The organism is Texcoconibacillus texcoconensis (assembly GCF_014202575.1).
Classification (GTDB): Bacteria; Bacillota; Bacilli; order Bacillales; family Salisediminibacteriaceae; genus Texcoconibacillus; species Texcoconibacillus texcoconensis.
The window spans coordinates 288358-346028 of sequence record NZ_JACHHB010000001.1 but is presented as its reverse complement, the minus strand read 5'-3'; the positions used below and the strand labels follow the sequence as shown (position 1 = coordinate 346028).

The following is a 57671-nucleotide window of genomic DNA, read 5'->3' as shown; positions in this document are numbered from 1 at the left end:
CATCCTATATTGTGAGCAAGATGAAGTTGAAACAACGATGGAAAAGATATCATCTCTCCATTTTGTTAAAGAAGTACAAATGTCAATGCGGCCGTGGGTCAATACTGAATATCAAGATGCGAAGCCGGATAAAGCGAAAGAGTACGATTATAAAATGGGAATATAGACAGAAAAGCGAAACGCCTAGCTCACGAGCGACCAGTGCTGGAAGTTCGGTAAAAGAAAGCCGCTTTTTGGCTTTCATTAACGAACTGAAGCAACCTCGAGCTCGTAGGCGTTACAGCTAGACAGAAAAGCGAAACGCCTAGCTCACGAGCGACCAATTCAAATTTAATACTTTCCTAAATGAAAAGCAAGCTGATTCTCTCCGAGTGTAACTTTCATTCTGACTAGTAATTTTACTAGGTGTGATGAAAGTAAAGGGGGAGGATCAGCTTTTTTATTCACTATTAAGCGTCGATGTGATATAGAAAAGGGGCTGACGAACAACGTCAGCCCCTGCCTCATGGCAAACAAAACTTTATGCTTCATTTGCGTAGGCTATGGGAGAGGAGAAACCGGAGGAAGAACTTATGGGGAAACGTAAGCCTTCTCCGCGGTTGTCAGCAACATGATGGATCATGCTGCTATCTATATTATCGACGAGAGACAAAATATTATACGTCAAACTCAAAGAAAATAATATTCAGAAAATTACAACTCGCCTTGCGTTTCGGTTAGATTTGATTTGTGGTAGTATAGGAGAGATCAATACACGAATTGAGGTGTCGTTTTATGCGAGTAATTTCAGGCTCGGAAAAAGGCGTAAAGTTAAAAACATTGCAAGGGCATACGACACGTCCTACAACGGATAAAGTAAAGGAAGCGATGTTCAACCGAATAGGTCCCTATTTTCATGAAGGAAAAGTTCTAGACTTATATGCTGGATCAGGGGGATTAGGTATCGAAGCGTTGAGTCGTGGTTGTGATTTTGCCATTTTTGTTGAAAAGGACTCATCTCAGTATCGACAAATGGTTGAAAATATTCGCGCTTGCCGTTTTGAATCAAAATCTGAAACGTACCGTAATGATGCTACGCGTGCATTGAAAGCAGCAAGTAAGCGGGGGCTACGTTTTGATTATGTTTTTCTAGATCCTCCCTACCATCGCCATCGTCTATCAGAAACGCTAACAAAGTTGTCGAGTGAAGGGCTTGTGAACGATGAAGGACTTGTTATTGTAGAGCACGTGCAAGATGTTCATTTACAAGGTACTTATGAGAAATTAGAACAAATACATAATGATCGTTATGGTGATACCGTTGTGACGATTTTTCAAATGAAGGAGGAAGAATAATGGCTAGTATAGCGGTTTGTCCAGGGAGTTTTGACCCTGTGACTCGAGGACACTTAGATATAATAACACGAGGTACGAAAGTTTTTGATCAAGTGATCGTGGCTGTTTTAAATAACCGTACGAAAGAACCGTTGTTTTCTGTTGAGGAGAGGGTTCATTTACTAGAGGAAACGACAAAAGATCTTCCTAATGTCACTATAGATTCGTTTCACGGGCTATTAATTGACTATGTACGGCAAAAAAACGCCAATGCAATCATTAAAGGTCTCCGTGCAGTGTCAGACTTTGAATATGAATTGCAAATGGCGTCAATTAACCGCAAGCTAGACGAAGAAGTTGAGACATTTTTTATGATGACAAACAATAAATACTCCTATCTAAGCTCGAGTATTGTAAAAGAGATTGCTAAATATCAAGCCCCAGTAGGCGATCTTGTCCCACCTACTGTAGAAGAAGCGTTACGTCAAAAATACTCGTCTTCTAATTAAAAAGTAGAGAGGGGGAGAATTATTTTCTGGTATGAACCTCCCCACGATCTTGATACTTTTTCGCAAACAAAATCACCCAAATAACGAGTGTGAATGTTGTTAATATATGTCCATATTGTAAAAGCCAATGATATACATAAATGAAACCATTCATTGCATTTTCGGTTGCGAAGGTTGCTGCGGTTACATCCCCACGCAATGTGTACAGTGGATGGTAAAGTAGCACAGCTAAAAGGCTTGCAATGAACCCATGTAAGATTCTTGCAAAGAAGTAAGGGCGAAATTGAATGTCACTTTCAGATAATATGCTTGCAACTTGAGCTTGGACACTAAATCCGGAAAAACCGATAATGAAACTAGTGATAATGACTTGATGGAATATAGAAGTATTGTTCGTCTCACTAGCGATTTGGCTTCCAAGTGTAATTTCAAATAAACCAGAAATTAACGCAGGGCTGAGTTCGTTCGAAATTTGCATAGCACTGAGCACGATCGCAAATAAACTTGCAAATAGTGCTTGTATTTGAATGAGTTGAAGCATTTCATTCAAAACGGAAAATAAAATGATAAAACCGCCGATCATAAGGAGTGTCTTGACAGAGCTATTTATGCCATCACCAAGTACTTTTCCGATCGGCCTGCCGTCTTTGAGGCGATCTTCATGCATTTGTTGAAACGCTCGCCTTAAAGATCCGGTGTGTTTTTGTTGACCTTCTTTGCCTTGTTCTATATCTGTAGAACCATGAAAGCGCATAATAAGGCCGACGCATAGGTTCCCCCCATAATGGCAAGCAGCCAGAAGAAAACCGAGTTTAGGATCGTGAAAAAAGCCAACAGAAATTGCCCCGAAAATAAATAAGGGATTGGATGCATTCGTGAAAGTTACTAAACGTTCAGCCTCTGTTTTCGAAAGCTTTCCCTCTTGTCGAAGTCGGACGGTTAATTTGGCACCAGCGGGGAACCCCGATGCCATACCCATTGCCCATACAAAGCCGCCAGTGCCAGGGACCCGGAAAAGTGGGCGCATAATGGGTTCAAGAAGTGCTCCGAGAAATGTCACGACGCCAAAGCTAATCAATAGTTCGGAAACGATAAAAAACGGTAAAAGGGAAGGGAACACAACTTCCCACCACATCGTTAAACCACGAACAGATGCGTTATACGCTTCTTTCGGAAAAGATATTAGCGCTATTGCTAATGATGTTGCTGTCATTGAAAGGGTCAATGTTTTAAGGTGCATGAAGTTCAAGCAATGTGATCCTCCTTTTTAACGAATAAACCTGTCCCATTACCAATATACGTAAGAATCACGAGCTTAGAATCATTTTTTCTAAAGAGGGGAAGTGTTCCATTTTCATGTCAGGCTATCCAAAAATAGGATTGGCACTAGGTTCAGGTGGTTCAAGAGGTTTTGCACATATCGGAGTATTGAAGGTGTTGGAAGAAGAAGGGATACCGGTTGATTTTATTGCGGGCAGTAGTATGGGGGCCCTTGTAGGTTCGCTATATGGTGCAGGTTATTCCCCCAGTATTTTAGAGAAAATGGCGTTCCAGTTTCGCCGGAAATATTTTATGGACTTTACCGTACCTAAAATGGGGCTCATTAAAGGAGAAAAAGCACGAACGTTTACAAAAATGCTCGTTCGTGGTAAAAACATTGAAGACTTACCTAGAAAAATGGCTATCGTGGCTACAAACCTTCGCAACGGAAAACGTACAGTTTTTCGAGAAGGAGATATAGCTGAAGCGGTCAGGGCAAGTATTGCGATTCCTGGGATATTTGTCCCCCACCAAATCGATGGCGAACTTTATGTAGACGGGGGGGTCATTGATCGCGTGCCTGTATCAGTCGTTCGTGATATGGGTGCAGCTTATACGATCGGCGTAGATGTTTCGTATTTTGATACAGATCCGGAAATTTTGTCGATCTATGATGTGATCATGCAAAGTATGGATATTATGGAGCGTGAACTTGTCAGTGACCGCCATATTGCAGCTGATTGTATGATTCAACCACTCGTCTCCCATTTTAAGTCGACATCATTTCAACATGTTCATGAAATTATTCGACAAGGAGAGCAAGCGATGCGTGATCAGCTTCCTCTTGTGAAAAATCAGCTTGAGACATGGAAGGAGAAGCAAGATGGAAACGAGCAAGCATAGCAGAACGAAGGTTAAAAGGAACTTCTTAGTACGTTGGATTGTCGTGTTGGCGATTGTATTTTTTGTGAATTTTTATCAACTTCCATATTATTTTACACTTCCGGGCGAACCGAAAAAGTTAGATGAAGTGATTGAAGTCGCAGGAGGTCACCCTTATGAAGGGTCTTTTATGTTGACGACAGTTCGGATGGGGCAAGCAAATATCGTGAATTACGTCTGGGCACTTTTAAGTGATCAACGAGAGCTTGTTCATGAAACGGAAGTTCGTCCAGAAGGCGAATCGGATGAGGAATATCATCACCGTCAAATGATGGTCATGTCTAGTTCGCAAGAGACAGCTGTTCTCGTTGCTTACGACTATATGGGAAAAGAAGTTTACTTTGAGAATAATGGTATATTGGTGACGTCTATAATTAAAGGGATGTCTGCTGAAAACGCATTAGAGCTCGGAGATTTAATTGTTGCAGTCGAGGGAGAAGAAACATTAGACGTTGAAACATTTCTCGATCGACTTTCACAATTTGAAGCCGGTGATGATTTAGAGCTAACAATTATTAGAGATGATGAAGAAGAGAAAACAGTTGAGGTCTCTGTTTCTCCATTTCCAGAAGAGATCGACCCTGAAGGGGAGAATGCAGGAATTGGCATAGCAAATCCTATGACGGATAGAGATTTAATTCAAGACCCTGATGTTTCGATTGATACAGACAAGATCGGAGGGCCTTCTGCTGGTCTTATGTTTACTTTAGAGATCATGAACCAGCTAAGTGATGAAGATATAACAAAAGGGTATGATATTGCAGGAACAGGTTCTATTAATGAAGAAGGAACTGTCGGACGCATAGGTGGCGTTCATCAAAAAGTGCTAGCGTCTGAACAGTCAGGAGCCGATGCTTTCTTTGCGCCAGCTGAATTTGGCGCTCAATATTCAAATTATGAAGTTGCCAAGAAGACGGCTGAGGAGATTGATAGTGACATGGATATCGTCCCAGTAAATACCTTTGAAGATGCGCTAGAGTATTTAGATGCTCTTCCATAAATGAAGATGATACTTAAGACAGGTACTTATTGAAAAGTACCTGTCTTTTCATCGTATCGTAGAGGGTATCTTTTATGTTCGTCATTCGGAGCGTGTTGTGAATTTACGATAAAGGCTGGCCAACGATATACGTGTTGTGCTGTTAAGTCTAAGTCGAGTAATGGGTGAGAAAAAGAAGGTGTATTGGTCACAAGTGGGATATTCACTTGCTTTTTAATGGTTGATATGTATTGTTGTCCTTGTTTGGACATTCCTAATAAACGGATGTAGGGCGGATTAGATGGATCAGCTTTTTTCATGACCTTTTTGCCTGCGTTTGTAATAATATGGGCAAACAACCTTTGTAAACGCGTTTTTGTGTATCTTTTCGTGTTTACATCGTCAATAAAACCGGTGAATGAGGAGCTTGATTGATCGCTTTGAACGAGTCGATGTTCGAGTCCTTCTTCACACTCGTATATATCTTTTAACTGGTCGGTAGCGGTTGTCATGAGTTTATATTTTAAAAGTGGATAGTAATCATCCCAATGGTGCCATAAACCGTAAAGTTCTCGGTATTGGTTAATGTAGTGAAGTGATCCGGCTGGCATCACTTGATTGAGCTTCTCAAAAAGATTATCCTCTTCATTATGAAAAAGTGTGTTTCGAATGCTTGTTGCACTTGCAAAGTGATGGTCGGCAATTGTTTGATCGTGATAGTCAGCTCCACGTCGTTGGATTGTCATAGCGAGCATTTCGGATTGCAAATGATGAATCGCCTCAACATAATGGTAGCCTAAAATATTATTAGGTTTTGTTAAATCAATCGGCGTTGATGATTGTGAGATTGCTTGCCATGCTGCAGCAATCGCTTGTGGGTAACTTTTGCCTAGGGCTACGGTTTCCTTTACAACGGTGTTGAAGGTGTCTTCATGAATGCGGCGGCGTTCGACCATCTCTTCGAATGCGGAAATATCACCAGATTCACTCCCGAAACAAATTGTATTGACTTTTAACTCATTTAAGAGCGCAACTGCTCCTGTGGCGAAAGTTTCAGCTTTTTGCGTTGCAAAAGCATAAGGTAATTCAACAACAATGTCAACACCTTGTGTTAAAGCAATTTTTGTTCGTGTCCATTTGTCAACGAGTGCAGGCTCCCCTCGTTGTAAAAATGGCCCACTCATGACAGCAACAATAACGTTTGATTTCGATTGACGTTTTGTTTCATTTAAATGATGAAGATGCCCATAGTGGAATGGGTTATATTCTACGATGATACCAGCAGCTTTCATTTCGCTCGCCTCTCCTAACTAAATGTGACATGTTTCATTTTTATTATAGATAGTGAAAGAAAGATCTGCAAATTGTATAGAAAATACGATTTGTGCCGAAGCTACGATTGATATATGAATAATAGGTTGAAATTAATTTTGGCATTTGGGATCATTTTTGTTATGCTATAAAAAGTTTAAATTTATCGTCCTTTGAAAGGGCGCTTATTTAGGAATCATATTGACAAAAGCCTTGTGCAAAGCTATAATACATTTGTTGTCTTGAGGTGAAAAATGAATGAAATGGTCGATACAGCAGTTACAAACGCTGAAAAAAAAGGGTTTATCCTTAGATGAGACCGTTGATGTTTCTGGTTTAATGGATATGGACCAACAAATTAGGGATATATCCACTGTTCACGTAAAGGGTCACGCTGTTTTTTCGGAACGTTCGGTCACGTTTATGCTGACGATTATTGGAGAAATGACGCTGCCTTGCTCTAGAACATTGAATGATGTGTTGTTTCCGTTCGAGATCGAAGCTAGTGAGACATTTAAGTTAGATGATTGGGCCACCTTCGATGATGAGGAAGATGATGTTCATGAATTGGACAACAATACCGTTGACTTACTTCCGTACATTAAGGAACGGATTTTACTAGAGATTCCGATACAAATCTTTAGCGGTGACAATGAAGGGCAGGCACCACAATCCGGTAATGGTTGGGAACTGATTACCGAAGAAGAACAAGAACAAAAAGTGGATCCTCGACTAAAAGAATTAGAAAAATTTTTTGATGAAGAGAAGTAAGGCTTCGATCAGTCATTGAAATAGGCATGACGTTGTCTGGAACTTTCGTTAAGGAGGTGGGACAAATGGCAGTACCAAAGCGTAAAACATCCACAACTCGTAAAAATATGCGTCGTACTCACAAAAAGCTAACTGTACCTGGTATGGTTGAATGCCCAGAATGCGGTGAAATGAAGTTATCGCATCGCGTATGTAAAGAGTGTGGTAGTTATAAAGGAAAAGAAGTCGTGAGCAAATAACGACTTATGTGCAGCAGGAAGGAGCGCCCCCCTTCCTGTTTTTTTTATTGCTTTTTGAAGGAGTTTGATGAGAATGAAGGTCCTACTTAAAGAAGAAGTTCAACCTGGAGTCTTAGTCTGGTCACTTAATCGACCGAGGCGTAAGAACGCTGTTAATTGGTCTTTGATCACAGCTTTTCAAGAAGCGTTAAAAGAGATCGAACACAGCGACTCAACGAAAATGTTAATCATTCGTGGAGAAGGTGGTGCTTTTTGTGCAGGTGGTGATTTGCAAGCTTTCCACGCTCTAACAACAAAAGAAGAAGCAGAAACAATGCTCATACCAATGGCTGATGTTATTTATCGAATTGCGACATTGCCATTTCCTACGGTCGCGTATTTAGATGGTCCGGCGGTTGGAGGTGGGGCTGAACTTGCAACAGCATGTGATTGGCGTGTTGCAAAACCAAAGACGAAGTTAGGGTTTATCCAAGCAAAACTCCATTTAACAACGGGGTGGGGTGGCGGTGCTTTATTAAGAAGAAGGGTTCAAAGTTCCATAGCAATGCAAATGTTGATGAGCGGTGTGATCTATGACAGTGAACAAGCTAATAGAATTGGCTTTGTTGATTATATTACTGGGAAGTGGGATGGTCTTCTTGAATGGTTAGAGCCGGTTTTGAATCAATCATATGAACCACTTATCCGTTATAAACAGCAAATCCTAACTAGTAATCAATTTAAAGGGTTAAGAGAAGAAATGAAAAGAGAAGCTAAACAATGTGCTTTACTTTGGGAGCGAGAAGCACATTTACTAGCTGTTGAGGAATTTATTGAAACAAAACGCCACCAACGGAGATATGATTGAATGTCAATGTACATATATGACTTGTTTTTTTGGTGAGTATGGAGATCCAAAACGTGCTTTAAGGGCCGCATTGAAAATTTTATCGTCTACCATTTCTAGTAGTTGCATACACTGGCAATATAGTTACTAGGAGGAAGGGGGGACGATGTGTGGTCAGACAAGATGCGTGGAGTAAAGATGAGGATCTCCTCCTCGCAGAAGTTGTCTTGCGTCACATACGTGAAGGAGGAACACAATTAGCTGCTTTTGAAGAAGTGGCACGCAAGTTATCGCGAACTTCTGCGGCGTGTGGGTTTCGGTGGAATTCAACGATTCGTAAACAATATAAATCAGCGATCGCTCGAGCAAAGGAAGATAGAAAAAAATGGTATGCCAGTTCAGAAGATGACACGCCACCTAACCTTTCTAACAGTGAAAGTGGTCCTGATGTGTCAACTGACGATTCAGAGATCGAAGAGGCATTAGTAACGGTGATTGAGTTTCTAGAAAAACAACGGCAAAAATTAAATGAAGAAGGTGCTACAACTTCTGAAGAAGATTTACGTGTTTTGAGAGATACGGTAGAAAATCTCCAAAATGAAAAAAATAATTTAGAAAGCGAACTTGAACGATTACGTCACCGTTATCAGGATTTAGAGCAGCGTTATCACTTGTTAATTCAAGCGATGAAAAAGGCAACCTCTGATATGGATGATTATGAAAAACAAAGTCAGGGAGGGTAATTAACTTCTTCTTGACAACTACAGGAAGCAAAAAAACTCGGAAGCACGCTGTGCACCGAGTTTTTTTGCTTGTTGACACGGTTCATTATTTTTGTTCACTAACACCTTTTGGAAACCAAACATATGGATTTTCCCCTCGATCTCGGTCTTTATCGTAGGTAAGTGGAGAAAAGCCCATCTTTTCCCAAAAATGATCTGAGCGTTGCCTGGCATTTGTTTTTACAGGTAGATTTAAAGATTTTGCGTAGTCAACAAGTGCGCGCCCGAAACCTTTGCCTTGATAAGGACCTAATACTTCCAATTTCCAAAGTTCTAAGTAATCTTGTGGTGGGGAGAAATATTGGTCGTATTTTCGATCGATTTTATATAAGCTCATTCTTGCAACGAGTTTATTACCGAAATATATACCATAAAAAGGTGACTCACTGTTATCTTCAATAATATCGCTTTGTAGGTCTTCTTTCATTGATAGTTCTTGTGAGCCGTATTCCTTAAAGTTTTCGAATTCTTCAAGTGTTTTAAAATTTACGCTTAAACGCTGAACATCCATGTAATTCAAGTCAATTCCTCCTCTAGCTAAAGATTGTATACGCTTACATTTATTTTACAATAAAAATGACTGAATAATCTATAAATGAATTTAATAATTTTCTCGACGTAATTTTTACGAATAGCTTGGATTCGTTCTTTTGTATGATAAAATATTTCAAAAGTGGCATTAGTGGGGGGATGGGGATGAAAGTTGCGGTCATTGGTAGTGGTGCGATCGGAATGCTCGTCGCCGCAAGTTTACGAAGTCACGATGTGACGATTTATGTTCGGCGAAAAGAGCAGATGATGTCGATACGTGAACGTGGTATCGAAGTTAGGCGAGAACGTAGTAAGGAATATACATATCCTGATTGCCAACGGTTTACTTACGATGGTACATGGCGTAAAGCGGACTTGATTATTTTTGCAATGAAACAATACGATATTCAACCTCTTCTAGAAAAATTGCAGATAGACGATCGTCAGTTACCGGCATGTGTTTTTTTGCAAAATGGGATGGCTCATATTCCTCTCTTAAAAGGTTGGCGATCCCCGGTGGTTATTGGTGTCGTTACGCATGGGGCGATGAAGTCGAATGATCGGGTGGCTGTCCATACTGGAGAAGGAAATCTATTTCTTGGAGAACTCAATAAAAGTGGAGAACCAACTGCTCATTTACTTGCATCTGAAATGATACAAGGTGGTCTTAAGGCAAGTTATGAACATAAAATAGAACAATCATTACAACAAAAACTTGTTATCAATGCTTGTATTAATCCGTTAACGGCATTGTACGATATTTATAATGGTGAGTTGCTAGAGTGTGAGGAATATTACTCGAATCTTCAAGCGTTATTTTATGAAGTGATTCAAGTTATTCAAATTGAATCGGTAGAGGAGCACTGGGAAACTGTACGGCGCGTGATTCAACAAACGGCGAACAACCGATCATCAATGAGTGTTGATCTTCGTTCAAATCATAAGACGGAAGTAGATGCCATTTTGGGTTACATACTTGAAGAAGGCCGATCGATGTCAGTTTCCCTTCCTCTTGTCACATTTTTGTATCATTCAATTACAGGGATGGAAAGGAGGCAGAGTTCGTGAGTACAATATTTGGAGCCTTCATCGCGACACTTGTAACAGTCCCGTTTTTAGGGTTATTTTTATTTTACATCATAACAGTGAAGTGGAATAAAAACCCAAGTCGGTCATTGAAAATTGCCGTTGACGGAAGTACGATATTATTTATTGCGTCAGTTCAAGTGATGATAGCTGAGATTTGGAATGTGTCAATTTTTTGGTTAACGATCTTATTTTTCCTGCTTTTAACTGCGCTTATTACGTTTTTATATTGGAAAAAGTACGAGGATGTATATCTATTAAAAGTTGTACGACAAGTTTGGCGCTTACATTTTTTAATATTTGTGGCTTTTTATCTTATTTTTATGTTGTATGGAATGGTCACAACGGTAGAGGCGGTGGTGGCTAATCAAAATTATTGGTCGTAAAAAGAAACTTTGCTATAATGAACAAGGATTTATAAGTGATATGTTTACATATGTGAATCACTTCCACCACTTACCACCTTACGGGTTGCTTGAAGAGGGAGACTTCTTTCGGAAGTACGTTAAATTTTTATCTTTAAATATGTTTGGCTATGTACGGAAAGGTTGTTATATACCATGAAGGTTGAAAAAAGCCACAAGTTTGAGGTTTCTTCATTTGTAAAAGCGTATCGAGAAGGGGAATATCCTCTTTCAACATTTTATGATTATCCATTATCGGATCAATCTTTTAATGAGCGTATTTCTGCTTTGAATGAATCCTCTTTTGAACGTGGTAAGCTTAAAGATGTGCTCATAAATTTTAATGAAAAGTACGGTGCATCAAGTGAGACGTTTGAGCAAATTGAAAAGTTCAATGACCCTAGGGCTGTTGCTGTTGTCGGAGGGCAACAAGCAGGTCTGTTGACAGGTCCATTGTATACACTACATAAAATGATCTCAGTCGTCATTTTTGCGAAAGAACAAGAAGAGAAGTTACAAGTACCGATTGTCCCGATTTTTTGGATTGCCGGTGAAGATCATGACATTGATGAAATTAACCACTTTTATGTTCCGACAAATACAGGGGCGCGCAAGCATACCCTACCGGAAAGAAATGATTTACGTTACTCTGCATCCGCTCGGCCACTTGACCGGGACAAAGTTGAAAAAGTATTGCTTGAGGCATTTCAACAAGTACGAGAGACGGCATATACGAAGGAATTATGGAAAAACATTCACGAAGCTTTGGATAACTCGGAAACTTACGTTGACTTTTTCGCCTTTTTATCCCACCAATGGCTAGCAGGTAGTGGACTTGTGTTAATCGATGCAGATGATCGATCATTTCGTTTTTTGCAACGTGATGTATTCCGTTCGTTGATTAAACACAATCAATCGTTAAGGAAGGCTTTTTTAAACCAAGCCGAAAAGTTCGCTTCAGCCGAGTATGGTGAGCCAATTGCACAAAAAAAAGAGAACGCTCACTTATTTATTTGTATTGAAGGGGAGCGTTTTTTACTTTCTCAAAATGAAGATGGTTTATTTTATAATGAAATGTTAGCGAAAACTTGGACCGAAGAGGAATTACTTCACATTGCAGCTAATGAGCCTTATCGTTTAAGCACAAATGTCGTAACGAGACCCCTCGCTCAAGAATTTGCGTTACCAGTTCTGGCATTTGTTGCTGGTCCTGGTGAATTGCGTTATTGGGGAACGCTAGGTCAGTGCTTTCACTTAAATAAGCGAACGATGCCGCCGCTTATTCCGCGTTTAAATATGACACTTGTAAACAGGCGTGTTGAAAAAGATTTATTAAAAACTTCCTTATCTGTAGAAAGTGTCTTAGAAGGTGAAGCAGAAAAAGAAAAGCAAAACTGGTATGAAAAGCATCGTTCAAAAGATGTTTCTGACCCATTTAAACAAGTGGAGCAGTCGTGGAGCGAGGCGTATGCTGTTATTGAAAAGCTTGTTAGTGACATTGAAGAAACGTCGGTAGATGAAGCGAAACGTTATCGAGATCGTGCGCTTCGGGAGTTAAAAGCGTATCAACAAACGATTGAAACAAGAATGAACCGTGCTATGGCGGCAGACTTAGATCGGTTTGATGAAATGAATACGTGGTTATTCCCAAATGGGTCACTACAAGAGCGGGTCATTAACCCGTTACCTTTTCTCAATGAATACGGTCCAGATTTATTTCTACGACTTATTCATTCCTCAAAATGGACATTCGATGGCACGCACGACCTCGTGTTTTTATAATTTTAGAAAAAAATCCTGCGACAATCGCAGGATTTTTTTGTTCCTTGATCGAAATTTAGAAATTAAGTGGAGGAAAGTGGGGCAATGTGGTATTGTAGTGTTATAAAGTGGGGGATGAAGGGGTGAATTTGGATGTTCCTAGGCGAGTATCGTCATACGATTGATGACAAGGGGCGTATAATCATTCCTGCCAAATTTCGTGACGGTCTAGGGTCATCTTTCATCGTGACACGTGGACTTGACCATTGTTTGTTCGTCTATCCATTAGAAGAATGGAAGCAGCTCGAACAAAAACTGAAAAACCTCCCTTTCACAAAAAAAGATGCTCGTGCATTTACTCGTTTTTTCTTTTCAGGCGCAACAGAATGTGAACTTGATAAGCAAGGACGTGCCAATATTGCTTCTACGTTAAGAAGTTACGCACAGTTAGATAAGGAATGTGTCATCATTGGTGTATCAAATCGGGTTGAGATTTGGAGCGAATCGATTTGGGAAAGTTATTATGCAGAGTCCGAGGAATCTTTTGCAGAGATTGCCGAAGGGATTGTTGACTTTGATTTATAGAATTCTTTCTTTTAACAAAGGATAATCAAGAAGTTTCGTTTCAAAATGGGCACAATGGTTGACCCAATTCGTATAAAATCACCACATACAAATTTTTTAATATGAACATTTAAATAAAGTCACATAGGCACGGAGTAACGACAGGTGGTGTGTAACTACTTACATATTTCGATTTGCGTGTAGTTTGTAAGTGCCTAATGGCTTGGGTTCATCAGAATAGGAGGAGACTGTAACGATGTTTGATCACGTTACTGTTATGAAAAACGAGTTAGTGGATGGAATTAGTGTCGATCCAAATGGAATTTATATTGACTGTACGCTTGGAGGCGGTGGTCATAGTGAAGAAATTGTCAAACGACTGAGTCCAGAAGGGCGTTTAATTGCCTTTGACCAAGATATAAAGGCGATGGAAGCGGCAAAGCAACGACTTGCACCTTGGAGTGACCGTATTACTTACATTCAAAGAAACTTCGGTGATTTAAAGGAAGTGATCGGTGACTTAGAGATTTCTGGTGTTGACGGGATTATTTTTGACCTAGGTGTTTCGTCGCCTCAGCTAGATGAAGCAAAAAGAGGATTTAGTTATCAACACGATGCACCATTAGATATGCGTATGGACCAAAGTCAGGACTTTACAGCCAAAGATCTTGTCAACGAATGGTCATTTGAAGAAGTGGCACAGACGATTCGTAAATACGGTGAGGAGAAGTTTGCAAAACAAATTGCGCGTAAAATTGAAAAACACCGCGAACAAAAACCAATTGAAACAACGCACGAACTAGTAGATATCATAAAAGAAGCCATCCCAGCTGCAGCAAGGAGAAAAGGTGGACATCCTGCTAAACGAACGTTTCAAGCGATACGCATTGCTGTAAATGATGAATTAAATGTTTTTAAAGAAGCGTTAGAGACAGGGATCGATGCACTTAATGTGGGTGGGCGAATAGGGGTAATTACATTCCATTCACTTGAGGATCGGATTTGTAAGCAAGTGTTTAAATCTCAAAGTGAACCACCACCTTTACCGAAGGATTTACCTGTTATTCCTGATGGTTACGAGCCAACATTAAAACTCATCACCAGGAAACCGATCACAGCAAGTGAACAGGAGTTAGCTGAAAACCATCGTGCACATTCAGCCAAATGTCGAATTGCAGAAAAACAAAAACGGGAGGAATGTTGATGAGTTCTTTAGCAAAAAAATTACAACAACAAGGAAACCCGCAAATTGAAGAGCAGACGAAAACGTATCGCGAACGCGTTTTTAAAGGTGGTTTTACGAAAGGGGAAAAAGTTTTGTATCCCCTTATGGTCATCATTGTTATTGCCGCTTTGTACGCGATGTTATCTAATTATGCAACGATTTATATGATGAATACGAATATTCATCAAATCGAACAGACCGTCGAACAACAACAGAGTGTAAATGAAGGGTTGCAGTTGCAAGTCAAAGACCTTTCAGATCCAGATCGAATCCTACATATTGCTCAAAATGAGTTGAACATGGAATTAAATGATTATAACGTTCAGGTGGTGCAAAACTAGTTCATTGTGAACTAGTTTTTTGCACGAACGCAAAGGAAGGGACGTTAGTATGAAGACAAGAAGGCGGATGAAAGTTAGGGCAGTAGGTCTTTTTATCCTTTTTTTTCTCTTTTTTTTAGGTATATTTGGCCGTTTTATTTATATCCAAGCAGCGAAAGAAGTGAGCGGAAATGAACTTGAGCAATTGATAGAACGCCATTGGTCGCAATCAAGTATTCTTGAAGGGGAACGCGGTATGATTTTAGATCGCGATGGAGAAGTGTTAGCCGAAGAGATCCCTTCGTACACAGTCGTTGCGATATTGGATGATCGTTTCACCAGTTACGTTGAAGATGCTGAAGAAACAGCGAATGCACTTTCTACGGTTTTGGAAATAGAAAGTGAAGTAATAAATCGATATTTAACAAATGGGATTGATAAGGACCTTTTTCAAGTTGAACTAGGTCCACAAGCAAAACATTTAAGTTATGAAACAATGCAAGAAATTGAAGATTTAGATTTAGATGGCATTCGTTTTGTTGAAGAGCCACGAAGATATTATTCTATGCAAACATTCGCTTCGCACGTTCTAGGTTATACTGAACGCGATATGGGAGAAGCGAGAATGGGCCTAGAATCTATGTATAATGATTATTTGGAAGAAGAAGACGGGAAAATGACCTTTCAACAAGATGACCTTAGCCGACCGCTGCCCAATACAAAAGAATTAGTAGAAGAACCGAAAGATGGTCACCATTTGCAGTTAACGATAGATAGTAATATTCAAATGGTATTAGAGCAAGCGATGTCTAATGTAGATGAAAGGTATACCCCAGAGAGGATAATGGCAGTTGTTGCAGATGCTCAAACAGGGGAAGTTCTCGGCATGTCCAATCGCCCAAGTTTTAACCCAAATGAATATCAACATATTGAAAATTACACGAATTATACGATTTCATCGCGGTTCGAACCTGGCTCAACGATGAAAATGTACACATTAGCAGCTGCTATTGAGGAAGGGATTTTCGATGCAGACGAAACCTTTCAATCTGGGAGTGCACAGTTCGGTGCGACAAGAATATCTGACCATAACCAAGGTCGAGGTTGGGGAGAAATCACTTACAGAGAAGGTGTACAACGGTCTTCGAACGTTGCGTTTGCAAAATTAGTAGACGATCACTTGGGTGCTGATAAACTGTATGATTACTTAGAGTTTTTCGGTTTTCGTGATAAGACGGGAATCCAGTTGCCAAATGAAGTAGGAGGATTAATCGCGGAACAGTACCCGATTGACGCGATTACGACGTCGTTTGGTCAAGGTACAGCTGTGACACCTATCCAACAAATACAAGCGGCGACAGCATTTGCAAATGATGGTGAAATGATCCAACCATATATTATTGATACGATTATAGATCCAAATGAAGAAAAAACGGTATACCAAGGGGAGCGGGAAGGTGTTGCTGAACCAATTTCTGCAGAAACGGCACATGAAGTGCGTGAACTACTAGGTACTGTTGTCAGTTCTTCAAATGGTACGGGGCAACCTTATGCAATTGAGGGATTAGACATTGCAGGAAAAACGGGGACGGCACAAATTCCTCATCCTGATCAGCCAGGTTATAAAACAGGGGCGGGTAACCACATTTATTCATTTATGGGGATGGCTCCTCAAGATGATCCTCAAGTGTTAGTGTATGTTGCAGTGGACAGGCCTGATCTTGAACCATATGAAGTTGGTTCGCAACCTGTATCCGAAGTGTTTCGCCCAGTAATGAAACAAACCCTCCAGTATTTAAATATTACAGGTGAGCCATCGGTTGAAGAACAGATTGAGGATGTTGGTTTCGAAGTTGATGATTACCGAGGGGATTCGCTTAACGGTATTCTTGATGAATTAGAAGAAAGTGGTGTGAATGTCATACCGATTGGGGGAGGCGATGAAATCATTGAACACCTCCCGGGTGAAAATGACATTTTACTTCCAGGAGAAACGATGTTTATTCAAACTGATCGCGGACCCTATAAAGTCCCTGACATGAATGGCTGGTCAAAAAGACAAGTTCATATGTTCGCGTCTTTGACAGGGGTAGAGGTTACCGTTAATGGGAATGGATTTGTGTTTGAACAAAACCTACACTCAGGAACAGAGATCAACCAAGGTGGGAAGTTATCTGTGAACTTAAGCCCACGAACCCAATTGATAGACGAACCAGAAAACGCTGAAGATGAATTAGATGAAAATGAACAAGCAGATTTTGAAGAAGGTGAGTTTTTCATGAACTAAGCTAGATTGCTAGGTTCTAATATCGAAGCTCGTTTCATAAAGTAAACCAAGCCTAAATGTTGAAAAGGGTGTGGGTTTTCATGAAACGAGTTTCTTTAGTGACGGTTCGACGTCGTTTAATTATCACGTTGCTCGTCGGTTTGTTAGTATTTTTTGTTATCATATTGCGCCTTGGTTATGTTCAGATTTTTGCTGGGGGCGAAATTGGGGAGTTAGCAGCAGAATCATGGAGTCGTGATATCCCATTTGAAGCAAAGAGGGGCGAGATCCTTGACCGTAACGATGTTGCACTTGCAACGAATGTTAGTGCACCATCTGTGCTCGTTGTACCAAGACAGATCGATGACCCTGTAGAAACGGCAGATAAACTTGCTGAAGCATTAAATATGGAACGAGAGCGGGCTTATGAGTTTGTAACGAAGCAAGAGTCAATCGTACGCATTAACCCTGAAGGTAGAAAAATTGATAACGAGACCGCAGATAGCGTGCGGTCATTGACTTTAGACGGTGTTTACATTGCTGAAGATAATAAGCGCCATTATCCATTTGGGCAATATTTATCGCATGTATTAGGTTTTGCAGGGATTGATAACCAAGGGTTAACAGGCATTGAGCAGTATTATGATGAGCAGTTGTCGGGGAAGTCGGGGTCTGTGTCTTTTTACTCTGATGCAAAAGGGAGAAGGATGCCGAACCTAGCAGACGAGTATACCCCTCCTATCGATGGCCAAGACTTAAGGTTAACGATCAATAGTGATGTCCAAACGATCATTGAACGAGAATTAGACATTGCAGAAGCAACATATAATCCAGATGGAGCGACTGCTATTGCAATGGATCCAAATTCTGGAGAAGTTTTAGCTATGTCGTCGCGTCCTGACTATGACCCAGAAGATTTCCAAGAAGTATCACCAGAAATATACAATCAAAATAAGCCAGTGTGGAGCCAATATGAACCGGGTTCGACGTTTAAGATTATTACGTTAGCAGCGGCATTAGAAGAAGAAAAAGTCGACTTACAAGATGACTCTTTTAACGATCCAGGACATGTTGAAGTAGCAGGGCAAAATTTGCGTTGTTGGAAAAAAGGAGGTCACGGCCATCAAAGCTTTTTAGAAGTCGTACAAAACTCATGCAACCCTGGTTTTGTTGAGCTCGGTGACCGCTTAGGAAAAGAGAAATTGTTTCAATATATCGGTGACTTCGGTTTTGGGGAACAAACAGGGATCGACTTGCAAGGTGAGGGAACAGGGATTTTGTTTGACCTTGATAATGTTGGTCCGTTAGAACAAGCAACGACAGCATTTGGTCAAGGTGTATCCGTTACACCGATCCAACAAGTGGTAGCTGTATCTGCTGCCATAAATGGCGGGCGTTTGTATCAACCTTATCTAGGAAAAGAATGGATTGACTCAGAGACGGGAGAAGTTGTACACCGACAAAACCCTACGGTGCAGCGTGAATTGATCTCAGAAGAAACCTCTAAAAAAGTCCGAAATGCTCTAGAGCACGTTGTTGCTAAAGGTACAGGTCGCGGTGCATACGTCGATGGCTATCGTGTTGGCGGGAAAACAGGAACAGCTCAAAAAGCTCAAGGCGGTCGTTACCTTGAAAATAACCATATTGTTTCTTTTATTGGTTTTGCCCCTGCAGATGATCCTGAAATCGTCGTGTATGTAGCCATCGATAACCCGAAAGATACGATGCAATTCGGGGGGACGGTCGTTGCGCCAATCGTCGGTAATATTATTGATGATAGTTTGCGGGCAATGGGGGTAGAGAAGCGGGAGGATCAAATTGAAAAAGAACTAAATTGGGATGAAGAACCGTTAAAAGAAGTGCCTGATTTAATCGGCCGAACAAAGCGAGAACTGTATGATTCGTATTATGACTTGCAAGTGGATGCTCATGGGGATGGAGAAGTTGTCGTGAACCAAGCACCAGACCCAGGTGCTAAGGTGGAAGTTGGATCAACGGTACGTATTTATCTTGATGATAAAGAAGACTAGTCATAATGACTTACAATACTTAGAAACAGTTGTCTCCTTGACAGTCTTCATGTATCCTATAGGTTAGCCTTTTATTGAAATTCGTACGTATGCATTGGAGGATAAGACATGTTTACTTTGCAGCAACTCATAGATTCAATCCCGTTTTATTCAATGTCGACTGAGGAAGACCCGGTCGTCCATCACCTTGAAATGGATTCTCGTCATGTCACACTAGGAAGTTTGTTCTTTTGTGTGCCGGGTTATACCGTTGACGGGCATGATTTTGCAGAAGAAGCTGAAAAAAATGGGGCTGTCGCAATCATTGCAGAACGTCCAGTGTCAGTAGACATTCCAGTTGTCATCGTTAAGGACGTGAACCGTGCGATGGCGCTCATTGCAAATAAATATTATGATCACCCGACTTCGAAGTTTCAGCTCATCGGTGTGACGGGGACGAACGGAAAGACAACAACAACGCATTTTATTGAGCAAATTCTTCAGTATGAAGGTAAGGGGACAGGTTTGATTGGGACCCTTTACGTAAAAATGAACGGAGAGACCGAAGACGTTGTAAATACAACCCCAGCTGCCCTCCCTCTTCAACAAACGTTTGATCGTATGGTTGATAACAATGTGAATGCAGCTGTTATGGAAGTCTCCTCACATGCACTTTCTCTAGGTCGTGTATGGGGTTGTGATTACGATATTGCAGTTTTTACAAATTTAACACAAGACCATCTCGACTATCATAAAACAATGGATCATTACCGCTTTTCCAAAAGTTTATTATTCTCTCAGCTTGGTAACGCATACCACCGTTCTCCGAAATATGCTGTCATCAATCGTGATGACGAAGCGGCTCCGTTTTTTGAAGAGGCGTCCGCAGCTCCAGTCATTACGTACGGCCTCGAAAATGAGGCCGATCTTCAAGCTGTAAATGTTGAAGCAACGCCAAAAGGAACGACTTTTCAACTTAAAACACCACGAACGACGCTTCCGTTTTCTTTGAATCTACTTGGTCGCTTTAATGTTTATAATGCTCTCGCATCAATTGCGGCATGTTACGCAGCGGGCATCGACCTTGAACGAATCCGTGATGCGATGCATAGTGTGGCAGGTGTACCTGGGCGTTTTGAACGTGTCGATGTCGATGCTGATTACTCTGTAATTGTTGATTACGCGCATACACCTGATAGCTTAGAGAATGTTTTACAAACGGCAACTGAGGTATGCCAAGGATCATTAACGGTCGTCGTCGGCTGTGGTGGTGATAGAGATCGTACGAAACGTCCAGTGATGGCAGAGGTTGCTTGTCGTTATGCAGATCGATCGATTTTTACTTCTGACAACCCACGTTCAGAAAAACCAGAATTGATCCTTGAAGATATGGAAGCAGGCGTGCCGAAAGAAGATTACGAAACGATTGTCGATAGGAAAGAAGCGATTAACAAAGCGGTCGATCAGGCTCAAGCAGGTGATGTGATTGTGATCGCAGGAAAAGGCCATGAGACATACCAAGAAGTCGGGGGTCAAAGGCTGGATTTTGATGACCGTCTTGTAGCGAAACAAGCGATGAAAGGGAGAGCGTAATGAGCGCAAACATTCCTTACAAACTTTTAAAAAGCGAATGTCGGTCGTATACAGGTTCATTTAATTCAGAGGATGTACTTACTGGTGTGAGTATAGATAGTCGAACGGTAAAAAAAGGGGAACTATTCGTACCGATTATTGGTGAGAGATTTGATGGTCATGAATTTGCTGAAACAGCTGTAACATCAGGTGCTAAGGCATTGTTTTGGCAAGAGGGGCGTCCTTTACCTGAAACGGTTGAAAAAATAAATGTTCCAATCTTTTACGTGCAAGATACATTGGTCGCAATGCAACAGCTTTCCAAGCGTTATTTGAATGAAGTAAACCCTTCGGTCGTCGCAGTAACAGGTAGTATTGGAAAAACAACAACGAAAGATATGGTTGCGCATGTGTTAGAAGGGTCATTACATGTACATAAAACAAAAGGTAATTATAACAATCATATCGGTATGCCGTTGACATTGTTACAAATGCCGAAGGATACAGAGGTGCTCGTTGTTGAGTTGGGAATGAACCATGCAGGAGAAATTTCTTTCCTAAGCCAACATGTGTGCCCTGATCTTAGTGTGATTACAAATATTGGAGAATCCCATATGGAGCAATTAGGCTCACGAGAAGGAATTGCTAAGGCGAAGTTAGAAATTTTAGATGGGATGACACATGAAGGTACATTGATTGTAGACGGGGATGAGCCCCTTCTCGATAAGGACTATTTTGTACAAAAGTTGACTTGTAGTGTTCGATCAGCGCAAGCAGATTTATTTTCAAAAAATATTGCTTCGACACATGATGGCGTAAGTTTTCAAGTCTCAAATGATGATGAATGTTATCATTTGGCCATGATTGGTGAGCATCATGTAAAAAATGCATTATATACAATTGCAGTAGCTAACCATTTTCATATAGATCGCCAGACTGTTCGTCAGCGTTTGAAGAACATGGCAAAAACCGCAATGCGTATGGAACGGTTAAAGTGTCCAAACACTTCAGCGCTATTGATCAATGATGCTTATAACGCTAGTCCGACATCGATGAAAGCAGCGATTGAATCGATCATTCAACTTGAAGGTTACAAACGCAAAATTGTAGTGCTTGGGGATATGTATGAATTAGGCGATGAAGAAAAATCGTTACATAAAAGTGTCGCCGAAGTGATAAGAACACCAATTACTGATGTGGTGACTGTTGGTGAAAAAGCATTATGGATTGCTCAGGCATTAACGGAGCAATTTGACGATAAACTAAAAGTAAAACACTTTTCCTCGAAAGAGATAGCGGAGCCATTCATCCGTGAAAACCTAGATGAACAAACTGTTGTTTTATTTAAAGCATCACGTGGATTGAAATTTGAAGAAATCATCGAAGAATTGTGCAGCCGTTAGAAAGGAGTTCCGAAAATGTTGGAACAAGGACTTTTATTGACATTAGGATTATCATTTTTGCTTTCCGTGCTGCTCTCCCCGTTGCTCATTCCATTTTTAAAGAGATTGAAGTTTGGACAAAGCATTCGGGATGAGGGTCCGAAATCGCATCAAAAGAAAACAGGTACGCCGACGATGGGAGGCGTGATTATTCTTTTCTCTATCATCGTCTCCACACTTGTTATGGCAGGTAAATTCCATAGTATCAACACGGAAGTATGGATGCTTCTGCTCGTGACTGTTGGTTTTGGATTACTTGGTTTTCTAGATGACTTCATTAAGGTCGTTTTAAAAAGAAATCTAGGGCTAACATCAAAGCAAAAGTTTCTAGGGCAATTATTGGTTGCTGGTTTGTTTTATTGGGGTCTTACAGAAATTGGTGTTAGCACCGTTTTGACTTTACCTGCAACATCGTTATCTATTGATTTAGGGTGGCTATATTTTCCGTTCGTTGTCATCATGCTTGTCGGTTCTTCAAACGCAGTGAATCTGACAGACGGACTCGATGGGTTAGTGTCAGGAACTGCAGCGATCGCATTCGGTGCATTTGCTATTTTAGCATTTGCTGAATCTCATTATATTATTGCGATGTTTTCAATTGCTGTCGTAGGTGCGGTGCTAGGGTTTCTCGTCTTTAATGCTCACCCTGCAAAAGTATTTATGGGTGATACTGGGTCACTAGCATTAGGAGGAGCGATTGCGGCGATCGCGATTTTATTGAAATTAGAATTGATGCTCATTATTATTGGTGGCGTATTTGTCATTGAGACATTATCGGTCATTATCCAAGTCATTGCATTTAAGTTTACAGGTAAACGTGTATTTAAGATGAGCCCATTACATCACCACTACGAACTATCTGGTTGGAGTGAGTGGCGCGTTGTTGTTACTTTTTGGTTAGTTGGTTTTCTTTTTAGCGTTGCAGCTATTTATTTAGAGGTGTGGTTAATATGAGAGAAATCGATGATGTAAATGGAAAACATGTATTGGTACTCGGCTTAGCGAAGAGTGGATTCGCTGCAATTAACCTATTATTAAAGCTTGGGGCGAAGGTTACTGTCAATGAGCGTCGTGAAATTGAAGGCGATGAATCTCTATGGCTTGAAAACAGAGGCATTAAAGCAGTTGGTGGAAGCCACCCTGTTTCTTTGTTAGATGAGAATGTTGATTTTGTCGTCAAGAACCCTGGTATTCCTTATACAAATCCAATGGTAGAGAAAGCGCAAGAGATGAACATTCCTGTATGGACGGAAGTAGAGCTTGCTTATCGTGTGAATCCAGGTTGCTTGGTAGGGATTACAGGGTCTAACGGCAAAACAACAACCACGACGATGGTTTTTGAAATGTTGGACGAGATGGACAAGCCTGCGCGTCTTGCAGGAAACATTGGTTATGTCGCATCAGAGGTTGTTCAGGAAGCGACGAGTGAAACGACGGTCGTTACAGAATTATCAAGTTTTCAATTGCAAGGAACAGAAACATTTCGTCCTAATATCGCTGTTTTTCTTAATGTTGTTGATGCTCATTTAGACTATCACGGTACAAGAGAAGCCTATCAACATGCGAAAGCGCAGCTGTTTGCAAATCAAACAAAAACAGATGTGCTTATATACAATGCTGATGATCCAACTGTTTGTCAATTAGTAAGTAATGCAGATGCTAATAAGCGTCCGTTTTCAATGTCCACCCCTCTAAAAGAAGGGGCTTATGTCCAGGGAGGAATGATCTACCTCAAAGGTGAACCATTGATGCGTACGCGTGATGTAGCGTTACCAGGGGATTACAACATCGAGAATGCCCTTGCAGCATCTTTAGCGGCTAACGAGTCGGGTGTATCCGCCGAAGTCATTCGTTCTGTTCTTGAGAATTTCCAAGGCGTAAAGCATCGCTTACAATATGTTGATACTGTGAATGAACGTACTTTTTATAATAATTCGAAAGCAACGAATATACTGGCGACACAAAAGGCTTTAAGCGCTTTTCCAGACAAACCAGTCGTTTTGATTGCCGGTGGATTGGACCGTGGAAATGAGTTTGATGAATTGATCGAGCACTTAAACCATTACGTTCATCACCTCGTCTGTTATGGTGAGACGGCAAACAAATTAGCAAATGCCGGGCACCGCTCACAAAACACAAACGTGTCTAAAGTCAATACGTTAGAAGAGGCTGTTGAAGAAGCTTATCGTCAATCTAATCAAGGTGATATGATTTTACTTTCACCTGCTTGTGCAAGTTGGGATCAGTTTTCGACGTTTGAAGAGCGTGGTGATCGTTTCATCCAATGTGTTGAAAATTTAAGTAAATAAGCTGACAACAATTGAAGAAATATAATCATCATTCCGAGTGACAAGCATATATATAGGCATTAGAGACATGTCCAATTTATGAAACAGAGGTGCTCTCGAATGCCAAAAACAAAAACAACACCAGATATGATTATGTTAATCAGTGTCGCATTGCTGCTGCTTACCGGTGTTATTATGGTTTATAGTGCAAGTGCGGCATGGGCGGAATTTCGGTTTGATGATCAGTTTTATTTTGCTAAACGTCAACTATTTTTTGTAGGCATAGGTATTGTCGCGATGTATGCGACGATGCAGCTTGATTATTGGACATGGCGTAATTGGTCCAAAGTGTTACTTTATATTTGTTTTGCATTATTGGTTATTGTCCTTATCCCTGGAGTAGGCCTTGTCCGAGGTGGGGCGCAAAGTTGGCTAGGTGTCGGCGCATTTTCGATTCAACCCTCTGAATTTATGAAAATGGCAATGATCGTCTTTTTGGCGAAATTTTTATCAGAAAACCATAAGTATGTAACAACCGTAAAACGAGGGCTTGTTCCAAGTTTAGGGATTGTCTTTTTGGCTTTTGGCTTAATCATGTTGCAACCTGATTTAGGAACAGGAGCGGTAATGGTTGGTACATGTGTTATGATGATCTTTATTGCCGGTGGCAAACTGAGCCACTTTATGACATTAGGCGCTATAGGTCTAGTGGGTTTAGCGGGTCTAATTATTTCTGCCCCTTATCGTATGGATCGTATTACTTCATTTCTTGATCCATGGCAAGACCCACTAGGGAGTGGATTTCAAATTATTCAATCTTTATATGCAATTGCACCTGGTGGGCTGATGGGATTAGGATTTGGTGAGAGTCGACAAAAGTATTTTTACTTACCAGAACCACAAACGGATTTTATTTTTTCAATTCTAGCCGAGGAACTCGGCTTTATCGGAGGCTCATTTGTTGTTATTTTGTTTGGCGTATTGTTATGGCGAGGAATTCGGATTGCACTCGGTGCCCCCGATTTGTTTAGCGGATTACTTGCAGCAGGTGTTACAGGAATGATTGCAATACAAGGTATGGTCAACATCGGTGTTGTTATAGGTCTTATGCCTGTTACAGGTATTACGCTACCGTTTCTAAGCTATGGAGGTTCGTCATTGACATTGATTCTTGTCGCAGTCGGGATCGTGTTGAATGTGAGCCGACACGCGAGATAACAAATTGTAAATGTCCCCTACCCTGTACATGTCAAGCATTTGCTTCATGTGACAGGGTCTTCGCTTTTTATGAACAAATGTGTAAATATGAGCTATAATATAATAAGAAACGACATATAAGAAATGACGCATTGCTTTGGAGGGAAGTCATGAGAGTACTCGTTACAGGTGGAGGGACTGGTGGGCATATTTACCCTGCTTTAGCCCTTATAGACACATTGAAAAAGCAAAACCAACTTACTGAATGTTTGTATATTGGATCAAAAAATGGATTAGAAGCTGAAATTGTTGAACGTGCAGAACTTCCATTCCGTGCATTAACAATTTCAGGGTTTAAGAGAAAACTTTCCTTTCATAATGTCCGAACTGTGTATCGATTTTTACGTGCAACGAAAACGGCGAAACGTTATATTAAAGAATTTCAACCTGATATCGTGATTGGTACGGGGGGATATGTATGTGGCCCCGTTGTATATGCCGCTGCCAAAATGAATGTACCAACGGTTATCCATGAACAAAATAGTGTACCAGGTTTGACGAATAAGTTTTTGAGTAAGTATGCGGATCGGGTCGCAGTAACTTTTACGGATTCGGCTCCGTTCTTCCCAGAAGATAAAGTTGTCGAAACAGGGAACCCACGTGCGCAACAAATGTATGAAACGGCGAAATCACTCTTGCAACAACCACGTACACCATTATACGGACTAGATCCGACGAAAAAAACTGTTTTAATTTTTGGTGGTAGTCGCGGGGCTAGTCCGGTTAACCGTGCAGTTATTGAATCGTTGTCTAAATGGGAAGATACAAGTTATCAGTGTATCTATGTGACAGGTGAAGTTCATCATGAGGAGATTCAAAAGGAAATGGATAAACGAGGAAGTGTAAGCAATATTTCAATTCAACCGTTTATTCACGACATGCCGAACGTGTTAGCGAAAGTAGACCTCGTTGTCGCGCGTGCTGGTGCAACGACACTTGCAGAGTTAACAGCCCTCGGGTTACCGTCTGTTTTAATCCCAAGCCCCTATGTAACAAATAACCACCAGGAGAAAAATGCACGTTCGTTGGCAGATCGAGGGGCAGCGGTTGTTTTGAAAGAAGAGGATTTATCAGGTGAGAGCTTGTTTAAAGAAATAGAAACGATTTTATCTGATGAAAAATATAAACAATCTATGACGGACGCGTCGAAAAGTATCGGTCAACGAGATGCAGGTGATCGTTTAACGAATGTCATGAACGATTTAATAACAGAAAAAAAGAGTTAACCAGGGGAGGGAAGAATGTGAAGAGGATTCGTGAGCGTTTGCAAGCGGAAGGTGTAGGAGACGTCGTAGAAAACCAACCATTGAAAAATTTCACAACTTGGAAAATCGGCGGACTAGCAAAACTATTTGTTGAGCCTGATTCTTTAGAAGCGCTACAAAAGACGGTGATGGTTGCAAAAGATGAAAACATCCCTTGGTTTATCATTGGGAAAGGTTCTAATATCCTTATTAAAGATGAAGGGATCAATGGTTTAGTGATTCACCTAGGGGAAGGGTTTAAACACTTTAGTAATCATGATGGTGTTGTCCGAGTGGGTGCTGGCTATTCTTTGATTGGGTTTGCAACACAGCTTAGTAAGCAAGGGTGGAAGGGGATGGAATTTGCAGGTGGCATTCCTGGAACGATTGGTGGGGCAGTTTTTATGAATGCTGGTGCCCATGGTTCTGATATGTCATGTGTGCTTACAAAAGCACACCTTTTATATCCGGATGGTCAACTTTCGTGGGTCAATTGTGATGATATGGGTTTTGATTATCGAACTTCACGTTTGCAAGAGGAAGGTGCTATTTGTGTTGAAGCAGAAATGAGTTTTGAAGAAGGGGACCTTGAGGAGATTACGAAGAAACTCCAAGGAAATAAAGACTATCGGAAGCAATCGCAGCCATGGAATGACCCATGTTGTGGCAGTGTATTTCGTAACCCGCTTCCTTACTACGCCGGTGACTTGATTGAACGCGCTGGCTTAAAAGGGTGTTCGGTTGGTGATGCGCAAGTATCGTTGAAACATGCGAATTTCATTATTAATAAAGGTAATGCTACTGCGCACGATGTGTTTTCTTTAATTCAATATATTCAAGGTGTCATTTATGACCATTTTCAAGTTGAAATGAAAACAGAAGTCGAAGTCATTAATCTTTAACTATTTAACACGAAAGACCACTGCGACAAAAGACCTAAATTCCACCAACTAAAAGTCATTTTATTTGTAGAAAATTCAGGAAATATATTGCTTTTTATACAGATTCCGATCAGCCGGTTTCATGAATCTAATGGATCAATTACAATGGAGGAAATAAGCTTATGTCTGACAAGAAAGTTGTCGATTTAGAAGAGCGCATACCTACTTTAAAAGAGCAAAGAAAACAACGGGCAAATCATCGACTAATCCTCTACCTATCTGTTTTCTTTTTATTGATTGCTTCGGTTGTTTATTTTCAGTCTCCATTAAGTAATATTCAAAATGTTGAAGTTATTAACAATGACTATGTTGCTGATGATTGGATTATCACTGAAACGCACTTTTTAGATGCGTCATTCTGGGGGTATGACGATCGTTCTGCCGAAGAGCAGTTGTTAAGTCACCCTCAGTTAGCAGAAGTCAAATTTTCTCGTCGTTTTCCGAATACAATCGTTGTTGACGTGGATGAATATAACCGTGTTGCTTACACGTATGAAGACGGGGGACTTTCGACGATTCTAGAAACGGGTGAACGAATGGTCATTGATAAGAATGGGGAAACCTACCCAACGGACGCCCCGTTGCTCGTCAACTTTGATGAACATGATATTCAAAAGGAAATGGCACTTGAACTAACTGAATTGGCTCCTGAATTGAGTGTTCGTATGTCTGAAGTTCACCTTAGACCGACTGAAAGTGATGAGAAACGTATTCATGTGTATATGAATGATGGGTTTGAAGTGCATTCAACAGTCAATGATTTCTCTGAGCGGCTCGATGCTTACCCTTCTATTGTCAAACAACTGGACCCTGAAGTTGAAGGAATCATTCACATGCGAATGAATCCGTATTTTGAACCATTTACCACTGAGGAGGATAATGAAGGTGAAAGACAAGAGTAAAGGCGTGCTTGTTTCGATGGTATTCGGAATGGTGGGTTTTTTGTTAGCTATATCATTCGATTTAAGTGAGGCCTTAACCGCTTCAAGGGACCAAGATCAAGGTTCACAAGTAGATGATCAGTTACGTGAACAATTGATATCTGAAGAAGAAAAAACAATCGAATTATCAAAGGACATGCTACAAGTCCAATCAGAATTACAGGAAGTTGAAGACGAAGTAGCAAGCAGGAGATATAATTACGAAAACATGGTCAAAAAATTGGAAGAATTGAGGATGCTAACTGGGGCTGTGGCAGTTGAAGGAGAAGGGGTTACTGTTGAGTTAAAGGATGCTGAGTACATACCAGAAGAAGAGAACCCTAATTCATATATTGTTCATGAACAACATATCCAACAAGTCATAGATGAACTACGTGTAAGTGGTGCCGAAGCGATTGCAGTTAATGGGAGACGTATTGATGCGCATTCATACATTCGTTGTGTAGGCCCTGTGATCGAAATCGATGGTTATACTTCTTATGCTCCCTTTGAAATTACAGCGATCGGTGACAATGAAATGTTTAAAGAGTCCTTGAATTTACCAGGCGGTGTAATGGATCAACTGTTGAATGAAAATATTGAAGTGCGTATCAACCAGCTTGACAGTATTGTGATTGATTCGGTTTACGATGACAGAAGGTGAAATAGGTGAGAAAAAAATTTAACATTTGGTTGATGACATTTATTACCGCGATCGTTGGTTTCTTATTTGCTTTTGTCTTCGATTATGAAGAAGTAAACGAAGAGCGTGATACACGTAGTGTTAATGAGCTTCGACAAGCGATTGCTGTTGAAGAAGAACGCCAAAGGTCGATTAATGAAGAAATTGAAGAGCTAGAGTTGACGTTAGAAAAATTAAAGCAAACTGAAGATGTTGAAAGGACCATGAGGGAAGCGCTTGAAAATCTTGAAGACAATGCAGGGCTAACAGAGGTAAGTGGTCCAGGCTTAAGAGTCGATATCACACCTTCATTTGAAGAGGCATATATGGGAGGTGGAATTCGTTCGATTCCCGCACATCTGTTACGTATGCTGATTAACGAATTAAATGCATTTCAAGCTGATGCGATAGTCATTGAAGAGCAGAGGTTGATATCTTTGTCTGCGGTACGTGAAGTTGAAGGGGCTACTTATGTGAATGGACGACGCCTCTCGAATCTTCCGATAACGATACGTGTTTTAACTGAAGATCCAGAACGAATGTATCATGAAATTATGAGCTCGCAATCAGAGGAAACGTTTCGCTTTGAGAATTTGAAAATCTCCGCTACGCAAAAAGAACAGCTTGATATTCCTTCTTTTAACCAAACAATCATCGTTGAACATATGAATCCAGTTGAAGATACGGAAGGTGAAACGTAATATGTGGCTCCCATTTATAGGTCTTTTCATCGGTGTCATTCTTGGGATTGTCATCAATGTCCCTGTTGCAGATTTTTTGTTACCCTTTGTTGCAGTTGGACTTCTTGTGTGCATTGATACACTTGTAGGTGGGCTACGTGCTCATTTAGAAAAAGCGTTTGATGAACAAACATTTTTTATTGGATTTGTTTTCAATCTATTACTCGCATTAACTTTAGCTTTTCTAGGCGCGCAACTTGGTGTAGACTTATATTTAGCTGCAGTTATTCCCTTAGGTATTCGTTTATTTAAGAATGTCGCTTCTATTCGTAAAAAAGTATTAAAGAAATAGAAAATACATGAAAATTAAAGAGAAAAAGAGGGAATAAGCGCTGTCTGTTGAATACAGTTTGTGAGAATAAACTAAGGGGTAGGTAAATTCTATTTAAAAGGCCGCCTATCCTCAAGATAGCCGTGCAGGATTGAAGGAGGTGCCAGGCATTGAACAGCAATGAAGCCTACGTGTCATTAGACGTGGGAACATCGAATGTACGTGTGGTCATCGGAGAAATGAACAACGGCACGCTCAATATTATGGGTATTGGTGAAGCCGAATCAGATGGGATCAAAAAAGGGTCCATCGTCGATATAGATGAAACTGTTCGTTCTATTGGACAAGCTGTAGAGCAAGCGGAACGAATGGTCGGTCTAAAAATCAAAAATGTTGTTGTAGGTGTTTCTGGAAATCATATTCAACTGCAACCTTGTCATGGTGTTGTGGCAGTCTCAAGTCCTGATCGAGAAATCGGTGAAGAAGATATTACTCGAGTTATTGATGCAGCTCAAGTTGTATCGATTCCACCGGAACGAGAAATCATAGACGTCATTCCAAGCCAGTTTATTGTTGATGGTCTTGATGAAATTAACGACCCAAGAGGAATGATGGGTGTTCGTCTTGAGATGGAAGGGACAATGATTACAGGAGCAAGAACCGTCTTACATAATTTGTTACGTTGTGTTGAAAAGGCAGGCTTGCAAGTAGCAGATATTGCTTTGCAACCTTTAGCAGCAGGGACGGCCGCACTTTCAAAAGATGAGCGTAGTCTCGGAGTAGCACTGATTGATATGGGTGGCGGATCAACGACTATATCAATGTTTAAAGATGGTAGCTTACAAGAAGTATCGCAAATTCTTGTAGGCGGTGATCATGTTACAAATGATATCTCTGTTGGTTTCCGAACATCGTCTGAAGAGGCTGAAAAAATCAAGCGCAAATATGGGCATGCCTATATAAACCTAGCATCTGATGATGAAATTTTCGAAGTTTCTGAGATAGGAAGCGATGAAATGCAGGAATTTTCTCAATATCAATTGGCTCATATTATTGAACCGCGAATTGAGGAAATGTTAGATTTAGTAAAAGAGGAAATGAGTCGTTGTGGGTTTAAGGATCTGCCAGGAGGCTATGTTCTTACAGGTGGCATGTCAGCTATGCCTGGAGTTCTTGAATTGGCAAAAGAAGTCTTACAGAAAAACGTCCGCATGGCTTTGCCTGATTACATAGGTGTACGAGAACCAAAATTTACGGCAAGCATAGGATTAATCCAATTTGCCCACCGTAATGTTCGAATTCAGGGAAGAGAAATTGCAGCAAGTGTTGAAGTGCAAGAGGATATGCCTGAACGTCGTGAACGACAAAGTCCTAACAAAGACAAAAAACCACAAAAACAAAGTCCAGGAATGAAGAAAAAGGTTTCAAATTGGTTTAAAGTCTTTTTTGAATAGCCAAGGTGAAAAAAACGTGGCAAACATGATGGATTGGGGGATCGTAAATGTTAGAGTTTGATATGGATACAGAAGAATTAGCGACGATAAAAGTCATAGGCGTAGGTGGTGGTGGAAGTAACGCCGTCAATCGTATGATTGAAAATGGCCTACAAGGTGTTGACTTTATCGCTGTAAATACGGATGCACAAGCACTACATTTGTCAAAAGCTGAACAGAAGCTTCAGCTCGGTGGCAAGTTAACACGTGGGCTTGGCGCAGGGGCAAATCCAGAGATTGGTAAGAAAGCTGCTGAAGAAAGCCGTGATCAATTAGAGGAAATGTTAAATGGTGCTGATATGGTATTTATCACTGCCGGCATGGGTGGTGGAACTGGAACGGGCGCTGCACCAATTATTGCTGAAATTGCAAGAGAAGTTGGTGCGTTAACTGTTGGTGTCGTTACACGTCCATTTACGTTTGAAGGTAGAAAACGTTCGACACATGCTGCGACAGGGATTGAAGCATTGAAAGAAAAAGTCGATACATTAATCGTCATTCCAAATGATCGTCTTTTAGAAATCGTTGATAAAAACACGCCGATGTTAGAAGCATTTCGTGAAGCTGACAACGTTTTACGTCAAGGTGTACAAGGTATTTCCGATTTAATTGCCGTGCCAGGACTTATTAACTTGGACTTTGCAGATGTGAAAACAATTATGAGCGAGCAAGGTTCGGCTTTGATGGGGATTGGTATTGCTACTGGAGAAAGTAGAGCTTCTGAAGCCGCTAAAAAGGCCATTTCCTCACCACTTTTAGAAACTTCTATCGAAGGTGCGCAAGGCGTCTTAATGAATATTTCCGGTGGGACGAACTTAAGTTTGTTTGAAGTTCATGAAGCGGCCGAAATTGTATCTTCCGCCTCTGACAGTGAAGTGAATATGATTTTCGGTTCTGTCATTAACGAAAACTTAAAAGACGAAATTGTTGTGACAGTTATAGCAACAGGTTTTGATGATAAACAGGTGAGTCAGCCAAGTAAAGGGCAACGCCCACTATCAACAAGCCGTGCAAAAACGGAAAATAGTGAAACGACACAGTCTGAAGTAGCAAGTACTAGTACACAGCCGACAACACCAGAAGTCGATGAGCAAGCAGATACGCTTGATATCCCTACATTTTTACGTAATCGTCGTAAACGTTCTTAAAGCAAGTATAACAGTGAAAATGACCCTAAAGCATTCCGATATCCTTCTCTCTTCATTGAAAGGGAGGAGAGGATGTTGGTTACTTTAGGGTTTTTTGTCGTCCTTTTTTCTAGCGAACAGTCTATGACGTGAGCACAACTAATAAGTTGTAAAACAAGCGAAACGTAAACTGACAAAAACAGAAAAAATAGCGCAAAAGAACAAAAAAGCCACTGCCAAAATGTGACAGACATACTAGCAATCGTCCGTTATACTCGAACCTAAACCATAGATTAAGGTGTTGTCCATGACGATTTACGCCGATGTGATTTGGCTTTTAAATCTAGGTATCGATACGTTGTTATTGATGCTCACGGCTTTTTTTCTCAAGCGTGATCCATCACGTTGGCGCTTGTGTTTAGGAGCGCTATTTGCTTCAAGTTATGTATGGTTTATTTTATTTCCAGTTGGAGCAATGATGCTTCATCCCCTAATGAAGGTTTTATTTTCTGCTGTGATCGTTCTCATTGTGTTTGGTTTTTATGGTTTTCGTCGCTTCATTCAAGCATGGTTCATGTTCTATTTCGTCAATTTTGCAGTAGCTGGCGGACTTTTTGCAGTTCATTTTTTATTATCTAATGAAACACATGTTGTAAACGGTGTAATGACAACACAAATGACCGGTTTCGGTAGTCCTGTAAGTTGGTTGTTTTTATTTGTTGGTTTTCCACTCCTTGCTTGGTTTACGAAAGCACGTATGGAAGATACACAAATGAACAAGGTGAACTACGAACAATTAGTACAGGTTGAAATCATGATTGGTCAGGAAAGGTGGGAGTATAAAGGTTTTATAGACAGTGGTAACTCATGTAAAGATCCAATGACGAATCGCCCAGTCATGATGATAGATATGATGAGAGTGGCCGATTCTTTCCCGAAAGATGTTGTACATTTTGCCCGTTCTGTTCAAGAAATGGAGGAAGTTTCTCACGGTGAAGTACCGCCATTTTGGCTACGAAGAATGCGCCTTGTACCTTTTCGAACGATCGGTGATACACACTCGATGATGGCAGCCTTTAAGCCAGATCTCGTCGTAATTAAAAATGACGGTGAAATAAGGGAGACGTCAAATGTGCTCATTGGTTTTGTTTTTACTGATTTATCTGCGACAGGTGAGTATCAATGTTTGTTGCATCCAAAGATGATGCAAAATGCTCGCATTTCAACCATCGATACTGAAAGGAAACAGGAGGGGTTTACGTGAAAACGTTACGTTTACGTCTAACGTTGTTTTTGTACAAATGGCTACGCAAACTTGGGTTAAAAGCGGATGAAGTGTTTTATATTGGGGGAAGTGAAGCGTTGCCACCTCCGCTAACAAAAGAAGAAGAAGCTCATCTTCTGGAAAAGTTACCAACTGGAGATGAATCAGTTCGATCTATGCTGATTGAAAGAAATTTACGGCTTGTTGTGTATATTGCAAGAAAGTTTGAGAACACGGGTATTAATATTGAAGACTTAATCAGTATAGGAACGATCGGTCTTATTAAAGCAGTAAATACGTTTAATCCAGAGAAAAAGATTAAACTAGCAACCTATGCATCTCGTTGTATTGAAAATGAAATTCTTATGTATTTGCGCAGAAATAACAAAACCCGTTCTGATGTATCATTTGATGAGCCTTTAAACATTGATTGGGATGGTAATGAATTGCTTCTATCAGATGTTATGGGGACAGATGATGACATTATTACAAAAGGAATTGAAGAAAGGGTTGATCGAAAGTTACTTGTTAAGTCTTTAGAAACGTTAAAGCCTAGGGAGAAACAAATCATGGAACTTCGTTTCGGTTTGGCTGGAGAAGAAGAGAAAACGCAAAAAGATGTTGCAGATTTATTAGGTATTTCTCAATCATACATTTCTCGATTAGAAAAAAGAATTATTAAACGTCTCCAAAAAGAATTTAATAAAATGGTTTAGAATAGGCATCAATTCTACATAATGGCAATTGATGCCTCAATGTTAAAACTTTCAGACATGATATCCCTGCATAATTTTCCTCCTCAAGGAGATACTGTTTTGTACATCAGCTCCTGTGAGGAGGGAAAAGTTTGACTCGTAATAAAGTAGAAATATGTGGTGTAGATACGTCAAAGTTACCGGTGTTAAAAAACAAAGAAATGCGTGCCTTGTTCGAACGCTTGCAAGATGGAGATGAAAGTGCGCGCGAAGAACTAGTCAATGGTAATTTGCGGCTTGTTTTAAGTGTCATTCAACGTTTTAATAATCGAGGGGAATACGTTGACGATTTGTTTCAAGTCGGTTGTATTGGTTTAATGAAGTCGATCGACAACTTCGACTTAAGTCAAAATGTTAAATTTTCAACTTATGCAGTTCCGATGATTATCGGAGAAATTCGTCGTTATCTTCGCGACAACAATCCAATTCGTGTATCGAGATCTTTGCGAGATGTAGCCTATAAAGCGCTGCAAGTGCGCGATACGCTTATGAATGAAAAAAGCAGAGATCGGGAGCCGACTGTTCAAGAGATTTCCGAACGTCTCGATGTTCCAAAAGAAGATATCGTTTTCGCTCTCGATGCGATCCAAGACCCAGTATCCCTTTTTGAACCAATCTATAATGATGGTGGCGACCCAATTTATGTGATGGATCAAATTAGTGATGACAAGCAAAAAGATTTTCAATGGGTCGAGGAGATCGCTTTAAAAGAAGCGATGGTTCGATTGAATGAACGAGAAAAGAACATATTGGACATGCGTTTTTTCCAAGGGAAAACACAAATGGAAGTTGCCGAAGAAATTGGCATTTCACAAGCGCAAGTTTCTAGGTTGGAAAAAGCCGCAATTGAACAAATGAATAAACACGCACAAGGATAAGGGCTGACACAAGGTCAGCTCTTTTTGTTATGCAGAAAACCATATTCGTTGAAATGTTTGCATATGATGAGATAGAAATAAAGGCTGTATACGAAAAGGTTGTTTAACTATACGTAGTCATCCTGTTGTCCTGAGGATCACAGTTTGTCAGTGGTAATCGAAGTGTTTTAACGACGTTTAAAAAACAACAATCCATACGTTAAGAGTCAAAATAAAGAATGGAGGCGTGAGTAATGATTAAAATTTCAGATATCCAATCGAAAGATATCGTTAATTTGTCAGATGGAAAGATGATTGGTCATATATCAGACTTAGATATTAACTTAGAAACGGGGAAAGTTGAAGCTTTAGTCATAGGAGATTCAAAGATGATGAGTTTGTTTCAGCGTGGTGGTCAAGAAGTCGTTATACCATGGAAAAATGTCATTAAAATTGGTTCAGACGTCATACTTGTACGGACAGAATCTGGTCAATCCTCTTCACAAGCGAGCGATGAAACAGAAGGAAGCGATGATGCATAATGAAGGATCCAGTTCACAGCTCCTATTATACGGAAGGTTCAAAGTATGGTAAAATAAAAATCAAATATAGGTGAGGGTGATGAATACAGATGAGTAAGGATCCGTTTGAACTCGACTCAAATCGAGGTTATTTGCACCTTGCGCCCTTTGAAGAAATGGACTTACGATTGACAGCAGGTTTTACTACTCGTTTGCGAGGTGCAAGTCGTGAGTCATTTGCAGAAAGAAATATGGCATTTGGTATCGGGGACGAAGATGACAACGTGCTAGAAAATCGTCGTCTTTTTGGTCAAGAAATCGGGTTCTCCTTATCTCAATGGATCGTCCCTGAGCAAGTTCATGAGGTATCAGTTCGGAAAGTGACAAAAACGGCATGTGGCTTAGGGGCAAAGGAAAAATCAACAGAAATAAAATCAACGGATGCATTGTATACGGACCAAGCTGATGTGTTACTTGTAAGTTTTTACGCAGATTGTGTGCCGATTTACGTTTTTGTCCCTTCTCGTGGAATCGTAGGCTTAGCTCATGCAGGTTGGCGAGGTACAGTTGGTCGTATTGGTGTTCGACTCATCGATGAGATCATCAAATCCGAAGGCATTTCGACAAATGATATTTTCGTGGCCATCGGTCCATCTATTTCGGGCCCATGTTATGAAGTTGATAATAAAGTGATTCGTCATGTAAAAGAGTTAGGTATGAACCTTTCTAAAGATGTAGTTACAGAAACGAGTGGTCAGCGCTATCAGTTGGCTTTAAAATCATTAAATCAAGACCTATTATTAGCGTATGGCATATTACCTGAGCACATTTTTTTATCAAACCATTGTACGTATCAAGACCCATCCCTTTTTTATTCATACAGACGGGACGGTGCGAATACGGGGAGAATGATTAGTTACATAGGAATAAAAGGAACAGGAGAACAAGGGGGTGACGTTCGATGAGTGTTCAACGACGACTAGAACAAGTAGAAGAGGAGATTCATGCAGCTTGTGAACGTTCACATCGGTCGCGTGATGAAGTGGAGATTATCACAGTGACGAAATATGCGACCGTTGAACGTACACAAGAAGTTTTGGATGCAGGCCTTATTCATATTGGTGAGAATCGCGCTGAATCAGGTGTGGAGAAGTGGCATGCTTTAAACGGTAGAGGGAATTGGCATTTTATTGGACAACTTCAATCGCGGAAAGTAAAAGAAATGATTGATCAATTTGATACGATTCATTCATTAGATCGTCTTTCTTTGGCGAAAGAGATTCAAAAGCGCGCAAAACCTGGACGGGTTGTTGATACTTTTGTTCAAGTAAATGTCTCAGGGGAATCTTCCAAATCAGGGATTCGTCCAGAGGATACTGTCAACTTTATTGAGGAACTAGAAAAGTACTCGAGTATTCGGGTTATAGGTCTTATGACGATGGCTCCTTACGCAAAAGACACAGAAGAAACACGTCCAATTTTTCGCCATTTAAAAGAATTACAACAGGAAGTCAAACAGAGCAAGTTTTCTCATGCACCTTGTCATCATTTATCAATGGGCATGTCGAATGACTACGAGGTTGCGATCGAAGAAGGAGCGACATTTGTCCGAATTGGTAGTGCATTAGTGGGCGAAGATGAGTAATGATGTTAAAAGAAATGGGGAGAAAATAATGAGTTTGAAAACAAAATTCAAGCGTTTTTTTGAACTCGATGATGATTACGATGAATATCAAATAAATGAAGAAGTCGAGTTACCTGAAGAAGATTCGAATGGACATTTCGAACCGCTTGATGACAATAAAACGAACAATAATGTCGTCAGCCTTTCTAGCGTTCAGCAAAACGCCAAGGTTATTCTTCTTGAACCCCAACATTATGAAGAGGCGCAAGAAATTGCTGATCAATTGAAAAACCGTAAGGCAGTTGTTATTAATTTACAAAGAATTTCACACGATCAAGCGAAACGAATCGTCGATTTTTTAAGTGGAACGGTGTATGCTATAGGAGGAGATATTCAGAAGCTGGGGATGAATATTTTTCTTTGTACACCAGATAATGTAGACGTTTCAGGTGCGATTTCTGATATGTTTTCAAGTGATAACAATAATAGGTAGGTGAAGTTTTATGGCTATGTTAGGTAGTTTAATTATTAATGCAATGACGATTTATATGTTTTTAGTGATCATTTACATATTTATGTCTTGGGTCCCAAATGCGCGTGAATCCTCATTTGGACAATTTCTAGGCTCAATTGTAGAACCGTATTTAGAACCATTTCGTAAAATCATCCCGCCATTAGGAATGATTGATATTTCTCCGATTGTTGCGATTTTTGTGCTGAACTTGGCAATGCGCGGAGTTACAGTGTTGTTTAATAATCTTCTACTTTAATGTTTCCCGAAATGAGAGGGGATCAATTCGATGAGTATTCACGATCATTTTCGGCGTGATGAGCAACCGTTTGTCGATCAAGTATTGGATTGGAAGCAGTATGTTATCGACCGCTATGCGCCGAAGTTGACTGATTTTTTAGATCCACGAGAACAAGAGATTGTCCGTTCAATTATTGGTAACGGTCCCGATGTGTACGTTGTTTTTTCGGGGGGGAATGAAGACACCGAACGTAAACGGGCCTTCATTTTACCACCTTACATAGAAGTGACAGACGATGATTTTGAATTAGCGATTTACCATGTTCATTACCCAAAAAAGTTTATTACACTTGAGCATCGTCATGTTTTAGGTGCATTAATGAATATTGGTTTGCGCCGAGAAAAGTTCGGTGATATTGTAGTTAATGATGGGCAAATTCAATTTGTTGTTGCTGAAGACGTCGCTCAATTTGTAGAAATGAATTTAACAGCGATATCGAAAGCCTCGGTTCGTTTAGATAGAATCGATGTTTCGAAAATGATCGAACAATCAAGCAAATATTCCGAAAATGTCATGACGGTGTCGTCACTTCGTGCTGATGCGGTCGTGAGTGAAATTTATCGCTTATCGCGTGCGAAAGTGAAACCGTTGTTCGATAAAGAGCGAGTAAAAGTGAATTGGAAGGTCGTTGACCAAGCGAGCTATCAAATGGGTGTAGGTGACGTTTTGTCCGTTCGTGGTCAAGGACGAAGTAAGTTACTTGGTATTGAAGGAGAAACGAAAAAAGGAAAATTGCTAATTCGTGTCGGGATTCAGCAATAAATATCGAATAAAATGCAGGAATTGACTGGTGTACGTCGAATCAAAGTTATTAAGTGTTAACGTGTACAAATTCGAAAAGTATTTGGAGGTGTCACCATGCCATTAACGCCTTTGGATATCCATAATAAGGTATTTACTCGCGGCTTTCGTGGTTATGATGAAGATGAAGTTAATGAATTTTTAGACCAAGTCATTAAAGATTATGAAATGGTGATTCGTGAAAAGAAGGAATTGCAAGATAAAGTCAATGAGTTAGAAGAAAAACTGAACCATTTCTCGAATATTGAAACAACACTTAACAAATCGATTCTTGTCGCTCAAGAAACAGCTGAAGAAGTGAAGCGAAACGCGGATAAAGAGTCGAAGTTAATTATTAAAGAAGCCGAGAAAAATGCCGACCGAATCATCAATGAGGCGCTATCGAAATCTAGAAAGATTTCTCTTGAAAATGAAGAGTTAAAGAAACAGGCTTCGGTATATCGTATGCGTTTCAAAATGCTTTTAGAAGCACAATTGGACATGCTTAATACTGAAGAGTGGGATGACATTAGTAAACCATTAGAAGATGATGAAACGGAAGAAGAAATGGAGAATGTGAAAGGCTAACTTGACGTTTTTTCTCGGTTTATCATATAATGCTTTCATAATTAAGATATGATATGATCATGTATATATGAGACGATGATAGGGAGAGTACCTTTGATTGTGTCCTTTAGCGAGCTAGGGATGGTGAGAGCCTAGTGGATAAATCAATAGGGAAGATCACCCTAGAGTTTCGTACTGAACGAGAGCGACCACTCGCTTTTTAGTAGGCTACGACGGCTTTCAACCGTTATTTGTTTAGAGTGAACAAAAGTGCACACCTGTGTACGATGTTCATTAGGGTGGTACCACGGTTAACCTTCTCGTCCCTATGTCGGATGGGAAGGTTTTTTTATTTGTCGTTGCCTATGGGCGTTTACGTTTTATTTTCGATTGATCATTGAACAATAAAGGAGGACCACGATGAGTTATAAAGAAACACTGTTAATGCCAAAAACCGCGTTTCCGATGAAAGGGAACCTTCCAAATCGGGAACCAGAGATGCAAAAGCAATGGGAAGATGAACAAATGTATAAAAAAGTTCAAGAGCGCACCGAAGGAAGGCCGCTTTTTGTTCTTCATGATGGGCCACCATACGCAAATGGTGATATCCATATGGGACATGCTCTAAACAAGCTTTTGAAAGATTTTATCGTCCGATACAAATCAATGAGTGGATACCACGCACCTTACGTTCCGGGTTGGGATACTCATGGTTTACCAATTGAGACAGCACTGACGAAGTCAGGAAAAGTCGATCGTAAGAAATTAACGACCGCTGAATTTCGTGATAAATGTGAAGCATATGCACTTGAGCAAGTCGATCGTCAACGCGAACAATTTAAGCGCCTAGGTGTTCGTGGAGATTGGGAAAACCCATACATTACATTGAACAATGAATATGAAGCGCAGCAAATTAAAGTGTTTGGTGAAATGGCGAAACGTGGTTATATTTATAAAGGGAAAAAGCCTGTCTATTGGTCTCCTTCTTCTGAGTCGGCATTAGCAGAAGCGGAAATTGAATACCATGATAAGCGCTCACCATCGATTTACGTCGGATTTCCAGTAAAAGATGGTAAAAATGTTCTTGACGGTGATGAGCAATTCGTTATTTGGACGACAACCCCTTGGACAATTCCTGCTAACTTAGCGATCAGCCTTCATCCAAACCTCGATTATGTTGTTGTGAAAGAAAAAGATGCAAAATATATCGTTGCTGAAGGTCTCCTTTCTACGTTAAAAGAGGCGTTAGAATGGGAGGAAGCAGAAATCATCAAATCGTTCAAAGGGCAAGAGTTAGAAAACACAGTGGCTAAGCACCCACTATATGAACGAGACTCCCTTGTGATTTTAGGGGATCATGTCACACTTGATGCAGGTACTGGGTGCGTACATACAGCACCTGGTCATGGTGAAGATGACTACGTCGTCGGACAAAAATATGGCCTTGATGTTTTATGCCCAGTGAATGATCAAGGTGTGATGACAGAAGAAGCACCACAATTTGAAGGCATGTTTTACGATAAAGCAAACAAGCCAATTACAGAAGCGTTAGAGGAAAAAGGCGCGCTGTTGAATTTAAACTTTATTACCCATACCTATCCACATGACTGGCGTACGAAAAAGCCAGTTATTTTCCGAGCAACATATCAATGGTTTGCTTCCATCAATGATATTCGCGACGAATTGCTTAAAGCCGTTAATAATGTAGAATGGCTGCCAAAATGGGGCGAAACGCGTTTGTATAATATGGTCCGTGACCGTGGTGACTGGTGTATTTCTCGTCAGCGTGCATGGGGAGTACCGATTCCGATCTTTTACGGTGAAGATAACGAAGCGATCGTAACAGATGAGACGATTGAGCACGTATCTAACTTATTCCGTCAACACGGGTCAAATATTTGGTTCGAATGGGAAGCGAAAGATTTACTTCCTGAAGGCTTTACGTCTAGTCACAGTCCAAATGGGGAGTTTACAAAAGAAACGGATATTATGGATGTGTGGTTCGACTCTGGTTCTTCACACCAAGCCGTATTAGAAGAACGCGAAGACTTGCAAAGACCAGCAGATGTTTATATCGAAGGTTCTGACCAATATCGTGGTTGGTTTAACTCTTCACTTTCAACATCGGTAGCTGTCACTGGAAAAGCTCCTTATAAATCCGTCATTAGTCACGGCTTTACACTAGATGGTGATGGACGAAAGATGAGTAAATCATTAGGAAACGTTATTGTCCCAAATAAGGTGATGAAGCAACTTGGGGCAGATATCTTACGCTTATGGACAGCATCTGTCGATTATCAAGCGGATGTGCGTTTATCTGATGCGATCTTAAAGCAAGTGGCTGAAGTTTACCGTAAAATCCGTAACACGCTACGCTTTTTACATGGAAACTTACATGACTTTACACCGTCAACAGACCGTGTATCAGATGATGAATTATCTGAATTAGACCAATACATGAGTGTTCGTTTACAAGAAATTATCAATGACGTGAGAAGTGCGTATGATCATTACCAATTTGCAAGTGTATATAATACGATCCACAATTTCTGTACAATTGACCTAAGTTCATTCTACATGGATATTGCAAAAGATACGCTTTACTGTGAACATGCTAACCATCCTGCGCGCCGCGCAATTCAAACGGTGATGTATGATGTTCTCGTTTCGTTAACAAAATTATTATCACCGATTTTATCTCATACAACGGAAGAAGTTTGGCAGTTCATTCCTGAGGTCGAAGAAGATAGCGTTCAGTTAACAGATATGCCTGAAGCTACGGATGTACCTACATCCTCAGAATTAAAACAAAAATGGCAAACATTTAATGCGTTGAGAGATGAAGTGTATAAAGCACTTGAAGAAGCTAGGAATGAAAAGAAGGTTGGGAAATCACTGACAGCAGCGGTTACGATTTATGCTAATGAAGAAGATGCGAACATCTTGCGTTCTGTTGGTGACTTAACGAAGTTGTTTATCGTTTCTCGCGTTAACGTCGTTGATGGGGTGAACGAAGCCCCAGAAGAGGCGAATCGATATGAACAATTAGCTGTACATGTTGAACCTGCTGAGGGTGAGACTTGTCAACGTTGTTGGTATGTAACAGAGGAAGTTGGGCGTGTAGAAGAGCATCCAACGCTTTGCCCTCGTTGTGCAGAAACGGTTACAAACCACTACTCATAACATTTTAAGATGAAATTTGGACGGCTATGCTAAGTCAAATTTGCTGAAAGAAGAACATGATGGTTATTTCAGCGACTGGCTAGTCGTCTTTTTTCCAAGGTTTAAAACGGTGAATGCGTCCAATGATAGCAAATGTTTCAGCGACTATTCCTCTTGTTATCGGCTAACCTAACACTGAGTCGACCAAGACTCGGGAAAGGGGAGCAGCATCATGACATCACTTGAAAAGATTCGTCACGAACTAGAGAGTGAGCGTGATCGGCTACAATCTTCTCTAGAAGAAGAACGAAACTGGCGTAAAGAAAGGTCATTGTCCGATGCTACAGGAGAATTGTCACAGTATGATAATCATCCCGCTGATTCAGGAACAGAAATATATGAACGAGCAAAAGATGATGCCTTACGTCACAGAATGCAACATGAGTTGCAGAAAGTCGAAGCCGCTTTAGAACGAATGGATAATGGAACGTACGGATATTGTGTGATTACAGGGGAGCCTATTCCAATCGAACGACTCGAAGCCAACCCAGTAGCCAATACATTGGTTGATGCAGAAGAATCAACGAAAGTCGCGAATGACCGTCCTGTTGAAGAGGATGTACTTGGTGGATTTGGACGTTATAACTATGATACCGATGACCGTGAGACACAATTTGACGCGGAGGACTCGTATCAAGCAGTAGCCGTTTGGAATACAGCTGATGGTATTAATGAAATTGAAGCCGTGGAAATTGCTGATGAATTTATTGGCTATGTCGAAGAAATCGAAGCCTTTGTTTCAACAGATATGGATGGCTATCGTGGTGCGGATAGTGTTCAATTCCAACGGAACGAACATTATAAAGAGTATGTAAACCAATCATTAGAAAGAATTTTTCAAGAAGGCGAAGATGAATAGGGAGCCTACCCATTTTTTTGGAATGGGGGGCTGTCCCCTTTTTGGTAAACGTTAGAGGGAATGGAGGAACGGAAGTGGTCGTTTATTACATCATAGCGATTGCGGTGATTGCCATTGATCAATGGACAAAATGGCTCGTCGTTCAAAATATGAATGTTGGTGAAAGGATACCAATTATTGAAGGGTTTTTCTATTGGACATCACATCGAAACGAAGGTGCAGCTTTTGGTATTTTACAAGGACAAATGTGGTTTTTTTACATCGTTACCATATTTGTCATAGGATTTGTTATATATTACTTGCATAAGGAAGCAAGAGGACGCAAATGGCTAGGTACAGCACTTGGCCTCGTATTAGGAGGGGCGATTGGAAACTTTATAGATCGCGTACTTCAAGGAGAAGTTGTCGACTTTATCGATGTATTTATTTTTACATATAATTACCCAATATTTAACGTAGCCGATATGGCCTTGGTTATCGGTGTGGGTATACTTATTATCATTATTTTACGTGAAGATGTCGAGCAAAGGAAGAATGAAAAATGATGGAGCATACTTTTACTTTCCAACAACAAAATCGTATTCGAATTGATAAATGGTTAATTGAGCAAGCGTCGTCTTGGTCGAGATCAGGGGTACAAAAGTGGATCAAAGATGGTCAGGTGACAGTTAACGGGAAAACCGCGAAAGCAAGTGATAAATTGCACGAAGGAGACGTTATCGTCGTTTATGAACCAGAAGCAAAACCTGTTGATATTCAGCCAGAATTGATCCCACTTGATATTGTTTATGAAGACAGTGATTTGCTTGTCGTAAATAAAAGACGTGGAATGGTCGTTCATCCTTCACCAGGCCATCAAAGTGGAACACTTGTCAATGCATTACTTGCTCATTGTGATGACCTATCGGGCATTAATGGAGAAATGCGTCCTGGTATCGTGCACCGAATTGATAAAGATACTTCAGGTTTACTCGTTGTCGCAAAATCCGATGCAGCACATGTATCACTAGCAAAACAACTTGAGCAAAAATTAGTTGAGCGTAAGTACTTTGCAATCGTTAATGGCACGATGAAGCATGATGAAGGAACAATCGATGCACCGATCGGTCGAGACCCAAACGACCGTCAAAAATATACTGTAACATCGAAAAACGCGAAAGATGCGGTGACCCACTTTGAAGTACAAGAACGTCTAGGGGAACAGACACTCGTTGCTTGTCATTTAGAAACGGGACGCACTCACCAAATTCGTGTTCATTTCCAGTATATAAAACACCCAATTATTGGCGATCCAAAGTATGGGCCGAGACGGAAGATGAAACTTCCCATTGAAGGGCAAGCGTTGCATGCAGGCGAACTGCGCTTAAAACACCCAAAGACAAATGAAGAAATGACGTTCACTGCACCTCTTCCCGATGATTTTTCGAGTTGTCTTGGCAAACTAAGACAAGCTTCTACTTGACAACTGCTTGTTTTTTTGCCATACTTACATCAAATAAAATCATCCCTTAAATTCAGTCCCGTGAGGCTGAGAAGGTAGCATAAGATGTGTTTTTTGTATACGTTTGTTTTATGCGCGAGACCTCTCACCAAAGGGTGAGAGGTCTTTTTTTGCAGGGAGAAAGGAGGCCTACACATGAAATCGATCCTCGATGAACAAGCGATTCGCCGAGCTTTAACACGCATTTCTCATGAAATTATCGAACGAAACAAAGGGGTTTCCAATTGTGTGATCGTCGGAATAAAAACAAGAGGAACATTTATCGCCGAGCGTATTGCCGAACGAATTGAGCAAATCGAAGGTGAAAAAGTCCCGGTTGGGGAAGTCGATATTACGCTTTATCGTGACGATTTAACAGTGAAAACAGACGATGAGCAACCAGAATTACGCGGTACAAATGTCGATGCAGATATTAATGGTCGTACGGTCATTCTCGTTGATGATGTTCTTTATACTGGGCGAACTGTACGCGCTGCACTAGACGCGCTCATTGATATGGGGCGACCAGGTCACATTCAATTAGCAGTGCTTATCGATCGTGGACACCGAGAATTACCGATTCGACCTGATTTTGTAGGTAAAAATGTACCGACATCCAATAATGAACTGATCGAAGCGAAAATGAATGAAGTAGATGGAGAAGATGAAGTGATTTTAAGACAAAAAACCTCCCTTTAAACCAGTCCCGTGAGGCTGAAAAGGGGTATACTCCTCGCATGAACGAAATCGTTTTTCACTTTTAGTGGAACGTATGTCTGAGTTCATGTTGAAGATGATACCTCTTTGCCTGCAAAGAGGTTTTTTGTATATCATCATAGAGGAGGAATAAAAATTGAGTCAATTTACGAATAAACAAGTCGGGGTAAAAGAAGTGCCACGCTTTGATAAATGGGTGATGCTAAGCATTCAGCATCTTTTTGCGATGTTTGGTGCGACGATATTAGTTCCGTTATTAGTTGAGTTGCCACCAGCTGTTGCACTTGTATCAAGCGGCTTAGGGACGCTCGCTTACTTAATTGTGACGCGCGGACAAATCCCTGCTTACTTAGGGTCATCCTTTGCTTTTATTGCCCCACTTATTGCAGCGATGACGGTCGGAGGTCCAGAAGGAGCAATGATCGGAAGTTTCGTCGCGGGTATTGTTTATGGCGCAGTTGCATTAACGATTCGTTTTACAGGGGTTCAATGGTTAATGAACTTGCTCCCACCGATTGTCGTTGGCCCAGTGATTATGGTGATAGGCTTAGGACTTGCGACAACTGCGATTGATATGGCGATGTTTGTACCAGGTACAGACGCGGAATTTAGTTGGGTTCACTTTTCAACAGCGCTTGTTACACTGGCGATTACTGTTATCGCAGCAGCATTTTTACGAGGATTTTTCGGACTTATTCCGATTTTGATCGGTATCATTGGTGGCTACACGTATGCTGCTATCCAAGGGCTCGTTGACTTTACCGGTGTTCAAGAGGCAGCGTGGATTCAAGTACCAGACTTTATCATTCCATTTGCAACATACACACCACAATTTCATTGGGAGATCGTTTGGATTATGGTGCCGATCGCGCTTGTAACAATATCAGAACATATCGGTGACCAGATGGTGTTAAGTAAAGTCGTAGAAAAAAACTTTATTAAAAAACCTGGTTTACATCGCTCTTTGTTTGGTGATGGTGTTGCGACAGTGATTTCATCCTTACTCGGTGGTCCACCAAACACCACTTATGGGGAAAACGTAGGGGTTGTATCATTAACACGAGTCTTTAGCGTATGGGTCATTGCTGGTGCAGCGTTGTTTGCTGTCGCTTTCGGCTTTATTGGTAAAATCACGGAGCTGATTGCAGCAACACCTGATGCAGTCATGGGTGGTGTATCAATATTACTTTTCGGGATTATCGCATCAAACGGAATGCGGATGTTAATTGATAACCAAATTGACTTAGGGATAAAACGAAACATGATCATTGCTTCTGTCATTCTCGTCATCGGTATTGGTGGGGCGTTTATCCCAATAGGTGAGGATGTTGAAATAGCGGGAATGGCACTTGCAGCCATCATTGGTGTGATCTTAAACATGATCTTACCTGGTCGTGAAAAAGATATCACGAGTGGAAAGCTGTTCGATGCAGATGAACACGACCGAAAGAATCACAAAATTGTATAACTCTTTATCCTTTAAACAAGTCCCGTGAGGCTTAAAAGGGTGCAACTCAGAATCGGAAGGGATACGTAGATCTTTTCCATTTCTCCTAAACAGGCACCCAGACGTACAACCACGTAGGGTGTCTTTTTTAAAATAAACAACCGCAGTGTAGAAATTGTTTTTAAGTTATCGGTGATGTGAGATGTTCGTATAACCAGTTTTCGGCACTGTAACGATGACCACTTTGATTAGGAGGGTGAAAATATGGATCAGTTGTTGTCGATGGAGGCGTTGTCAATTGATGAAGTGTTGTCGGTTTTAGAAGAAGCAGATGCTTACCGAAATGGAAAGCCGATTCCTCGTTTAGATCAATACACAATTGCGAATTTATTTTTTGAACCGAGTACACGGACGAAATTAAGTTTTGTTAAAGCGGAACAAATGTTAGGGATGAATATTTTACCGTTTGATGATCGCACGTCTAGTGTTGTAAAAGGTGAATCACTCTACGATACTGTGAAAACGTTAGAGGCGATCGGTTGTGATGCTGTCGTTATTCGTCATCCAGAAAACCAGTATTATCAATCGTTAAAAGGGATCAATATCCCCGTTCTAAACGCTGGAGACGGATCAGGAGAGCATCCGACGCAATCGTTACTTGATTTGTTAACGATCTTTCAAGAGTTTAAAACGTTTCAAGGTTTAAACATCGTCATATGTGGTGATATCGCTCATAGTCGCGTTGCGAAAAGTAATGCACAAATATTAGAACGCTTAGGTGCAAACGTATATTTCAGTGGCCCTAATATGTGGTTAGATGAGACGACAAATGACAAAAAAATACCTCTCGATCGGGCAGTTGAGATTGCCGATGTCATGATGATGCTTCGGATTCAATTTGAACGACACGATGACAAAAATGACAGTGAAAGAGAAAAAAATGAGTACCACCATAAGTTTGGGCTTACTGTCGAGCGAGCTGCACGTATGAAAAAACATGCAATCATTATGCACCCTGCACCAGTTAATCGAGGTGTCGAAATGGCTTCTGAGTTAGTTGAAGCACCGTCTTCACGAATATTTAAGCAAATTGAAAACGGTGTGCTCATAAGAACAGCTTTACTTCATCAAACAATGGCAAAGAAAGGGGTTAAGCACTATGAAAACATGGTATAAAAATGGTTTAACAATCAATGAAAATGGAGACTGGGAAAAAATTCACTTGTTCGTTGAAAATGGGGTCTTTGAAGATGTTGTTTACGGGGAATATGAAACAAAAGGTGAGTCCATCAATGTCGTCGATTTGGAGGAACAGTTTGTCGCACCAGGGCTGATTGATGTTCATGTTCATTTACGTGAGCCTGGGGGAGAAGCGAAAGAGACGATTGAAACAGGAACGAAAGCTGCAGCTAGGGGTGGTTTTACGACGGTCGCGGCGATGCCAAATACCCGCCCTGTTCCAGATACGCCTGAACATTTGCAAGATGTATGGAATCGAATAGAAAAGTCAGCACACGTTAGAGTACTGCCTTACGGATCGATCACGATTCGTCAGTTAGGTGAACAATTAACAGATATGGATCGTTTAACTGAGCTAGATGTTTTTGCTTTTACAGATGATGGTGTAGGTGTTCAACGTGCGAAAACAATGCTCGATGCGATGAAAAAAGCGGCACAACTTGACAAAGCGATCGTCGCTCATTGTGAAGATAACAGCCTTATAGGGGGGGCTGTCCACGAAGGAGAATATGCAAAAAAGCACGGGTTAAAAGGGTTACCATCTGTATCTGAGTCGGTACACATTGCGCGCGATGTGTTGTTAGCAGAAGAAGCAGGTGTTCACTATCATGTGTGTCACGTGAGTACGAAAGAATCGGTTCGTGTGATACGAGATGCAAAAAGAGCAGGGGTTTCAGTGACCGCGGAAGTCACACCGCATCATTTAATTCTTAGTGAAGAAGATATTCCAGGCTTAGACCCGAATTTCAAAATGAATCCACCGTTAAGAGGTGAAAAAGATCGTCAAGCGCTCATTGAAGGGTTGATGGATGGAACCATCGATATCATTGCCACAGACCACGCACCACACACTGAACAAGAAAAGAAACAGTCAATGGAAATGGCACCATTTGGGATCGTTGGTTTAGAAACGGCATTTCCACTTCTTTATACGAAACTTGTGAAAGAAGGTGTGATTTCATTACGACAACTTGTTTCGAAACTAACAGATGCACCAGCTGATCTATTTTCTTTACCGTACGGCAAAATCAAACGAGGTTATAGCGCAGATTTTACGGTGATCGATTTAGCAGCAGCAAACAACGTATCAGCCGAAACGTTTTACTCCAAGGGGAAGAATACACCGTTTGAAGGTTGGCATTTGCAAGGGTGGCCGATCAAAACCGTCTATCAAGGACAATTAGTTTGGGAACAGGGGGAAAAAGTTTATGGATCGTAAGCTTGTGTTAGAAAATAGCGCGGTATTTGAAGGGAAAGGTTTTGGCGCAAATGTAGAATCGATGGGGGAAGTTGTTTTTCAAACGGGAATGACCGGTTATCAAGAAGTCGTTTCTAATCCGTCTAACTGTGGTCAAATTGTCACAATGACGTATCCATTAATCGGAAATGCTGGGGTCAATCGTGACGATTTTGAAAATATGATTTCACATATTCACGGATTAATTGTAAAAAAAGCTTGTCATAAGCCAAGTCATTTTCGAAGTGAAAGGAGTTTACATGAATATTTGCAAGCGAGTGGCATTCCAGCCATTGAAGGTATAGATACACGTCGCTTAACAAAAGAAATCCGTACATATGGAACGATTCGAGGGGCGATCGTTCCTGGAAGTGCGAACACAGAGGAAGTCGTTTTTAACCTCAAACAGTCCGGGTCGTTACACGATCAAGTGTCACGTGTTTCAACGAAAAGTGTTTACGCCTCCCCGGGAAACGGAAAGCGAGTCGTTGTGATCGATTATGGTATGAAAAAGGCGATACTTAAGCAATTAATACAACAAGGTTTTGATGTCGTTGTTGTTCCTTATAATACGAAAGCAGAGGATGTTTTAACGTTAAATCCTGATGGTGTCGTTCTTAGTAACGGCCCTGGTGACCCGGAGGATATACCAGAAGCAGAACAAACTGTTTCTCAATTAATTGGAGAAGTTCCGTTATTTGGGATCTGCCTTGGTCACCAACTTCTTTCGCGCGCTAGTGGGGCAGATACGAAGAAAATGCTTTTTGGACATCGAGGAGCCAACCACCCAGTAAAAGATCTAGAGTCGAAAAATGTTGCTCTTACATCACAAAATCATAGTTATATAGTTGATGAAGAGTCGATGTCTCAAGCTTCACTCACAGTAACGCACCGTAATGTGAATGATGGGACAATTGAGGGTGTTAGGCACACTTATGCACCAGCTTTTGGCGTTCAATTTCATCCTGAAGCAACGCCTGGTCCACATGATAGTTTCTACTTGTTTGAACGTTTTCATGAAATGATTGAATCCTTTGATAAAGAAGAGAAACAGGAGGGATTGTATGCCAAAGCGTAATGATATTAAAAAAATACTCGTCATTGGTTCAGGACCAATTGTCATAGGCCAAGCTGCTGAGTTTGACTATTCAGGGTCACAAGCATGTCAAGCTTTACGGGCAGAAGGCTACGAAGTTGCATTAATTAATTCAAACCCAGCGACAATCATGACGGATGAAACTGTCGCAGATCATGTTTATATTGAGCCGTTAACAATCGAATCTGTCGCTCGTGTGATTCGGATTGAACGACCAGATGCATTGCTTGCAACACTTGGAGGTCAGACGGGACTCAACTTAGCGATGGAACTTTCGGAAGCGGGGATTCTCACGGAATATGGCGTTGAATTACTGGGAACAGATTTGGATGCGATTCAACAAGCTGAAGACAGGGAAAAGTTCCGAGCTTTAATGAATGAATTAGCTGAACCAGTCCCACCGAGTGAAATTGTTCATACGCTTGACGAATCCCTTAAATTTGCAAATCAGATTGGTTATCCGGTCATCGTTCGCCCAGCATATACACTTGGTGGTACAGGTGGAGGCATTGCAGAAAGCGAAGAACAATTGCGAGAGATCGTAGCTTCTGGCTTAAGCTTAAGTCCTGTTGGTCAATGTTTATTAGAAAAGAGTATCGCTGGTTTTAAAGAAATTGAGTATGAAGTGATGCGCGATGCAAATGATCAAGCGATCGTTGTCTGTAACATGGAAAACTTCGATCCGGTCGGTGTTCACACCGGAGATTCGATTGTTGTTGCCCCTTCACAAACGATGACTGATCGTGAATATCAAATTTTACGTAATGCATCGTTAAAGGTTATTCGTGCATTAGGGATTGAAGGAGGATGTAACGTACAGTTTGCGCTTGATCCATTGAGCGAAGATTATTATATTATTGAAGTGAATCCACGTGTAAGTCGCTCATCTGCACTTGCCTCGAAAGCAACAGGGTATCCGATTGCAAAACTCTCTGCACGAATTGCATGTGGCTACCATTTGGACGAGTGCGAAAACCCGATTACGAAAACGACGTATGCAAGTTTTGAACCTGCCTTAGACTATGTCGTTACGAAAATTCCTCGCTGGCCGTTTGATAAATTTGAAGCAGCGAATCGTCAACTCGGTACGCAGATGAAAGCAACTGGTGAGGTCATGTCGATTGGTCGTACGTTTACTGAATCATTGTTAAAAGCCGTTCGTTCTTTAGAGTTACCAACTTTGGATTTACAAATGATTTCCCAGGAAAAGGTGAATACGGAGGAGTTACTCAAACGCATTGAAACGGCTGATGATGAACGGTTATTTTTCTTAGCAGAAGCTTTCAGAAAAGGAGTGTCGGTAGAAACGCTCTTTGAAAGAACGAACATCGATCGCTTCTTTTTACAAGCGATTGAAGACGTCATACAGATCGAAAATGGATTGGAAAATGAACCACTAAGCTATGAAAAATTGAAAGAAGCGAAAGAAAACGGTGTTAGTGATCAGATGATCGCAAAAAGACAAGGAAAAACAGAAAGAGAAGTTCGGAATGAACGTGTAGCGTTAGGGATACGTCCAGTTTATAAGATGGTAGATACGTGCGCAGGTGAGTTTGTTTCTTATACCCCTTATTACTATGGTACGTACGAGGAGGAAAATGAGTCGATTGTTGCGCCGCGTCCCCGTATCCTCGTTCTTGGTTCAGGTCCGATACGAATTGGGCAAGGGATCGAGTTTGATTATGCAACAGTACACACCGTACAAGCGATTCGTGAGTCAGGTTATGAAGCGATCATCATGAACAATAATCCAGAAACAGTGTCTACTGACTTTGAGATTTCCGATAAACTTTATTTTGAACCACTAACGACAGAGGATGTGCTCAATGTCATTGATCACGAACAGCCAGAAGGGGTGATCGTTCAATTTGGCGGTCAGACAGCCATCAATTTAGCTGAACAACTTGCAGCATATGATATCCCAATTTTAGGAACGAACCTTGAAGATATGAACCGAGCTGAGGACCGTGACGAATTTGAACAAACGGTCACAAAGCTAGAGGTGTTACAGCCAAAAGGGAGTACAGCAACGTCGGTTGAAGGTGCGATAAAAATTGCAAATGATATTGGGTATCCAGTTCTCGTACGCCCATCCTACGTCCTTGGAGGTCGTGCAATGGAGATTGTTCATCACGAAGAAGAACTTCTTCGTTATATGAATCGTGCGGTGAAAATCAATGACCAACACCCGGTTTTGATCGATCGTTACTTAACTGGAAAAGAAATCGAGGTCGATGCGATTAGTGACGGTGATACAGTTTGCATTCCAGGCATTATGGAACATATCGAACGCGCAGGTGTCCATTCTGGAGATTCGATTGCTGTTTTCCCAACACAAACATTAAGTGATGAAGTGAAGCAGCAAGTCGTTGACGCAACCATTCGGTTAGCAAAAGGTTTTCATATTAAGGGGCTTATGAATATACAGTTTGTGATCGCTAATGAACAAGTTTATGTGTTGGAAGTCAACCCTCGAGCAAGTCGCACCGTCCCATTTTTAAGTAAAATGACCGGGGTTCCAATGGCCAAATTAGCGACGAAAGCAATACTCGGGGAATCCCTCACCCAGTATGGGTATAGTACAGGACTTATTGAGCAACCCGACCGCGTCGCTGTCAAAGTCCCTGTCTTTTCGTTTGCGAAACTTCGAGATGTTGATATTAGCCTCGGGCCTGAAATGAAGTCAACAGGCGAAGTGTTAGGACAAGATTCTACACTTTCTAAAGCATTATATAAAGGGTTAATTGCTTCTGGAATGGATATCCCAACTCACGGTTCTGTTCTATTTACTGTTGCTGATGCCGATAAAGAAGAAGTGATTCCATATGTGAGAAAATTCCACAAAATGGGCTTTGATATTGTTGCAACAGATGGAACGTCAAAGCGAATTCAAGAAGAAGGAATCCCGGTAACGAGTGTGAATAAAATAGGCGAAGCAAATGGTAGTCTTCTCGATGTGATACGTAAGCAGGACGTCCAATTTGTTATCAACACTTTTACAAGAGGTAAACAACCGGCAAGAGATGGCTTTAAAATTAGGCGTGCCGCTGTCGAAAATGGGATTGTTTGTTTAACATCACTTGATACGTGCAGAGCACTCGTCGATGCGCTTGATATTATGACCTTTCAAACACAGCCACTTAAAACAGGAGGTGGCGTGGAATGATGGTTGCCGACTATCAAGTTGTCGCTCACGAAGAGATTGCAAAAAATATTTACGAAATCACGCTTCGCCATGATCCACTTCCTGCATTTGTAGCTGGTCAGTTCGTTCATGTAAAAGTTGACGATACGTCGTCGCCGTTATTACGTCGCCCGTTAAGTGTGGCACGAATCGATGTGGAAGATGCAACGATTACACTGATCTATCGAAGTGGCGGTCTCGGAACAAATCGATTAACAAAAAAACAGGTCGGGGACACCGTTAACGTCCTCGGCCCTCTAGGGAATGGCTTTATGGTCGATCAAGTTGGCAGTGGTGATCACGCTGTGCTCGTTGGTGGCGGGGTAGGCATTCCGCCTTTATATGAATTAGCAAAACAGCTAAACGAACGAGGGGTTAGAGTCACAACGATATTAGGGTTTCAAGATAAAGATACGAGCTTTTATGTTCGAGCGTTTTCAAAAATTGCTGACGTATATGTCACAAGTGATGATGGCTCAATCGGAATCGAAGGAAACGTGTCTTCTGCTTGGCCATTGATTAAAGATCCTATAGATTGGCTATTTGCGTGTGGGCCAAAGCCAATGTTAAAAGCTTGTGTATCATGGCGAAATCAAGTGCGAAAGGCAAGTTTCGTTTCATTAGAAGAAAGAATGGGTTGTGGGATCGGTGCTTGTTTAGCGTGTGTATGTGAGACAACGCAAGGACAGCGTAAAGTTTGTTCGGATGGTCCTGTATTTACGGCGGAGGAGGTTTGTTTATGAACCGATTACAAACGGAGATCGCAGGAATGACGTTGAAAAATCCAATCATGCCAGCTTCAGGTTGCTTTGCATTCGGATCGGAATACAATGCATTTTACGATTTGAACCAACTTGGCGCAATATGTGTAAAAGCAGTAACCCCAGAAGAAAGAAAAGGCAACCCGACACCTAGGGTAGCAGAAAGTGAAGCAGGGATGCTCAACGCGATTGGACTGCAAAATCCAGGATTGGAAGTCGTCACAAATGATATTCTTCCAAAATTAGCATCTCTCAATACATCTGTGATTGTCAACGTGGCAGGTAAGCAAATAGAAGATTACGAGATCGTTGCGGCGCGTTTGTCGAACGAACCGGCAGTGTCCGCTTTAGAATTAAATATATCTTGCCCCAATGTAAAAGAAGGCGGAATGAGCTTTGGCACGGATCCAGAAACAGCCCGAGTTCTTACAGAACGAGTAAAGGCAGTTTCAGACATCCCGGTTTTTGTGAAACTTTCACCAAATGTTACTGACATCGTGAATATAGCCAAAGCTGTCGAAAAAGGTGGTGCGGATGGGCTTTCGATGATTAATACACTTCTAGGTATGCGAATCGATCCCAAAACTGGAGAGCCCATTTTGGCAAATGGGCAAGGGGGTCTGTCTGGTCCAGCAGTGAAACCAGTTGCCATACGGATGATCTACGACGTTAGTCAACAAGTATCAATCCCGATTATTGGTATGGGTGGTGTTCAGTCAGCGGCAGATGCGATTGAATTTATACTTGCGGGGGCAAGTGCTGTCGCTGTCGGAACAGCCAATTTCGTCAATCCACTCGTTTGCCCAGAGATTATTCATGATCTCCCTAGTTGGCTAGATGAGTGGGGAGTTGATTCAGTCCAAGAGCTAGTCGGAAGGAGTTGGAAATCATGCTCGGCCACCCTATAATTATTGCACTTGATGTTCCTAATGCGAGTGAAATGAAAAAGTTTTTATCTTTGTTTAGGGATAAACAGCTCTTTGTCAAAGTTGGGATGGAATTGTTTTATCGTGAAGGCATGCCGCTACTGCACGAATTGAAAGAAAACGGACATAATGTTTTTCTCGATGTAAAATGTCACGACATTCCTACAACGGTCTATAAGACAATGAAAAACTTAAGTGAAAGTGGTGTTGATCTCGTTAACGTCCACGCGCTAGGTGGATCAGAAATGATGAAAGCTGCGCGTCTTGGCTTAGATGAAGGAACACAAAGTGGGAATCGTCCTTTATGTATAGCGGTCACACAGTTAACGAGTACAGATGAAGCGATGGCTACTTCAGAAATGCAATTACAATCGAGTGTGTCTGAATCGGTATCTCATCTTGCTAAGCTTGCGCAAGAAAGTGGCATGGACGGTGTCGTAGCTTCCAACTTGGAAACGAGACAAATCAAACAAGTGACGACGGATCCATTTGCCGTTGTGACACCCGGGATTCGCATGTTACATGATGCAAAGGATGATCAGCGACGGGTCGTGACACCAAAACAAGCACGTACATACGGAAGTGATGCGATCGTCGTCGGTCGAAGTATAACAAAAGCCCAAGACCCTATTGCTGCATACGAAGTGATTGAAAAAGAATGGAGGGAATAAAGTGAAGGATATTTTAGCTGAATCTTTACTTGATATCGAGGCCGTAACGCTTTCACCAAACGAACCATTTACGTGGAGTTCGGGATTAAAGTCACCGATCTATTGTGATAATCGCTTAACGTTAGCATATCCTGAGCTAAGAAAAAAAATTGCTAAAACGATGGCCAAAGAAATGGATAATGAAGTGGGGAAAGATTATATCGATGTCGTTGTCGGTACGGCGACAGCAGGGATTCCCCATGCTGCCTGGGTAAGTGATCAATTAGAGAAGCCTTTAGCTTATGTGCGTTCATCGGCCAAAGCTCATGGAAAAGGAAAGAGAATTGAAGGGAAAGTTGCGAGTGGTGATCGCGTCGTCGTTGTGGAAGACTTACTGTCCACGGGTGGCTCTGCCCTTGATGCGGTTGAGGAGTTGCGCTCGCAAGGAGCCATCGTCCAAGGTGTTTATGCAATTTTCTCGTATCAACTTGCAGTCGCGGGCGAAGCGTTTGAAGAAAAGAAGGTGCGCTACACTGTTTTGTCAGATTATCAATCATTGATCGAAGTAGCTAAAAACCGCGGCGACCTTAATGAACA

General features: G+C 41.1%; 57 protein-coding genes and 1 other annotated feature (2 of these 58 only partly in view). Of the genes, 54 read left to right on the top strand and 3 right to left on the bottom strand.

Going from position 1 to position 57671, the window contains the following annotated elements:
• The 3 genes from HNQ41_RS01650 to coaD all read left to right on the top strand — a co-directional run.
• On the top strand, positions 1-166 hold the 3' portion of the coding sequence (locus tag HNQ41_RS01650; protein ID WP_184662667.1) for a YlbG family protein. Its footprint begins 110 nt before the window's first position; the window shows 166 of its 276 coding nt (coding positions 111-276); the start codon falls outside the window, past its left edge; the stop codon is at positions 164-166.
• Positions 167-774: 608 nt separating this feature from the next.
• The gene (rsmD, locus tag HNQ41_RS01645; protein WP_184662666.1) at positions 775-1335 is read left to right on the top strand and encodes a 16S rRNA (guanine(966)-N(2))-methyltransferase RsmD; all 561 of its coding nucleotides are present in this window, start codon (positions 775-777) and stop codon (positions 1333-1335) included.
• Positions 1335-1823, top strand: coding sequence for a pantetheine-phosphate adenylyltransferase (gene coaD, locus HNQ41_RS01640; protein WP_184662665.1), 489 nt, complete (start codon positions 1335-1337; stop codon positions 1821-1823). The genes rsmD and coaD overlap by 1 nt, the downstream gene beginning before the upstream one ends.
• Positions 1824-1842: 19 nt before the next feature.
• Here the strand turns inward: coaD and ylbJ are convergent, their stop codons facing one another.
• The gene (ylbJ, locus tag HNQ41_RS01635) at positions 1843-3072 is read right to left on the bottom strand and encodes a sporulation integral membrane protein YlbJ (protein ID WP_425506937.1); all 1230 of its coding nucleotides are present in this window, start codon (positions 3070-3072) and stop codon (positions 1843-1845) included.
• 107 nt (positions 3073-3179) lie between these two features.
• On the opposite strand from ylbJ, the gene HNQ41_RS01630 reads away from it, so the two are divergent.
• Positions 3180-3986: a patatin-like phospholipase family protein gene (locus tag HNQ41_RS01630; RefSeq protein WP_184662664.1), complete on the top strand. Its 807-nt coding sequence runs from the start codon at positions 3180-3182 to the stop codon at positions 3984-3986.
• On the top strand, positions 3967-5025 hold the full coding sequence (locus HNQ41_RS01625) for a SepM family pheromone-processing serine protease (protein ID WP_184662663.1): 1059 nt from the start codon (positions 3967-3969) through the stop codon (positions 5023-5025). Before HNQ41_RS01630 ends, HNQ41_RS01625 begins: the two co-directional genes overlap by 20 nt.
• 26 nt (positions 5026-5051) lie before the next feature.
• Here the strand turns inward: HNQ41_RS01625 and HNQ41_RS01620 are convergent, their stop codons facing one another.
• On the bottom strand, positions 5052-6296 hold the full coding sequence (locus HNQ41_RS01620) for a nucleotidyltransferase (RefSeq protein WP_184662662.1): 1245 nt from the start codon (positions 6294-6296) through the stop codon (positions 5052-5054).
• Positions 6297-6573: 277 nt separating this feature from the next.
• On the opposite strand from HNQ41_RS01620, the gene HNQ41_RS01615 reads away from it, so the two are divergent.
• The 4 genes from HNQ41_RS01615 (at position 6574) to HNQ41_RS16570 (ending at position 8894) form a co-directional block, all read left to right on the top strand.
• Positions 6574-7086: a YceD family protein gene (locus HNQ41_RS01615; protein ID WP_184662661.1), complete on the top strand. Its 513-nt coding sequence runs from the start codon at positions 6574-6576 to the stop codon at positions 7084-7086.
• A gap of 65 nt (positions 7087-7151) precedes the next feature.
• Positions 7152-7325, top strand: a complete 174-nt coding sequence (gene rpmF / locus HNQ41_RS01610) for a 50S ribosomal protein L32 (protein ID WP_184662660.1) — start codon at positions 7152-7154, stop codon at positions 7323-7325.
• A 73-nt stretch (positions 7326-7398) separates the two neighbouring features.
• Entirely contained in the window at positions 7399-8172 is a 774-nt protein-coding gene (locus HNQ41_RS01605; RefSeq protein WP_184662659.1) for an enoyl-CoA hydratase/isomerase family protein, read from the top strand.
• 149 nt (positions 8173-8321) lie between these two features.
• On the top strand, positions 8322-8894 hold the full coding sequence (locus HNQ41_RS16570; RefSeq protein ID WP_343043306.1) for an RsfA family transcriptional regulator: 573 nt from the start codon (positions 8322-8324) through the stop codon (positions 8892-8894).
• Positions 8895-8979: 85 nt separating this feature from the next.
• On the opposite strand, the gene HNQ41_RS01595 is transcribed toward HNQ41_RS16570, so the two are convergent.
• A complete protein-coding gene (locus tag HNQ41_RS01595; protein WP_425506941.1) occupies positions 8980-9444 on the bottom strand; it encodes an N-acetyltransferase in 465 nt (154 codons plus the stop codon).
• Positions 9445-9629: 185 nt separating this feature from the next.
• Here HNQ41_RS01595 and HNQ41_RS01590 point away from each other — a divergent pair, with 185 nt between their 5' ends.
• From HNQ41_RS01590 to pyrE, 45 genes are all read left to right on the top strand, one after another.
• Positions 9630-10532: a 2-dehydropantoate 2-reductase gene (locus tag HNQ41_RS01590; protein ID WP_184662657.1), complete on the top strand. Its 903-nt coding sequence runs from the start codon at positions 9630-9632 to the stop codon at positions 10530-10532.
• A complete protein-coding gene (locus tag HNQ41_RS01585; protein WP_184662656.1) occupies positions 10529-10936 on the top strand; it encodes a DUF3397 family protein in 408 nt (135 codons plus the stop codon). The genes HNQ41_RS01590 and HNQ41_RS01585 overlap by 4 nt, the downstream gene beginning before the upstream one ends.
• A 174-nt stretch (positions 10937-11110) precedes the next feature.
• Positions 11111-12736: a bacillithiol biosynthesis cysteine-adding enzyme BshC gene (bshC, locus tag HNQ41_RS01580; RefSeq protein ID WP_184662655.1), complete on the top strand. Its 1626-nt coding sequence runs from the start codon at positions 11111-11113 to the stop codon at positions 12734-12736.
• 132 nt (positions 12737-12868) lie between these two features.
• On the top strand, positions 12869-13300 hold the full coding sequence (gene mraZ, locus HNQ41_RS01575) for a division/cell wall cluster transcriptional repressor MraZ (RefSeq protein WP_184662654.1): 432 nt from the start codon (positions 12869-12871) through the stop codon (positions 13298-13300).
• A 235-nt stretch (positions 13301-13535) separates the two neighbouring features.
• On the top strand, positions 13536-14483 hold the full coding sequence (rsmH, locus tag HNQ41_RS01570) for a 16S rRNA (cytosine(1402)-N(4))-methyltransferase RsmH (RefSeq protein ID WP_184662653.1): 948 nt from the start codon (positions 13536-13538) through the stop codon (positions 14481-14483).
• Entirely contained in the window at positions 14483-14845 is a 363-nt protein-coding gene (gene ftsL / locus HNQ41_RS01565) for a cell division protein FtsL (protein WP_184662652.1), read from the top strand. Before rsmH ends, ftsL begins: the two co-directional genes overlap by 1 nt.
• Positions 14846-14894: 49 nt before the next feature.
• Entirely contained in the window at positions 14895-17111 is a 2217-nt protein-coding gene (locus HNQ41_RS01560; RefSeq protein WP_184662651.1) for a penicillin-binding protein, read from the top strand.
• Positions 17112-17191: 80 nt separating this feature from the next.
• On the top strand, positions 17192-19120 hold the full coding sequence (locus HNQ41_RS01555; RefSeq protein ID WP_184662650.1) for a stage V sporulation protein D: 1929 nt from the start codon (positions 17192-17194) through the stop codon (positions 19118-19120).
• Positions 19121-19228: 108 nt separating this feature from the next.
• Positions 19229-20692, top strand: coding sequence for a UDP-N-acetylmuramoyl-L-alanyl-D-glutamate--2,6-diaminopimelate ligase (locus HNQ41_RS01550; protein WP_184662649.1), 1464 nt, complete (start codon positions 19229-19231; stop codon positions 20690-20692).
• A complete protein-coding gene (locus HNQ41_RS01545) occupies positions 20692-22074 on the top strand; it encodes a UDP-N-acetylmuramoyl-tripeptide--D-alanyl-D-alanine ligase (protein WP_184662648.1) in 1383 nt (460 codons plus the stop codon). Before HNQ41_RS01550 ends, HNQ41_RS01545 begins: the two co-directional genes overlap by 1 nt.
• Before the next feature lie 15 nt (positions 22075-22089).
• Positions 22090-23067 carry a phospho-N-acetylmuramoyl-pentapeptide-transferase gene (mraY, locus tag HNQ41_RS01540; protein ID WP_184662647.1) on the top strand — a complete coding sequence of 326 codons (978 nt, stop codon included), beginning with the start codon at positions 22090-22092 and terminating at the stop codon, positions 23065-23067.
• Positions 23064-24422: a UDP-N-acetylmuramoyl-L-alanine--D-glutamate ligase gene (gene murD / locus HNQ41_RS01535; protein WP_184662646.1), complete on the top strand. Its 1359-nt coding sequence runs from the start codon at positions 23064-23066 to the stop codon at positions 24420-24422. Before mraY ends, murD begins: the two co-directional genes overlap by 4 nt.
• A 99-nt stretch (positions 24423-24521) precedes the next feature.
• Positions 24522-25619 carry a stage V sporulation protein E gene (gene spoVE / locus HNQ41_RS01530; RefSeq protein ID WP_184662645.1) on the top strand — a complete coding sequence of 366 codons (1098 nt, stop codon included), beginning with the start codon at positions 24522-24524 and terminating at the stop codon, positions 25617-25619.
• A gap of 149 nt (positions 25620-25768) precedes the next feature.
• On the top strand, positions 25769-26884 hold the full coding sequence (murG, locus tag HNQ41_RS01525) for an undecaprenyldiphospho-muramoylpentapeptide beta-N-acetylglucosaminyltransferase (protein ID WP_184662644.1): 1116 nt from the start codon (positions 25769-25771) through the stop codon (positions 26882-26884).
• A 17-nt stretch (positions 26885-26901) separates the two neighbouring features.
• A complete protein-coding gene (gene murB / locus HNQ41_RS01520) occupies positions 26902-27804 on the top strand; it encodes a UDP-N-acetylmuramate dehydrogenase (RefSeq protein WP_184662643.1) in 903 nt (300 codons plus the stop codon).
• Positions 27805-27965: 161 nt separating this feature from the next.
• Positions 27966-28745, top strand: coding sequence for a cell division protein FtsQ/DivIB (locus HNQ41_RS01515; RefSeq protein ID WP_184662642.1), 780 nt, complete (start codon positions 27966-27968; stop codon positions 28743-28745).
• A complete protein-coding gene (locus HNQ41_RS01510) occupies positions 28729-29427 on the top strand; it encodes a DUF881 domain-containing protein (RefSeq protein ID WP_343043305.1) in 699 nt (232 codons plus the stop codon). Before HNQ41_RS01515 ends, HNQ41_RS01510 begins: the two co-directional genes overlap by 17 nt.
• A gap of 5 nt (positions 29428-29432) precedes the next feature.
• Positions 29433-30146 carry a DUF881 domain-containing protein gene (locus HNQ41_RS01505; RefSeq protein WP_184662640.1) on the top strand — a complete coding sequence of 238 codons (714 nt, stop codon included), beginning with the start codon at positions 29433-29435 and terminating at the stop codon, positions 30144-30146.
• A 1-nt stretch (position 30147) separates the two neighbouring features.
• Positions 30148-30477, top strand: a complete 330-nt coding sequence (locus HNQ41_RS01500) for a small basic family protein (protein ID WP_184662639.1) — start codon at positions 30148-30150, stop codon at positions 30475-30477.
• Between the two features lie 149 nt (positions 30478-30626).
• Entirely contained in the window at positions 30627-31910 is a 1284-nt protein-coding gene (gene ftsA, locus HNQ41_RS01495) for a cell division protein FtsA (protein ID WP_184662638.1), read from the top strand.
• Positions 31911-31957: 47 nt separating this feature from the next.
• The gene (gene ftsZ, locus HNQ41_RS01490) at positions 31958-33097 is read left to right on the top strand and encodes a cell division protein FtsZ (RefSeq protein ID WP_184662637.1); all 1140 of its coding nucleotides are present in this window, start codon (positions 31958-31960) and stop codon (positions 33095-33097) included.
• 286 nt (positions 33098-33383) lie between these two features.
• Positions 33384-34340 (top strand): sigma-E processing peptidase SpoIIGA, encoded by a 957-nt coding sequence (gene spoIIGA, locus HNQ41_RS01485; RefSeq protein WP_184662636.1) that lies wholly within the window; start codon positions 33384-33386, stop codon positions 34338-34340.
• Complete coding sequence (sigE, locus tag HNQ41_RS01480; RefSeq protein ID WP_184662635.1) at positions 34337-35056, top strand: RNA polymerase sporulation sigma factor SigE; 720 nt, start codon at positions 34337-34339, stop codon at positions 35054-35056. Before spoIIGA ends, sigE begins: the two co-directional genes overlap by 4 nt.
• A gap of 131 nt (positions 35057-35187) precedes the next feature.
• Entirely contained in the window at positions 35188-35973 is a 786-nt protein-coding gene (sigG, locus tag HNQ41_RS01475; protein WP_184662634.1) for an RNA polymerase sporulation sigma factor SigG, read from the top strand.
• Between the two features lie 233 nt (positions 35974-36206).
• The gene (locus HNQ41_RS01470) at positions 36207-36494 is read left to right on the top strand and encodes a YlmC/YmxH family sporulation protein (RefSeq protein WP_184662633.1); all 288 of its coding nucleotides are present in this window, start codon (positions 36207-36209) and stop codon (positions 36492-36494) included.
• 89 nt (positions 36495-36583) lie between these two features.
• Positions 36584-37438 (top strand): peptidoglycan editing factor PgeF, encoded by an 855-nt coding sequence (pgeF, locus tag HNQ41_RS01465; RefSeq protein WP_184662632.1) that lies wholly within the window; start codon positions 36584-36586, stop codon positions 37436-37438.
• Positions 37435-38118 carry a YggS family pyridoxal phosphate-dependent enzyme gene (locus tag HNQ41_RS01460; RefSeq protein ID WP_184662631.1) on the top strand — a complete coding sequence of 228 codons (684 nt, stop codon included), beginning with the start codon at positions 37435-37437 and terminating at the stop codon, positions 38116-38118. The genes pgeF and HNQ41_RS01460 overlap by 4 nt, the downstream gene beginning before the upstream one ends.
• 28 nt (positions 38119-38146) lie before the next feature.
• On the top strand, positions 38147-38590 hold the full coding sequence (locus HNQ41_RS01455) for a cell division protein SepF (protein WP_184662630.1): 444 nt from the start codon (positions 38147-38149) through the stop codon (positions 38588-38590).
• A gap of 10 nt (positions 38591-38600) precedes the next feature.
• Positions 38601-38867: a YggT family protein gene (locus HNQ41_RS01450; protein ID WP_184662629.1), complete on the top strand. Its 267-nt coding sequence runs from the start codon at positions 38601-38603 to the stop codon at positions 38865-38867.
• A 30-nt stretch (positions 38868-38897) separates the two neighbouring features.
• A complete protein-coding gene (locus HNQ41_RS01445; protein ID WP_184662628.1) occupies positions 38898-39671 on the top strand; it encodes a YlmH family RNA-binding protein in 774 nt (257 codons plus the stop codon).
• A 96-nt stretch (positions 39672-39767) separates the two neighbouring features.
• Entirely contained in the window at positions 39768-40277 is a 510-nt protein-coding gene (locus HNQ41_RS01440; protein ID WP_184662627.1) for a DivIVA domain-containing protein, read from the top strand.
• 66 nt (positions 40278-40343) lie between these two features.
• Positions 40344-40587: a binding site (T-box leader), on the top strand.
• A gap of 89 nt (positions 40588-40676) precedes the next feature.
• Entirely contained in the window at positions 40677-43439 is a 2763-nt protein-coding gene (gene ileS / locus HNQ41_RS01435; protein ID WP_184662626.1) for an isoleucine--tRNA ligase, read from the top strand.
• 211 nt (positions 43440-43650) lie between these two features.
• Positions 43651-44337, top strand: a complete 687-nt coding sequence (locus HNQ41_RS01430; protein WP_184662625.1) for a TraR/DksA C4-type zinc finger protein — start codon at positions 43651-43653, stop codon at positions 44335-44337.
• Between the two features lie 41 nt (positions 44338-44378).
• Positions 44379-44882 carry a signal peptidase II gene (gene lspA / locus HNQ41_RS01425; RefSeq protein ID WP_221301800.1) on the top strand — a complete coding sequence of 168 codons (504 nt, stop codon included), beginning with the start codon at positions 44379-44381 and terminating at the stop codon, positions 44880-44882.
• Positions 44879-45799 carry an RluA family pseudouridine synthase gene (locus HNQ41_RS01420; RefSeq protein WP_184662624.1) on the top strand — a complete coding sequence of 307 codons (921 nt, stop codon included), beginning with the start codon at positions 44879-44881 and terminating at the stop codon, positions 45797-45799. The genes lspA and HNQ41_RS01420 overlap by 4 nt, the downstream gene beginning before the upstream one ends.
• 174 nt (positions 45800-45973) lie before the next feature.
• Positions 45974-46516 (top strand): bifunctional pyr operon transcriptional regulator/uracil phosphoribosyltransferase PyrR, encoded by a 543-nt coding sequence (gene pyrR / locus HNQ41_RS01415; protein ID WP_184662623.1) that lies wholly within the window; start codon positions 45974-45976, stop codon positions 46514-46516.
• A gap of 154 nt (positions 46517-46670) precedes the next feature.
• Entirely contained in the window at positions 46671-48002 is a 1332-nt protein-coding gene (locus HNQ41_RS01410) for a uracil-xanthine permease family protein (protein ID WP_281393729.1), read from the top strand.
• 243 nt (positions 48003-48245) lie between these two features.
• Positions 48246-49157: an aspartate carbamoyltransferase catalytic subunit gene (locus HNQ41_RS01405; RefSeq protein WP_184662622.1), complete on the top strand. Its 912-nt coding sequence runs from the start codon at positions 48246-48248 to the stop codon at positions 49155-49157.
• On the top strand, positions 49141-50439 hold the full coding sequence (locus tag HNQ41_RS01400; RefSeq protein WP_184662621.1) for a dihydroorotase: 1299 nt from the start codon (positions 49141-49143) through the stop codon (positions 50437-50439). Before HNQ41_RS01405 ends, HNQ41_RS01400 begins: the two co-directional genes overlap by 17 nt.
• The gene (gene carA / locus HNQ41_RS01395; RefSeq protein WP_184662620.1) at positions 50429-51535 is read left to right on the top strand and encodes a glutamine-hydrolyzing carbamoyl-phosphate synthase small subunit; all 1107 of its coding nucleotides are present in this window, start codon (positions 50429-50431) and stop codon (positions 51533-51535) included. The genes HNQ41_RS01400 and carA overlap by 11 nt, the downstream gene beginning before the upstream one ends.
• The gene (carB, locus tag HNQ41_RS01390) at positions 51522-54719 is read left to right on the top strand and encodes a carbamoyl-phosphate synthase large subunit (RefSeq protein ID WP_184662619.1); all 3198 of its coding nucleotides are present in this window, start codon (positions 51522-51524) and stop codon (positions 54717-54719) included. Before carA ends, carB begins: the two co-directional genes overlap by 14 nt.
• Positions 54716-55480: a dihydroorotate dehydrogenase electron transfer subunit gene (locus HNQ41_RS01385; RefSeq protein ID WP_184662618.1), complete on the top strand. Its 765-nt coding sequence runs from the start codon at positions 54716-54718 to the stop codon at positions 55478-55480. Before carB ends, HNQ41_RS01385 begins: the two co-directional genes overlap by 4 nt.
• The gene (locus HNQ41_RS01380) at positions 55477-56406 is read left to right on the top strand and encodes a dihydroorotate dehydrogenase (protein ID WP_184662617.1); all 930 of its coding nucleotides are present in this window, start codon (positions 55477-55479) and stop codon (positions 56404-56406) included. The genes HNQ41_RS01385 and HNQ41_RS01380 overlap by 4 nt, the downstream gene beginning before the upstream one ends.
• Positions 56388-57095, top strand: coding sequence for an orotidine-5'-phosphate decarboxylase (gene pyrF, locus HNQ41_RS01375; RefSeq protein ID WP_184662616.1), 708 nt, complete (start codon positions 56388-56390; stop codon positions 57093-57095). Before HNQ41_RS01380 ends, pyrF begins: the two co-directional genes overlap by 19 nt.
• Position 57096: 1 nt before the next feature.
• On the top strand, positions 57097-57671 hold the 5' portion of the coding sequence (pyrE, locus tag HNQ41_RS01370; protein WP_184662615.1) for an orotate phosphoribosyltransferase. The gene runs 64 nt beyond the window's last position; 575 of the gene's 639 nt are visible here — the first part of the coding sequence; its start codon is at positions 57097-57099; the stop codon falls past the right edge of the window.

Coding starts and splice junctions, on each gene's coding strand:
- ileS (WP_184662626.1), top strand. CDS start 40,677: ATGAGTTATAAAGAAACACTGTTAATGCCAAAAACCGCGTTTCCGATG.
- bshC (WP_184662655.1), top strand. CDS start 11,111: ATGAAGGTTGAAAAAAGCCACAAGTTTGAGGTTTCTTCATTTGTAAAA.
- HNQ41_RS01620 (WP_184662662.1), bottom strand. CDS start 6,296: ATGAAAGCTGCTGGTATCATCGTAGAATATAACCCATTCCACTATGGG.
- murD (WP_184662646.1), top strand. CDS start 23,064: ATGAGAGAAATCGATGATGTAAATGGAAAACATGTATTGGTACTCGGC.
- HNQ41_RS01605 (WP_184662659.1), top strand. CDS start 7,399: ATGAAGGTCCTACTTAAAGAAGAAGTTCAACCTGGAGTCTTAGTCTGG.
- mraZ (WP_184662654.1), top strand. CDS start 12,869: ATGTTCCTAGGCGAGTATCGTCATACGATTGATGACAAGGGGCGTATA.
- HNQ41_RS01515 (WP_184662642.1), top strand. CDS start 27,966: ATGTCTGACAAGAAAGTTGTCGATTTAGAAGAGCGCATACCTACTTTA.
- pgeF (WP_184662632.1), top strand. CDS start 36,584: ATGAGTAAGGATCCGTTTGAACTCGACTCAAATCGAGGTTATTTGCAC.
- HNQ41_RS01545 (WP_184662648.1), top strand. CDS start 20,692: ATGAGCGCAAACATTCCTTACAAACTTTTAAAAAGCGAATGTCGGTCG.
- spoVE (WP_184662645.1), top strand. CDS start 24,522: ATGCCAAAAACAAAAACAACACCAGATATGATTATGTTAATCAGTGTC.
- HNQ41_RS01455 (WP_184662630.1), top strand. CDS start 38,147: ATGAGTTTGAAAACAAAATTCAAGCGTTTTTTTGAACTCGATGATGAT.
- carB (WP_184662619.1), top strand. CDS start 51,522: ATGCCAAAGCGTAATGATATTAAAAAAATACTCGTCATTGGTTCAGGA.
- HNQ41_RS01555 (WP_184662650.1), top strand. CDS start 17,192: ATGAAACGAGTTTCTTTAGTGACGGTTCGACGTCGTTTAATTATCACG.
- HNQ41_RS01560 (WP_184662651.1), top strand. CDS start 14,895: ATGAAGACAAGAAGGCGGATGAAAGTTAGGGCAGTAGGTCTTTTTATC.
- HNQ41_RS01450 (WP_184662629.1), top strand. CDS start 38,601: ATGGCTATGTTAGGTAGTTTAATTATTAATGCAATGACGATTTATATG.
- HNQ41_RS01430 (WP_184662625.1), top strand. CDS start 43,651: ATGACATCACTTGAAAAGATTCGTCACGAACTAGAGAGTGAGCGTGAT.
- HNQ41_RS01630 (WP_184662664.1), top strand. CDS start 3,180: ATGTCAGGCTATCCAAAAATAGGATTGGCACTAGGTTCAGGTGGTTCA.
- HNQ41_RS01440 (WP_184662627.1), top strand. CDS start 39,768: ATGCCATTAACGCCTTTGGATATCCATAATAAGGTATTTACTCGCGGC.
- spoIIGA (WP_184662636.1), top strand. CDS start 33,384: ATGACGATTTACGCCGATGTGATTTGGCTTTTAAATCTAGGTATCGAT.
- HNQ41_RS01590 (WP_184662657.1), top strand. CDS start 9,630: ATGAAAGTTGCGGTCATTGGTAGTGGTGCGATCGGAATGCTCGTCGCC.
- HNQ41_RS01445 (WP_184662628.1), top strand. CDS start 38,898: ATGAGTATTCACGATCATTTTCGGCGTGATGAGCAACCGTTTGTCGAT.
- HNQ41_RS01550 (WP_184662649.1), top strand. CDS start 19,229: ATGTTTACTTTGCAGCAACTCATAGATTCAATCCCGTTTTATTCAATG.
- rpmF (WP_184662660.1), top strand. CDS start 7,152: ATGGCAGTACCAAAGCGTAAAACATCCACAACTCGTAAAAATATGCGT.
- HNQ41_RS01615 (WP_184662661.1), top strand. CDS start 6,574: ATGAAATGGTCGATACAGCAGTTACAAACGCTGAAAAAAAAGGGTTTA.
- HNQ41_RS01625 (WP_184662663.1), top strand. CDS start 3,967: ATGGAAACGAGCAAGCATAGCAGAACGAAGGTTAAAAGGAACTTCTTA.
- pyrR (WP_184662623.1), top strand. CDS start 45,974: ATGAAATCGATCCTCGATGAACAAGCGATTCGCCGAGCTTTAACACGC.
- HNQ41_RS01420 (WP_184662624.1), top strand. CDS start 44,879: ATGATGGAGCATACTTTTACTTTCCAACAACAAAATCGTATTCGAATT.
- rsmH (WP_184662653.1), top strand. CDS start 13,536: ATGTTTGATCACGTTACTGTTATGAAAAACGAGTTAGTGGATGGAATT.
- murG (WP_184662644.1), top strand. CDS start 25,769: ATGAGAGTACTCGTTACAGGTGGAGGGACTGGTGGGCATATTTACCCT.
- ftsL (WP_184662652.1), top strand. CDS start 14,483: ATGAGTTCTTTAGCAAAAAAATTACAACAACAAGGAAACCCGCAAATT.
- HNQ41_RS01470 (WP_184662633.1), top strand. CDS start 36,207: ATGATTAAAATTTCAGATATCCAATCGAAAGATATCGTTAATTTGTCA.
- carA (WP_184662620.1), top strand. CDS start 50,429: ATGGATCGTAAGCTTGTGTTAGAAAATAGCGCGGTATTTGAAGGGAAA.
- mraY (WP_184662647.1), top strand. CDS start 22,090: ATGTTGGAACAAGGACTTTTATTGACATTAGGATTATCATTTTTGCTT.
- coaD (WP_184662665.1), top strand. CDS start 1,335: ATGGCTAGTATAGCGGTTTGTCCAGGGAGTTTTGACCCTGTGACTCGA.
- HNQ41_RS01405 (WP_184662622.1), top strand. CDS start 48,246: ATGGATCAGTTGTTGTCGATGGAGGCGTTGTCAATTGATGAAGTGTTG.
- HNQ41_RS01380 (WP_184662617.1), top strand. CDS start 55,477: ATGAACCGATTACAAACGGAGATCGCAGGAATGACGTTGAAAAATCCA.
- pyrF (WP_184662616.1), top strand. CDS start 56,388: ATGCTCGGCCACCCTATAATTATTGCACTTGATGTTCCTAATGCGAGT.
- HNQ41_RS01460 (WP_184662631.1), top strand. CDS start 37,435: ATGAGTGTTCAACGACGACTAGAACAAGTAGAAGAGGAGATTCATGCA.
- HNQ41_RS01400 (WP_184662621.1), top strand. CDS start 49,141: ATGAAAACATGGTATAAAAATGGTTTAACAATCAATGAAAATGGAGAC.
- ftsZ (WP_184662637.1), top strand. CDS start 31,958: ATGTTAGAGTTTGATATGGATACAGAAGAATTAGCGACGATAAAAGTC.
- rsmD (WP_184662666.1), top strand. CDS start 775: ATGCGAGTAATTTCAGGCTCGGAAAAAGGCGTAAAGTTAAAAACATTG.
- HNQ41_RS01385 (WP_184662618.1), top strand. CDS start 54,716: ATGATGGTTGCCGACTATCAAGTTGTCGCTCACGAAGAGATTGCAAAA.
- HNQ41_RS01500 (WP_184662639.1), top strand. CDS start 30,148: ATGTGGCTCCCATTTATAGGTCTTTTCATCGGTGTCATTCTTGGGATT.
- HNQ41_RS01595 (WP_425506941.1), bottom strand. CDS start 9,444: ATGGATGTTCAGCGTTTAAGCGTAAATTTTAAAACACTTGAAGAATTC.